The 57,671-nt window shown below is 40.4% G+C and carries 53 protein-coding genes (1 of these 53 running past the window's edge); 23 read left to right on the top strand and 30 right to left on the bottom strand.

The genetic code is table 11. The features are described from left to right. The 8 genes from AC1DO4_RS13780 to AC1DO4_RS13745 all read left to right on the top strand — a co-directional run. Positions 1-11, top strand: the 3' end of a protein-coding gene (locus tag AC1DO4_RS13780) for an N-acetylmuramoyl-L-alanine amidase (protein ID WP_477416714.1). The gene continues 892 nt to the left of window position 1, outside the view; only the last 11 of its 903 coding nucleotides appear in the window; the start codon falls outside the window, past its left edge; the stop codon is at positions 9-11. 448 nt (positions 12-459) lie between these two features. After that, positions 460-822: a transmembrane 220 family protein gene (locus AC1DO4_RS13775; protein ID WP_477416712.1), complete on the top strand. Its 363-nt coding sequence runs from the start codon at positions 460-462 to the stop codon at positions 820-822. 9 nt (positions 823-831) lie between these two features. Next, a complete protein-coding gene (locus tag AC1DO4_RS13770) occupies positions 832-1,551 on the top strand; it encodes an EboA domain-containing protein (RefSeq protein ID WP_477416710.1) in 720 nt (239 codons plus the stop codon). A 56-nt stretch (positions 1,552-1,607) separates the two neighbouring features. Further along, complete coding sequence (locus AC1DO4_RS13765; RefSeq protein ID WP_477416708.1) at positions 1,608-2,591, top strand: TatD family hydrolase; 984 nt, start codon at positions 1,608-1,610, stop codon at positions 2,589-2,591. A 5-nt stretch (positions 2,592-2,596) separates the two neighbouring features. Continuing rightward, positions 2,597-3,484, top strand: coding sequence for a UbiA-like protein EboC (gene eboC, locus AC1DO4_RS13760; RefSeq protein ID WP_477416706.1), 888 nt, complete (start codon positions 2,597-2,599; stop codon positions 3,482-3,484). Between the two features lie 31 nt (positions 3,485-3,515). Beyond that, entirely contained in the window at positions 3,516-4,679 is a 1,164-nt protein-coding gene (locus tag AC1DO4_RS13755) for a 3-dehydroquinate synthase (protein ID WP_477416704.1), read from the top strand. Positions 4,680-4,691: 12 nt separating this feature from the next. Then, a complete protein-coding gene (eboE, locus tag AC1DO4_RS13750) occupies positions 4,692-5,897 on the top strand; it encodes a metabolite traffic protein EboE (protein WP_477416702.1) in 1,206 nt (401 codons plus the stop codon). A gap of 9 nt (positions 5,898-5,906) precedes the next feature. Continuing rightward, positions 5,907-7,262 carry an alkaline phosphatase family protein gene (locus tag AC1DO4_RS13745; protein ID WP_477416699.1) on the top strand — a complete coding sequence of 452 codons (1,356 nt, stop codon included), beginning with the start codon at positions 5,907-5,909 and terminating at the stop codon, positions 7,260-7,262. Between the two features lie 38 nt (positions 7,263-7,300). Here AC1DO4_RS13745 and AC1DO4_RS13740 read toward each other — a convergent pair whose 3' ends face one another. The 6 genes from AC1DO4_RS13740 to AC1DO4_RS13715 all read right to left on the bottom strand — a co-directional run bounded on the left by AC1DO4_RS13740 (position 7,301) and on the right by AC1DO4_RS13715 (position 11,241). Continuing rightward, positions 7,301-8,467: a glycoside hydrolase 100 family protein gene (locus AC1DO4_RS13740; RefSeq protein ID WP_477416697.1), complete on the bottom strand. Its 1,167-nt coding sequence runs from the start codon at positions 8,465-8,467 to the stop codon at positions 7,301-7,303. Between the two features lie 12 nt (positions 8,468-8,479). Continuing rightward, complete coding sequence (locus AC1DO4_RS13735; RefSeq protein ID WP_477416695.1) at positions 8,480-9,622, bottom strand: glycosyltransferase family 4 protein; 1,143 nt, start codon at positions 9,620-9,622, stop codon at positions 8,480-8,482. Positions 9,623-9,625: 3 nt separating this feature from the next. Further along, positions 9,626-10,255: a PIG-L deacetylase family protein gene (locus tag AC1DO4_RS13730; RefSeq protein ID WP_477416693.1), complete on the bottom strand. Its 630-nt coding sequence runs from the start codon at positions 10,253-10,255 to the stop codon at positions 9,626-9,628. A gap of 208 nt (positions 10,256-10,463) precedes the next feature. Beyond that, on the bottom strand, positions 10,464-10,634 hold the full coding sequence (locus AC1DO4_RS13725) for a hypothetical protein (RefSeq protein WP_477404589.1): 171 nt from the start codon (positions 10,632-10,634) through the stop codon (positions 10,464-10,466). Positions 10,635-10,650: 16 nt separating this feature from the next. Beyond that, a complete protein-coding gene (locus AC1DO4_RS13720; RefSeq protein ID WP_477404587.1) occupies positions 10,651-10,827 on the bottom strand; it encodes a hypothetical protein in 177 nt (58 codons plus the stop codon). Positions 10,828-10,848: 21 nt separating this feature from the next. Next, a complete protein-coding gene (locus AC1DO4_RS13715) occupies positions 10,849-11,241 on the bottom strand; it encodes a response regulator transcription factor (protein ID WP_477416690.1) in 393 nt (130 codons plus the stop codon). A gap of 236 nt (positions 11,242-11,477) precedes the next feature. On the opposite strand from AC1DO4_RS13715, the gene AC1DO4_RS13710 reads away from it, so the two are divergent. Beyond that, positions 11,478-11,663 (top strand): DUF2188 domain-containing protein, encoded by a 186-nt coding sequence (locus AC1DO4_RS13710; RefSeq protein ID WP_477416688.1) that lies wholly within the window; start codon positions 11,478-11,480, stop codon positions 11,661-11,663. A gap of 143 nt (positions 11,664-11,806) precedes the next feature. Here AC1DO4_RS13710 and AC1DO4_RS13705 read toward each other — a convergent pair whose 3' ends face one another. Further along, positions 11,807-12,079, bottom strand: coding sequence for a hypothetical protein (locus AC1DO4_RS13705; RefSeq protein WP_477416686.1), 273 nt, complete (start codon positions 12,077-12,079; stop codon positions 11,807-11,809). Between the two features lie 332 nt (positions 12,080-12,411). Here AC1DO4_RS13705 and AC1DO4_RS13700 point away from each other — a divergent pair, with 332 nt between their 5' ends. Beyond that, a complete protein-coding gene (locus AC1DO4_RS13700) occupies positions 12,412-13,851 on the top strand; it encodes a PAS domain-containing sensor histidine kinase (RefSeq protein WP_477416684.1) in 1,440 nt (479 codons plus the stop codon). 16 nt (positions 13,852-13,867) lie between these two features. Here AC1DO4_RS13700 and AC1DO4_RS13695 read toward each other — a convergent pair whose 3' ends face one another. Further along, complete coding sequence (locus AC1DO4_RS13695) at positions 13,868-14,233, bottom strand: response regulator (protein ID WP_477416682.1); 366 nt, start codon at positions 14,231-14,233, stop codon at positions 13,868-13,870. Positions 14,234-14,545: 312 nt separating this feature from the next. Between AC1DO4_RS13695 and AC1DO4_RS13690 the strand changes: the two genes are divergently transcribed. Both AC1DO4_RS13690 and AC1DO4_RS13685 read left to right on the top strand, forming a co-directional pair. After that, positions 14,546-15,568, top strand: a complete 1,023-nt coding sequence (locus AC1DO4_RS13690; RefSeq protein WP_477416680.1) for a sensor histidine kinase — start codon at positions 14,546-14,548, stop codon at positions 15,566-15,568. A gap of 593 nt (positions 15,569-16,161) precedes the next feature. Then, on the top strand, positions 16,162-16,785 hold the full coding sequence (locus AC1DO4_RS13685; protein WP_477416678.1) for a porin family protein: 624 nt from the start codon (positions 16,162-16,164) through the stop codon (positions 16,783-16,785). 126 nt (positions 16,786-16,911) lie between these two features. On the opposite strand, the gene AC1DO4_RS13680 is transcribed toward AC1DO4_RS13685, so the two are convergent. Then, a complete protein-coding gene (locus tag AC1DO4_RS13680) occupies positions 16,912-18,216 on the bottom strand; it encodes a glucosidase family protein (protein WP_477416676.1) in 1,305 nt (434 codons plus the stop codon). A gap of 263 nt (positions 18,217-18,479) precedes the next feature. Between AC1DO4_RS13680 and AC1DO4_RS13675 the strand changes: the two genes are divergently transcribed. Continuing rightward, complete coding sequence (locus AC1DO4_RS13675; protein ID WP_477416674.1) at positions 18,480-19,214, top strand: GntR family transcriptional regulator; 735 nt, start codon at positions 18,480-18,482, stop codon at positions 19,212-19,214. A 163-nt stretch (positions 19,215-19,377) separates the two neighbouring features. On the opposite strand, the gene AC1DO4_RS13670 is transcribed toward AC1DO4_RS13675, so the two are convergent. The 6 genes from AC1DO4_RS13670 to cysQ all read right to left on the bottom strand — a co-directional run bounded on the left by AC1DO4_RS13670 (position 19,378) and on the right by cysQ (position 28,820). After that, positions 19,378-21,009 carry an alpha-L-fucosidase gene (locus AC1DO4_RS13670; RefSeq protein WP_477416672.1) on the bottom strand — a complete coding sequence of 544 codons (1,632 nt, stop codon included), beginning with the start codon at positions 21,007-21,009 and terminating at the stop codon, positions 19,378-19,380. A 90-nt stretch (positions 21,010-21,099) separates the two neighbouring features. After that, a complete protein-coding gene (locus AC1DO4_RS13665) occupies positions 21,100-22,632 on the bottom strand; it encodes a SusD/RagB family nutrient-binding outer membrane lipoprotein (protein WP_477416670.1) in 1,533 nt (510 codons plus the stop codon). An 18-nt stretch (positions 22,633-22,650) separates the two neighbouring features. Then, entirely contained in the window at positions 22,651-26,100 is a 3,450-nt protein-coding gene (locus tag AC1DO4_RS13660; RefSeq protein ID WP_477416668.1) for a SusC/RagA family TonB-linked outer membrane protein, read from the bottom strand. A gap of 18 nt (positions 26,101-26,118) precedes the next feature. Further along, a complete protein-coding gene (locus AC1DO4_RS13655) occupies positions 26,119-27,150 on the bottom strand; it encodes a FecR family protein (protein ID WP_477416666.1) in 1,032 nt (343 codons plus the stop codon). 73 nt (positions 27,151-27,223) lie between these two features. Next, positions 27,224-27,850 (bottom strand): RNA polymerase sigma factor, encoded by a 627-nt coding sequence (locus AC1DO4_RS13650; protein ID WP_477416664.1) that lies wholly within the window; start codon positions 27,848-27,850, stop codon positions 27,224-27,226. A gap of 187 nt (positions 27,851-28,037) precedes the next feature. After that, positions 28,038-28,820, bottom strand: coding sequence for a 3'(2'),5'-bisphosphate nucleotidase CysQ (gene cysQ / locus AC1DO4_RS13645; RefSeq protein WP_477416662.1), 783 nt, complete (start codon positions 28,818-28,820; stop codon positions 28,038-28,040). A 140-nt stretch (positions 28,821-28,960) separates the two neighbouring features. On the opposite strand from cysQ, the gene AC1DO4_RS13640 reads away from it, so the two are divergent. The 3 genes from AC1DO4_RS13640 (at position 28,961) to AC1DO4_RS13630 (ending at position 31,611) form a co-directional block, all read left to right on the top strand. Further along, positions 28,961-29,896, top strand: coding sequence for a helix-turn-helix domain-containing protein (locus AC1DO4_RS13640; protein ID WP_477416660.1), 936 nt, complete (start codon positions 28,961-28,963; stop codon positions 29,894-29,896). A gap of 110 nt (positions 29,897-30,006) precedes the next feature. Continuing rightward, positions 30,007-30,747 (top strand): SDR family oxidoreductase, encoded by a 741-nt coding sequence (locus AC1DO4_RS13635; protein WP_477416658.1) that lies wholly within the window; start codon positions 30,007-30,009, stop codon positions 30,745-30,747. A gap of 111 nt (positions 30,748-30,858) precedes the next feature. Further along, positions 30,859-31,611, top strand: a complete 753-nt coding sequence (locus AC1DO4_RS13630; RefSeq protein WP_477416656.1) for an SDR family oxidoreductase — start codon at positions 30,859-30,861, stop codon at positions 31,609-31,611. A 77-nt stretch (positions 31,612-31,688) separates the two neighbouring features. On the opposite strand, the gene AC1DO4_RS13625 is transcribed toward AC1DO4_RS13630, so the two are convergent. Then, positions 31,689-32,000: a hypothetical protein gene (locus tag AC1DO4_RS13625; protein WP_477416654.1), complete on the bottom strand. Its 312-nt coding sequence runs from the start codon at positions 31,998-32,000 to the stop codon at positions 31,689-31,691. Between the two features lie 327 nt (positions 32,001-32,327). Between AC1DO4_RS13625 and AC1DO4_RS13620 the strand changes: the two genes are divergently transcribed. Next, positions 32,328-32,846 carry a hypothetical protein gene (locus AC1DO4_RS13620; protein ID WP_477416652.1) on the top strand — a complete coding sequence of 173 codons (519 nt, stop codon included), beginning with the start codon at positions 32,328-32,330 and terminating at the stop codon, positions 32,844-32,846. Positions 32,847-33,155: 309 nt separating this feature from the next. Here the strand turns inward: AC1DO4_RS13620 and AC1DO4_RS13615 are convergent, their stop codons facing one another. Next, the gene (locus AC1DO4_RS13615) at positions 33,156-33,521 is read right to left on the bottom strand and encodes a response regulator (protein ID WP_477416650.1); all 366 of its coding nucleotides are present in this window, start codon (positions 33,519-33,521) and stop codon (positions 33,156-33,158) included. Between the two features lie 212 nt (positions 33,522-33,733). On the opposite strand from AC1DO4_RS13615, the gene glgX reads away from it, so the two are divergent. Together glgX and treZ are read left to right on the top strand one after the other, a co-directional pair. Next, positions 33,734-35,881, top strand: coding sequence for a glycogen debranching protein GlgX (gene glgX, locus AC1DO4_RS13610; protein ID WP_477416648.1), 2,148 nt, complete (start codon positions 33,734-33,736; stop codon positions 35,879-35,881). After that, positions 35,859-37,688 (top strand): malto-oligosyltrehalose trehalohydrolase, encoded by a 1,830-nt coding sequence (gene treZ, locus AC1DO4_RS13605; RefSeq protein WP_477416646.1) that lies wholly within the window; start codon positions 35,859-35,861, stop codon positions 37,686-37,688. Before glgX ends, treZ begins: the two co-directional genes overlap by 23 nt. A gap of 222 nt (positions 37,689-37,910) precedes the next feature. Here treZ and AC1DO4_RS13600 read toward each other — a convergent pair whose 3' ends face one another. Continuing rightward, the gene (locus tag AC1DO4_RS13600) at positions 37,911-38,531 is read right to left on the bottom strand and encodes a TetR/AcrR family transcriptional regulator (protein ID WP_477416644.1); all 621 of its coding nucleotides are present in this window, start codon (positions 38,529-38,531) and stop codon (positions 37,911-37,913) included. 167 nt (positions 38,532-38,698) lie between these two features. Between AC1DO4_RS13600 and AC1DO4_RS13595 the strand changes: the two genes are divergently transcribed. Then, the gene (locus tag AC1DO4_RS13595) at positions 38,699-39,814 is read left to right on the top strand and encodes a mechanosensitive ion channel family protein (RefSeq protein ID WP_477416642.1); all 1,116 of its coding nucleotides are present in this window, start codon (positions 38,699-38,701) and stop codon (positions 39,812-39,814) included. Here the strand turns inward: AC1DO4_RS13595 and AC1DO4_RS13590 are convergent. The 5 genes from AC1DO4_RS13590 to AC1DO4_RS13570 form a co-directional block, all read right to left on the bottom strand. Further along, positions 39,811-40,296 (bottom strand): DUF4126 family protein, encoded by a 486-nt coding sequence (locus tag AC1DO4_RS13590; RefSeq protein WP_477416639.1) that lies wholly within the window; start codon positions 40,294-40,296, stop codon positions 39,811-39,813. The two genes, AC1DO4_RS13595 and AC1DO4_RS13590, sit on opposite strands and share 4 nt — an antisense overlap. Before the next feature lie 194 nt (positions 40,297-40,490). Continuing rightward, positions 40,491-43,925 carry an efflux RND transporter permease subunit gene (locus AC1DO4_RS13585; RefSeq protein ID WP_477416637.1) on the bottom strand — a complete coding sequence of 1,145 codons (3,435 nt, stop codon included), beginning with the start codon at positions 43,923-43,925 and terminating at the stop codon, positions 40,491-40,493. Positions 43,926-43,951: 26 nt separating this feature from the next. Continuing rightward, complete coding sequence (locus AC1DO4_RS13580) at positions 43,952-45,058, bottom strand: efflux RND transporter periplasmic adaptor subunit (protein WP_477416635.1); 1,107 nt, start codon at positions 45,056-45,058, stop codon at positions 43,952-43,954. Positions 45,059-45,090: 32 nt separating this feature from the next. Next, positions 45,091-46,440, bottom strand: coding sequence for a TolC family protein (locus AC1DO4_RS13575; RefSeq protein WP_477416633.1), 1,350 nt, complete (start codon positions 46,438-46,440; stop codon positions 45,091-45,093). 92 nt (positions 46,441-46,532) lie between these two features. Then, the gene (locus tag AC1DO4_RS13570) at positions 46,533-47,144 is read right to left on the bottom strand and encodes a TetR/AcrR family transcriptional regulator (protein WP_477416631.1); all 612 of its coding nucleotides are present in this window, start codon (positions 47,142-47,144) and stop codon (positions 46,533-46,535) included. A 289-nt stretch (positions 47,145-47,433) separates the two neighbouring features. Between AC1DO4_RS13570 and purB the strand changes: the two genes are divergently transcribed. Together purB and AC1DO4_RS13560 are read left to right on the top strand one after the other, a co-directional pair. Then, on the top strand, positions 47,434-48,780 hold the full coding sequence (gene purB / locus AC1DO4_RS13565; RefSeq protein ID WP_477416629.1) for an adenylosuccinate lyase: 1,347 nt from the start codon (positions 47,434-47,436) through the stop codon (positions 48,778-48,780). A gap of 174 nt (positions 48,781-48,954) precedes the next feature. Then, the gene (locus AC1DO4_RS13560; RefSeq protein ID WP_477416627.1) at positions 48,955-49,506 is read left to right on the top strand and encodes a NifU family protein; all 552 of its coding nucleotides are present in this window, start codon (positions 48,955-48,957) and stop codon (positions 49,504-49,506) included. Between the two features lie 242 nt (positions 49,507-49,748). On the opposite strand, the gene AC1DO4_RS13555 is transcribed toward AC1DO4_RS13560, so the two are convergent. From AC1DO4_RS13555 to ppk1, 7 genes are all read right to left on the bottom strand, one after another. Then, positions 49,749-50,540: an inositol monophosphatase family protein gene (locus AC1DO4_RS13555; RefSeq protein WP_477416625.1), complete on the bottom strand. Its 792-nt coding sequence runs from the start codon at positions 50,538-50,540 to the stop codon at positions 49,749-49,751. Beyond that, on the bottom strand, positions 50,506-50,991 hold the full coding sequence (locus AC1DO4_RS13550) for a GtrA family protein (protein WP_477416623.1): 486 nt from the start codon (positions 50,989-50,991) through the stop codon (positions 50,506-50,508). Before AC1DO4_RS13550 ends, AC1DO4_RS13555 begins: the two co-directional genes overlap by 35 nt. Continuing rightward, positions 50,984-52,150, bottom strand: a complete 1,167-nt coding sequence (locus AC1DO4_RS13545; RefSeq protein WP_477416621.1) for a prolipoprotein diacylglyceryl transferase — start codon at positions 52,148-52,150, stop codon at positions 50,984-50,986. Before AC1DO4_RS13545 ends, AC1DO4_RS13550 begins: the two co-directional genes overlap by 8 nt. 28 nt (positions 52,151-52,178) lie before the next feature. Beyond that, positions 52,179-53,498 carry a tRNA (N(6)-L-threonylcarbamoyladenosine(37)-C(2))-methylthiotransferase MtaB gene (mtaB, locus tag AC1DO4_RS13540; RefSeq protein ID WP_477416619.1) on the bottom strand — a complete coding sequence of 440 codons (1,320 nt, stop codon included), beginning with the start codon at positions 53,496-53,498 and terminating at the stop codon, positions 52,179-52,181. Positions 53,499-53,596: 98 nt separating this feature from the next. Further along, positions 53,597-54,160 (bottom strand): UbiX family flavin prenyltransferase, encoded by a 564-nt coding sequence (locus AC1DO4_RS13535; RefSeq protein ID WP_477416616.1) that lies wholly within the window; start codon positions 54,158-54,160, stop codon positions 53,597-53,599. A 177-nt stretch (positions 54,161-54,337) separates the two neighbouring features. Beyond that, positions 54,338-55,216 carry a Ppx/GppA phosphatase family protein gene (locus tag AC1DO4_RS13530; protein ID WP_477416614.1) on the bottom strand — a complete coding sequence of 293 codons (879 nt, stop codon included), beginning with the start codon at positions 55,214-55,216 and terminating at the stop codon, positions 54,338-54,340. Then, complete coding sequence (ppk1, locus tag AC1DO4_RS13525) at positions 55,213-57,264, bottom strand: polyphosphate kinase 1 (RefSeq protein ID WP_477416612.1); 2,052 nt, start codon at positions 57,262-57,264, stop codon at positions 55,213-55,215. Before ppk1 ends, AC1DO4_RS13530 begins: the two co-directional genes overlap by 4 nt. A 190-nt stretch (positions 57,265-57,454) precedes the next feature. On the opposite strand from ppk1, the gene AC1DO4_RS13520 reads away from it, so the two are divergent. Continuing rightward, on the top strand, positions 57,455-57,671 hold a 217-nt coding region (locus AC1DO4_RS13520; RefSeq protein ID WP_477416610.1), incomplete at its 3' end, for a nucleotide-binding YajQ family protein.

Genomic DNA, 57,671 nt, shown 5'->3' with positions numbered 1-57,671 from the left:
CTGGTCAGTAAGCATTTGGCGGGCTCCCCTATAGCTCTTTGTGGGCTTGTAAATCTTTATAACGCTTTTTTTTAAGTCATCGGCAGCGATCCGTCAGTTCACCATTCCGCGATTACCGATCTCGGAGAGTCCCTGGTATCTTTAAATCTTACTCATATTTCCGAAACAGATCACGTCAGCATCCTTGAATCAAATGAACGTTTGACCATCCCAGGCTGCGATGTTTCATGTTCTCCATATTATTGACCCTATTCGTACCTGTTAATGCCTAAAATAAACTACTGATAAAAAAGGTAAGTATGATGCTGAGAAGGATCATAAGTAACTTTTTTATGAAGATAGTCAGCATAAATCATTTAACGGCGCAAAATCAGACCAAAGAATAATTTTATTCTTTAATTTGGCTCTTCATAATATAAGTATCCTATTTTGCTATTATACCTGAAAAATTAAGATAATATGCTTTTGGTTTTAAATATAATTTTCCTGCTTTCGTTCCTGGTTTTTGCCTGGTTAAATCTGAATGATGTTGATTGGTATTTATGGGTACCCATATATTTAAGTGCTGCCGTATGTTGCGGAATGGCTGCTTTTGGTAAGTTTTACCCTGTTATTTATCTTTTGCTTACAGCCTTTTATCTTGTTTACGCAGCAATTCTATTTTTTCAAAAAGATGGTGCGCGCGACTGGATAACCAAATATAATAAACCCAGTTTGGTTGAAAGCATGCAGGCGACCAAGCCCTATATCGAAAAAACAAGAGAGTTTTTTGGTTTACTTATTATTGCCGGGGCATTGCTAATTAATTATTTTGCGCTTTAATAATTGGTTATGACCACCTACAATAAAGAGGAATTGAACGAAATTATCGTGGATGTAATTCAGGATAATATAGACCCAACTTCCTGGGCCTGGCTCAGTGAGGACAGGAATGTATTAACTAATGTTGCATTTAATACGGCTTTCGTCACGATACCGCGTAAAACAGGCAAAGCAATCATAACTGTAACGCAGAGGCAACGCGAATTATTAGCATCTATCAGACCAGGTTTTGCAATCGATTACTGGACCGCTGACAGGCTTAGCAGGGTTTGGTTGTTGACTAAATATGATCAAACTGATGAGGACAGGTATTTCCAGGTGATTGAAAACCTTTTTTCGGTTGCTGAAATGAATGAACAAATTGCCTTATATTCTGCACTTCCGGTATTGCCGTACCCGCAACTATGGGTTAAACGCTGTATGGAAGGCATCCGAAGTAATATAGGTACAGTGCTGGAAGCCATTATGTACGATAACCCTTATCCGGCAGAAAACCTGGAAGAGCCGGCATGGAATCAAATGATTTTAAAAGCTTTTTTTACAGAAAAACAGGTAAACAGGATATACGGCCTGGACAAAAGGGCTAATGAAGAACTTGCCCGCATATTAATCGACTATGCCATGGAACGCCATTCAGCCGGGCGGAAAGTAGACGATATGCTTTGGTATTTGGTTGGAAAATTTGTTGACCAGGCGCGATTGAGCGATATGAAGCAAGGAAAATTTTAGAAAAATTAAGAAAAATCGAGAATTATAAGATATTGATCATATAAAAATTAAAGAAAATGTGTTGCAGCCATAATATAGAGGAAAGAAGTGTGCCATTGGTGCAATCTGCAGAGAAATTTGATATGGATTTAATAAAGGGGATGAAATTCTTTGATCCGCATGTTCATATGACATCACGCACTACCGACGATTACCAGGCCATGGCCGACGCGGGAATAGTTGCTCTTATTGAGCCTTCGTTTTGGCTGGGGCAGCCGCGTACAGGAGTAGATAGCTTTAAAGATTATTACAGTAGCCTGGTTGGCTGGGAAAGGTTTCGTTCCTCGCAATTTGGAATAAAGCATTACTGCACCATAGGGCTTAACTCAAGAGAGGCTAATAATGAAGCCCTGGCCGAACAGGTTATGGAAATGCTGCCGTTATTTATGTATAAAGATGGCGTGGTTGGAATTGGCGAAATAGGATTTGACGACCAAACCGCAGCAGAAGAAAAATATTACCGTTTGCAGCTCGAACTGGCAAAGGAAGCCGGTTTACCAGTACAAATTCATACACCCCACCGCGATAAAAAACGGGGAACCCAACGCAGCATGGATATAGCCATTGAACATGGGCTCGATCCGTATATGGTAATTGTTGACCACAATAACGAGGAAACTGTAAAAGAAGTGCTGGACAGGGGCTTTTGGACAGCCTTTACCATTTATCCGTTTACTAAGATGGGAAATCAGCGCATGGTTGAAATCACGAAGCAATATGGTTCGGAAAGAATCATGGTTAACTCTGCGGCCGACTGGGGTATTAGCGATCCGCTGGCGGTACCAAAAACTGCAGCTTTAATGAAACTCAATGGAATAAGCGACGCCGACATAGAATTGGTTACCTATAAAAACGCCATAACAGCTTTTGCTCAAAGCGGGCAAATCAACGAAGCCGACTTTGTTGCGGCCATTGATCAAAGCGCCAGGTTTGAAGGAAACAGTATTTTACGGGGCGGCCAACAACCGCGCATCAATAAATCCTCTATTATTATCAGCTGACGGTTTTGAAAAAAATATTGGATTATTTACGGATGATGCGACCTGCCAACGTTGTAACCTCGGTTGCGGATGTATTGGCTGGCGCAGCCATAGCGGGTGCTTTTTCACAAGTGGCTTTCAAAGATCATTTACAGGCCATTATTACGCTTTGTTTTTCTACAGCATGCTTATATGGTGGCGGTATAGTGTTTAATGACGTTTTTGATGCCGAACTGGATAAGATCGAACGTCCGGAACGTGCTATCCCCAGCGGCCGCATCAGTCTTGGGCAGGCTACTGTATTTGGCAGCGCCCTTTTATTGGCAGGGATTATAGCTGCAGGCATGGTTAGCCTGGTATCTGCATTATTAGCAGCAGGAATCAGCTTTTTCGCCTTGTTATATAACAAGATCAGTAAGCATCACTCCTTTTTTGGTCCGCTTAACATGGGATTATGCAGGGGTTTAAATTTGCTTTTAGGTATCAGCATTGTAACAGCTGCTTTAACGCAATGGTATTTTTTTGCAATTGTGCCTATCGTTTATATCTTTTCAATTACCATGATCAGTCGCGGAGAGGTGCATGGCGGCAGCAAGCGAAATTTATACATTGCCGCGCTTTTGTATGGTATAGTAACCGCTTTTATCCTTTACTTTTCCTACCTGAATAATAAATTGCTCCTATCTGTTATTATCCTTATACCATTTTTGTGGATGATCTTTAAACCATTGTTTAAGGCAATTCAAAATCCTATAGGTAAAAATATTGGCGGGGCAGTTAAAGCCGGCGTTATTTCATTAATACTGATGGATGCTGCATGGGCGGTAACATTCAGCACTGTTTATACTGCATTAATGATAGCCTGTTTACTGCCATTATCAATCTGGCTGGCAAAATTTTTTGCCGTCACGTAATTACATTAATTAAAAAACGTTTTTTCTGTATATGAAGCATTTATCTCAATCTTTTTCTGTAAAGTTTGAATACCAGGTTTATTTTACCACTGGCCTTTTTAATAAAACCAACAACTTATTTAACGACTTTTTACAAGGTTCGGGCACACCGGCTTCATTACGTAAAATACTTTTTGTTGCCGATAAAGGCGTCCTTGACGCCCACCCTAAGCTGATAGCACAAATACAGGAATATTTTGCCTTTAGCAACCATGTCCGGCTTATTCCGGATATTTTGGTTGTACCGGGTGGTGAGGTAGTAAAAAATGACATAACTTATTTTGACAGCGTTGTTGAAGCTGTTAATACCTATGGCATTGACAGGCACTCCTATATTGTAGCTATTGGTGGCGGCTCGGTGCTCGACATGGTGGGTTATGCTGCGGCGGTATCACACCGTGGCATCAAACATATACGTATACCAACCACGGTGCTCTCGCAAAATGACTCTGGAATCGGGGTAAAAAATGGAATTAACTTCTTCTCCAAGAAAAACTTTTTAGGAACATTCATGCCTCCGGCAGTAGTTTTTAATGATGATGATTTCTTAAAAACATTAACCGATCGCGAATGGCGTTCAGGAATTTCTGAAGCGGTAAAGGTTGCTTTATTAAAAGATGAGCAATTTTTCAACTGGATTGAAAAAAATACCGAAGCATTGGTTAAACGCGATATGGAAACAATGAATTACCTGGTATGGAAGTGCGCTCAACTCCATATGGAGCATATTGCCGGTAATGATCCCTTTGAAAGCGGATCATCACGCCCGCTTGATTTTGGGCATTGGAGCGCACATAAGCTGGAGTACCTGAGCAATTTTGAAGTACGCCACGGTGAAGCAGTAGCCATGGGCATTGCGCTTGATACGGTTTATTCTGATCTTTCGGGCCGTTTACCATCTGCGCAAAGCACCAGGATAATCCAAACCTTGCAAAGCCTTGGCTTTGAAGTTTCACATCCTTTATTGCAAATAGATAAAGACAACAGCCCAATATTAGCCGGACTGGAAGAATTTCGGGAACATTTAGGCGGGCAGCTAACCATTATGCTGCTTAACGCTATTGGGGAAGGCGAAGAAGTGCACGAAATTGATACCAACCTGTTAAAACAGGCTGGCGAAAAATTAGCGCAGATGCATAAACTTCAATTGCACTAATCATCTACATTTATGAAACTTACAGCAGGGCATTTAACCTATTGCACCAATATACACGCTGGCGAAAACTGGGCCGATCATTTCGATGCTTTGAAACTTAGCTTTCCCGAAATAAAGCAGCAACTATCACCGGATGCGCCAATGGGTATTGGGCTGCGGCTATCTAATATTGCCAGTATCGAGCTACTCCAGGGCGATAATCTGCCACAGTTTAAACAGTGGTTACAACTTCATGACGCTTACGTGTTTACAATGAATGGCTTCCCGTATGGCGGGTTTCATAATGTTATAGTTAAAGACCAGGTGCACGCACCCGACTGGACAACCAGCGACCGCGTGGCTTATACCATTAGGCTATTCCAGATATTGGCTGTTTTGCTGCCCGATGACATGGAAGGCGGTATATCAACTTCGCCATTGAGTTACCGCAATTGGTTTGATGGCGAGGCGGCACTTGAAGCGGCCAAATCAGCGGCCACAAAAAACATATTGCAGATAGCTGCAGAACTGAACATCATAAAACAAAAAACAGGTGTTAAATTACATTTGGATATAGAACCCGAGCCCGATGGGATACTGGAAACAGGGAAAGAGTTTATCGAATGGTTTGAGCGGGACCTGCTGCCGCAAGGTGTTGGTTTTTTTGAAAAGGAATATTCAATACCAGCTGCCGAATCGCAACAGCTCATCAGGGATCATATAAATTTATGTTATGATGTTTGCCATTTTGCCATAGGTTACGAACCGCATGAACTCGTCATTAATGAATTAGCCCAAAAAGGAATAAAGGTGGGTAAAATACAGATCAGCGCTGCACTTAAAGCAACATTTGACGCATCGCGCGCCAATAAAAAGGCAATCCTGGCAGAGTTTGAAAAATTTAATGAATCTACCTACCTGCACCAGGTTATTGCCAGGCTTACCAACGGGGAATTGTTGCGCTACCCTGATTTGCCCAATGCATTAACAGCAACTGATGATGCTCGTGAATGGAGAGCGCATTTTCATGTACCTGTATTTTTAGAGAATTTTGGCCTGCTTCAATCCACACAAGCCGACATCATAAAGGTATTAGCCATCCAGGCGCAAAACCCTTTTACCAATCATCTTGAAGTAGAAACTTATACATGGGGTGTATTACCGGATGCTTTGAAGATTCCCCTTACTCAATCTATTATCAGGGAACTGGAATGGGTTAAATACAAATTAACAAACTGATTTGGTATTATGAATAAAACGGTTGTTATTGATATTGTAGGATTATCTACCGCTGTGATTGGCGAACATACGCCTTTTTTAAAAGCATATATCGCCAAAAAAAACTTAAGTACCATTGAGCCACTTTTGCCGGCCGTAACCACTGCCGTGCAATCAGCCTATCTTACAGGGAAATATCCATCTGAAAATGGTATAGTAGGTAACGGCTGGTATGACCGTATTGACAGCGAAATTAAATTCTGGAAACAATCAAACAAGCTGGTAAGCGGAGAAAAGATATGGGATAAGGCAAAAAAGGAAGACCCTTCTTTTACCTCATCGATGATGTTTTGGTGGTATAATATGTATTCTACCGCCGATTATTCGGTAACACCCCGGCCCAATTATTTAGCCGACGGAAGGAAGATGCCAGATTGCTATTCACACCCTGCCGAACTGCGTGATGTGCTCCAGGAAAAGCTTGGGCAATTTCCGCTGTTTCAATTCTGGGGGCCAGGGGCAAATATCAAATCGAGCAAATGGATAGCAGATGCATCAATGTATACCGATGACCTGCACAACCCTACCCTTACATTGATTTATCTTCCGCATTTGGATTATTGCCTGCAAAAGTTTGGGCCCGATGAATCAAAAATAGCCAAAGAGCTTGGAGAAATAGATGCCCTTGTTGAAGAACTGGTTACTTTTTATGAAAAGAAGAAAGCACGTATCGTCCTGTTGTCCGAATATGGTATAGCCCCGGTAAGTAAGCCCATACATTTAAACCGTTTATTCCGCGAACATAACCTGGTACAGATACGTGTAGAACGGGGATTAGAACTGCTTGATCCCGGCGCATCCAAAGCGTTTGTTGTTGCTGATCATCAGATAGCCCATGTATACATTAATGACCCATCGGTAACGGAACAGGTAAAAGCTTTATTAAAAACAGTACCGGGTATCGAGCTTGTGCTTGACCGTAAAGAGCAGGCCGCTTACCATATAAATCATGAACGTGCCGGAGACCTGGTATTAATGGCTGATGAAAGCTGCTGGTTTACCTATTATTTTTGGCTGGATGATGCCAAAGCACCTGATTATGCCCGCGTGGTTGACATTCACAAAAAACCGGGTTATGATCCTGTGGAAATGTTTATGACCTCAAAAGCCCGTGCAGGATACAAATTGCTGCGCAAAAAAGCCGGATTTAGGTATGTAATGGATGTTATCCCCTTAGATGCCACATTGATTAAAGGATCGCATGGGCGGACTGGTGTTCCTGAAAAGTATAAACCCGTATTAATAACCGACAATAAGATTTTACAGGATCATATTGCTCCGGTTGATGTTTTTGACATTATCTGGAAACATTTAACAATGAAGTAGCAAATTGAAGTGCAAAAACGATGAAATGAGGTGATAGATTATCCCCTCATTTTATCAAAAAAGGGCGTTTTTCTTTCCTGTACGCAGGTTGCAGCATACAGGTATAAAGCAGCGCTCCAGCTTTGCCAGTCAACCCCCATCACATGGCCATTCTGCGCCTTTATCCATTCGTTAAAGCCAAACTCAAGATTTTGGTCCTGGGATAACCTTACCAGTTTGGTTAGCTCCATCAATTTTTGCTCTGCAAGCCGATACCGTTTAGCAGCAACAAGGGCCGCAACATAAAACCCACATATAAACGGCCAGATTCCGCCGTTGTGATAATTGCCGGGCATGTTAAAGTTCTCGTATCGGGGATGCCAGTCAGCATCGCCAGGCAGCACAAAAGGGAAAAAATTTGGCGGAATGTCAGCAGCCAGATCGCCTTTTTGCTTCATAAGCCTGCATTCTTCTTCTATCCAGGCTATAATTTCTTCAGCTTTTGAAACAGATACCAGACCGGCAAGAATAGCCATACTATTACCCAGCAAATCAAACCGTTCGCTAAAATGAACCTTGTATGACCAGAAAGCATAATACGGCTTGCTTTTAACTTTAAGCCCTTCGTGTTTGTGAAACGGGATGTAATCCTCAATGGTAAACCGTTTCATTTCTTTGCACATCTGGTCTGCCCGCTCATCCTGCCCAAGCAGGCGCAGGTAACTGTAAACAACCGTATTTACAAACAAACCATATCCTAATACCCATTGCTCATCGCGCCAGTCGCTTGTTGGCTGCTGGGCAACCATTATCCGGTCAGACGGGCTTTGATACTCCATCCAGGTCAATGATTTTTGCACGGCGTCTTCTAAAAAATCTGCTTCGCCTGTCAGCTCCCTGAATATGCCAACTCCCATTAAGAACAATGGCGTAGTATCGCTTGCACCCCGGTCATCTTTATCATGTACCAGCGAAGTTATATGGCCGTGACTGGTTTGGTTTTTTGCAAGCGTTTGTAATACTTTACGGGTGCTTTCAATAAGGTGCTTGTTACCGCTCACCGCTATGCCTAAAATAGACAACATCAGGTCGCGGGTGTAGGGCTCTGGGTATCCCCATCCGGCGGTACGCGGTAAACCGTGAAATGGTCCATGCGAATTATGGATCAAAATTTCGGTAGCGGCTTTTTTTGCTGCTTCAATCTCCAACCAGTTTACTGTTTCCATAGCTTGCTCAATTTAGGATATCCTTAATTTACGGGTCACTGTTTCAACAAATTTTTTGGCTACTATCCTGTAATCAAAATTCTCAACAACACGTTTTCTGCCTGCCTTACCCAACTCAATCCTTTTTAAGGGGTGGTTCATCAGTTCAAGTAAAGCTGCAGCTATATCATCTACGTTTGCCCGATAATCTACCGTACGGGGAATATCAAATTCAACAATATGATTCTCCTCATAGCCTGCAGCTTTTCCTAAGGTAACGTGGTTTACCACAATATGCTGCGCTACATTGGCAAGCAGGGCAGTTTCACCATCAACCATTGTATCCAGCATACCCATCGCTTTCATGGATATAACCGGTTTGTGGCAGGCATTTGCTTCCACTTGCGCCATACCAAAACCTTCCAAACGCGAAGGCGCTGCATAAATATCACACGCCCCCATTAAATAAGGTATAAAATTCCGCGATACAATACTGTTTGCATAAACCACGCGTTCTTCAATACCCAGCTCCCGGGCAAGTTCCCGGTCAGCCAGGTTTTGCAGATCAGTACGTGGCTGCGGCCATACCTTGCAAACATATTTCCAGGGGGGTACTTTGTCTTTTATTAGGGCAAGCGCGCGCATTACTTCCTGCGCGCCCTTTGATGCTGCATCCCCGCCAATGGTAAGCAGCATCAATTCAGCAGGCGATATACCCAATGATGCTTTTACTGCTGCAATTTTCGGATCATCATTTTCACGGGGTATAAAAGCATCTGTATCACAACCCACGGGTAACACCTCAATATTTTCAACGCTTATTCCATCGCGCACATACATTTCCTTTACCCAGTTTGAAGTGACCAAAATCAACGGTAACTTATTCAATACATCCTGGTAATTGGCAATATAACCGTCGGCAACTAACCAGGGAACAGGCTGAACTCCAAATTTCTGCGGATGGAGGATCAGATCAGGCGTATGCCCCCAATAACCGATCCCCGTTACCACGTCGGGTTTAAACCAGCGGTAGTACCATTCCTTTTCCTGTGGAGATTCGCAATTTACAGCAAAGGTCTCCATACCCATTTCAATCAGGCCCTTGTAAAGCAGTTCACCTTGCGTTGCCAAACCGCTGGGAGACGGGGGATAATCATATAATAATAAAACTTTCATATATTATCTGTTAACCAACCAATCATAGGCCTGGTCGGCGCTTAAAAATTGCCAGAAGCCCTCTTCCCCCGGGGTAGTTTGCGCTTCCCAACTGTCCGGATTAAATCCGTATGTATTTGTAATAATGTTATATTTCCTTTGCCAAATTTCATACGGCAATTCATAAAAAACAGGCGCCTTTTTTATCGCAACAGGAAAATGAGCCCTTTGATGATCTTCAAAAGCAAAAGCCAAAAACTCGCTGGTCGTCAATTTACCCGAGTGCCATAAACGGATCACAGCGCTGCCTATTTCCTCATGTCGGCGGTGCCTGGTGTATTCCCCATAAATACTATGGGTTATAATAAGGTCAAAGTGATTTAACGGCAATAATGCAAGTATTGAATTTTCTACTTCGTGCTCTGGCAGTGGGCTTTGTTCGGGGCTATCATCCATATCCCCCATCGCGCCGTTTGCACCTAAAATATTTAAAACATTTTCAAATTTGGGAGCGCGGTCGGGATCGTTTTTCCGGCAAAGGCTGGCAATAAAACACTGCCAGTAAGGATTGCTTAAAATAGTCCCCCCGGCCCACAAGGTCTCATCATCCGGATGTGCCACAATAATGGCCACTGTCTTTGTTTTTTTGTCCATCAGGTCAATAAAAAACACTTATTCCAGTAAATAGTTTTTAAAGATTACGCCGGGCATGTGACTGAATGGGCTTCCTGTGAAGCTGGGTAGTGGTGAATGGAGTTTTCACGGGTATTTAAAATTTTTGCCTGGTATACGCCAAAGCTGTCGAAAAGCAGGTATATAAATTGAGAATGGTGCTAACTTTTCAGCCAACACCATTCTTGTTTTACTTGTTCCCTTTTAAGCGATGCCATTTTTCAAGGGCTTCCTTTTGAAGCAATTTGGTACGCTCTATCGATAACCCTTCTTCGTCTTTTTCACAAAGCGGTCCTTCGGTTTTTATTACCGGTGCCCTTGGCTGGTTTGAAACAGCCGTTTGATTTTTCTTTAATAACATAGCCTTTAGTTTTGTGTTAAACATTATCCGGCGACTGTTCGTCATGGTCCTTGTGAGCCTCCGGCTTAAGTTCCGACTGTATCAATTCTTTCTCAAATTTATTTTCGTCCTTGATGTTCCTTTTGATCAGCCAGATTACCAGTATAGCCATCAGGACGATAAACAGACCGATCCACCAATAATTGATATCCATGACCTTTAAATTAGTGCATATTTATAGTGTTAATTCGGTGTATTTCTTTTTTCGTTTATACCAGGAGGGCTGTTTCCTTACCACCTGGTAAAGCTGATCCAGGTCGAATGGTTTTTTTAGATAATCATCAAAACCCAGCTCCCGATAATGTGCATCAATGTTGTTATCGCAGCTTATAGCAATTACCGGCAGGCCTGGAAAATGCGACTTGATCCATTGGCAAACCTGCTTGCCGGAGTGATTACTGAGCCAGCAGTCCAGCAGCACAAGCTTTGGATGGTGCTGCCTGATCATATCCAGAACATTTTCGTTTTGATCAGTCAGGCTGTAAACACGGAATCCCTMCATTTGTAGAGCGATACTGAGCACCTCTAAGGTGGCAGCATCGTTTTCTTGTACCATGATCGTTTCCATAAGCTTTATTTTTTTATCAATAAACAATAGAAACACCGGCAGAAATAATTTTGGTGTTGGTTGAATAAATGGTATGATTTTAACGTAGTGTTTGTCCCGTTAGTATATAATTAACCAAGAAAAAATCAGTGTCTTAATATGGGTTAAATTTGGGTATGCACCAGGCAAGGCACCAAGTCATTAATGACACTAAAACATTCCATTTTTCAGGCTGTTAATTTTAAAAAGGAGGTTTTATGCCCTGGTATAACGGAGATTACCCGCCATCTTATAAAAATCAGCCAAAAAAGCTTCGGGAAAAGGCGGTAGAGATCGCAAATGAAGTATTGAAAGATGGCGCTGAAGAAGGCATCGCCATTGCTACAGGATTGAAACGTGCACGTCAGTTTTTTGCTAACCAAAAGAAAAAGGAAGCTAAATAACTACCCCAAAAATTAGATTGACCCTGGCTGTCATTGGGTTTGGCGGATTTAGATATTCCAACAATTCTTTTGGCAATCTCGTGCGCTGTCCGGCTTCTGCAAAACGCGCAGCTGCTCCATATAAGTCCCTCTCCTCTAACCTTTTAAACCGTTTCTACGTAACCAATAATGAACCTCGCCAGTTGTTCCTGTTCCGCAACGGTAAGTATTTCGCCATCATAAATCCAGTAACCCTGTGCATCAAACAATATCCGGCCTAAGTAATCAGGGTTATCTTCAAAGGCAGTATACAAGTGATAGCACAGCACTGCTCCCTTATTTTCCGTATCGGGCATTACCCGCACAATCTCGTCAGGGCCGCTTTTACGTTTAATCCATGCTTTTGCTTCTTTGGTCAACTCCATATTCTTCATCATGATAAAACAAATGTCAAAATTATTTTTTAATTCTTCATATGAATTGCTAAATTTATTAGCAATTTTACAATTCCAAATTGAAAGTGTATGCCCGATACCAAAAAAAATATCATCAGCCATTGCCCAAAAGGATGTTTTCCATAAGKGAAGGAATTTTAAGTAAATTATATAATTGAACCAACCCGTATACCAGGCAAAATGTGGTGGAATTTTTCCCGAAAAGCAGCATTTTTCTGATACAAATCCATGCGGGCAAAGTCTGTTTATACAAGCTTTAATCAAACACTTTTTAGCCAAAATATGTTAATACTTTGATCATAAAGTGATTCGGTATGGAAAAAGAAATTGGCTCACCAAACTTTGAAAAAAGGTTCCTGGAATGCAATGATAAATTTAATACCATATTTAAGCAGACCAGTGCCGCCAGCAAGATTATTGCATCGGATTTAACGATCCTAAAAGCAAATAATGCCCTGGCAGAACTACTGGGTTATTCCACCGCAGAAATTGAGGGCTCAAAAATTCTTGATCATGCCTGCGAAGAATATAAACAGCATTGGCGTGAATTGCAGATGGAGCTTTGGTCAAAAAAAGTTCCTTTTTTTAAACTCCAGGCTTGTCTTCACAAAAAAGACCGATCCCTTGTATGGGTAAACGTGACAACGATTTTGTTTAACGATGAAGGCGAAACCTTTGGCTTTACCGTATTAGATGACTACACCGGTTTGAAGCGTTTTGAAGAAAGCGAAAAACGCCTGAATATGGCGCTTAAATATTCAAAAATGGCAGTATGGGAGCTGGATTTAAAGGACAACATGGTTTACCGTTCAGAAGGGCACGATGAAATCTTTGGTTATGATCGGCAGCAGGAAAACTGGAATATAGAAACATATTTCCCGCATTTGTGGAAAGAAGACCTGCCAAAGTTTCAGGCAGCTATCAACTCCCTGCCCGAAAGTGATATGATAGACCTGCAAGTCAGGCTTATTACCCGGGACGGTTCGGTTAAATGGGTGAATTTCCAGGGTAAAACAGAGACTGATGCTACAGGGAAACCTTTGAAGACATTGGGAACCATCAGCGATATAACCAAAGATAAATTAATAGAACGCCATAAAGATGACTTTATCAGCATTGCCAGTCACGAACTGAAAACGCCTATTACAAGTTTAAAAACCTCTCTTCAGCTATTGGACAGGACGAAAGATGGTTTAGCCGACCGGTTAAAAACATTAATTCTTCAAGCCAATAAGAGCGTTAATAAAATTGTTATGCTGGTTGATGACCTGTTAAACGCAAGCAAGACTTATAGGGATCAGCTGGATTTAAAAAAGACAATTTTCAACCTGTATAAGGTGGCTGAAGAATGTTGCAATTATCTGCGCGTCGAAGGATTCCCGCAGGTCGTCATTAATGGTCCGAAAGAACTCGAAGTTAACGCGGACGCGGAGCGGATTGAAAGAGTAATTGTAAACTTCCTGGGTAACGCGGTTAAATATGCCCCGGAATCGAAGGAGATCCATATCCGGATTGAGCAACTTGCGACAACAGTAAAAGTATCAGTGACCGACCGGGGTCCGGGCATATCGGCTGATAAGCTGCCCCTGCTTTTTGACCGCTACTACCAGGGGAATAGCATGGAAAGTCAATATTCCGGCCTGGGTTTGGGATTATTTATAAGCGCAGAGATTATCAGGAAACATGGCGGCGAAATAGGCGTTGATAGTAAGGTGGGAGAAGGAAGTACGTTCTGGTTTAAAATTCCGATATAACGCTTATGCTGCTTGCTTAAGCTTCTATTTTAGGAATATGCTTCCTCAATATCCTGTAAAGCAGATCCAGGTCAAAGGGTTTGGCGATATAACCATCAAAACCAAGCAGGCTGTACTCGTGGTTAATATTACTATTGCAACTGGTAGCAATAACCGGTAGGTGTAGGTATTTATTCTTGATACTGTGGAGCACCTCCAGACAGCGATAGCCGGTTAACCGATAATCCAATATGATCACATGTGGCTTGACCCGATCTATCAGGTCCAGAAAACCTTCATCAAAATCCATTATCGGGTACACCTTAAAATTTTCCATCTCCAAAGCCTCGGTAAGGATTTCCAAAATAGCTTTGTCGGTATCCTGAACAATTATCGTTTCCATAGCTGTCTGGTTTAAGTAAATGCCCGAAGAGAAAAGATTATAAAGGACGAGTTAACTTGATTTCAGGGCCCACAAAGATATTAATTAAATTATTAAGATACAGGAACTTATACTTCAGCCATTTAATTACATCGGCGAAAATGGCTCCGACGCCATTAAAGTGAAGAATTCTTTTCTTGACAGAAGTAAGTTTGCTGTTTGTAACTGTTTGATATCATTTCAATTCAGGTTTTAAACGTTTCGGGTTTGCTTTTGCCCGGTTCGGTTAGCAATCCCGAAACAACCCACTATCGATTGATTATATTTGTTAATATGGAAGAAAAGTTACCTTTAAAACGTTTAAACCATCTCACCTGGCTACAATCGATAATTATCGGTTTTATCTTCTATGTGGTTGTTTATAACAGTGGTACGCCAAGTCATATAATACCGTTTACGATACTTACCATGTCGGGTATATTGCTGGTAGGATATGCCGATATCGGTTTGATGATGGCGTTGGCGAAATTTTTTTCGATCAGGTCGAAAAAATTTTCAATTTATCGCCGCCTGTTAACCTACCCTGCCAGTATCCTGATTTACCTCCTGTTAAGGCCCTGTTTTTCTTACGTGTCAGGTAAAGTATGGTCATTTTGGGAGCCCGGTTCATTCTTCGCATTTGTTGGATCAGGTATCGTCATCAATACGCTTATTACGCTGATACACGATTCCGTGTTATTATACGAACATAAATTGGAAAGCGAACTGGAGCTTTCCAAGTTAAAAGCGGCCAATGCAGAAGCGATGAACCTTGTTTTAAAGCAGCAGATCCAGCCGCATTTCCTTTTCAACGCTTTAAATACACTAAAGGCACTTTACCATAAAGACACTCAAACCGCCGATACTTATATTGTACATATGGCCAATTTTTTAAGGGCCTCCATCTTTCATCAGTCATCCAATATATCCAGCCTGGAAGATGAAGTAAAACTGTTATATGATTACCTCGCCATGCAGCGCATCCGGTTTGGCAGGGCGATGGACTGTACGGTATCATTAACAGACAACGCTCTAAAAAGCTATTTTCTGCCTTCTTTTTCGCTACAGCCATTATTGGAGAACGCCATTAAGCACAATAATTTCACACAGGAAGATCCGTTGAAAGTCAGTATTATCCAAAAAGATGAATGGCTTGTTATCAGCAATAATATTCAATGCAAAAAAGTTAAAGTAACATCTACTCAGTATGGACTGGCGAACCTTGCAGAAAGATACCGTCTCTGGTCTGGCGATGATATCATCATCAAAGAAGATCAAAACTCATTTTCGGTAAGTATTAAATTATTAAAAAAGTAATCATTGAGAGATGAAATAGTAATTGCCGACGACCTCGGACTGAACATCAGGAAATTAATAGGCGGGCCGGCAGACATTACCCAGCTCAGATCCTTCTCTCATTGCTTCGCACCTACCCTGGGCTTTTTTTGCAAAAACTCTTTTTAAAACGTCATTTTCCCTTCAGCGTTTAGCAAATTTTAACACTTTTTTTTTACACACAAACCTCTTATCCGTCATTGCGAGGTACGAAGCAATCCCCAACTTACAGAGTAACCTATGCAAATCCAATCTGTATTTTGGGGATTGCTTCGTCGTACCTCCTACCCATGACAAGTTGTAGAATCCCAGACTTACGAAGTTTTTAAAACTTCGTAAGTCTTTCGCCGGTTTGTCATTCCTCCTTCAGCGTTTCGCGAAATTTTACAACTCGCAATGACGATCACGAGGCGGTTGGGCTTTTTTTTAACCGCCTGTATTCCGCTTCCGGCGCAACTTTGCCCGCTTCGGTTATCTTTCTCTGTTAAGGTAAGCAACGGCACCGCATCTTTGAATCAAATAACACGATCAGCCCCGGGCTGCAAACAAAAAAATCACTGATAAAAAAGAAATTTATGAAAAAGTTAATCTTAGCTGTACTTATCCTTACATCCGCGAAGGCCTTCAGTCAAACAACTCCAACTCAACCAACACCGGCTCCCGAAGAGAAGGGATTCCTTAAAAAGATCGGGAGCCGTCTTGAATTCGGAATCAAAGCGGGTGGTAACTACAGTAATTTTACCAATGCCAATTTTTCAACGGATCCACTACCTGGCTTTAACGCCGGCCTTACCGTAGCCTACAAATTTACCGACAATTTTATGGTACAGGAAGAATTCCTTTATTCATTGCAAGGTGCTAAAGTAAAAGCCGGCATCCTGGGTACCCAGGATATCAAACTTTCTTATGCCTCTGTTCCAATCCTGTTTAAATACCGCACTAATTCTGGCTTTTATGTTGCAGCTGGTCCGCAGGCAGGTTTTAAAGTAAAGGAAGACATTGGAGGCGTAACTGACACCAAATTTGCTAAAAAAGTCGATTTTGGCGCTGTCGGCGGACTTGGTTACCAATCTAAAATGGGTTTAGGCATAGACGCAAGATACTATTACGGCATCCAAAAGGTGTCTGAAACTCCTTCCGCTATCCTGGGCGATTTTAAGAATAATAGCATACAAGCAAGTATATTTTACGTTTTTTAGATCAATAATTAAGGTCATTACCCCCCGATGACTATGATCCCGGTTGCAAATTGCGCCGGGATTTTTTGTAAGTATTGTTTTCAGAAATTTATTTGACTGAGTTGCTACGTATTTTTTAATAGACGCTTACTTTACCAGGCTATTATTTTTAATAGCCCACTGCTTTAAAACAGTGATGGCATCATACAAAACACCGGCCTCACCCCTGAAATCACCCGATCCTTTTGGGGCACCGGTTTGCACATTATACCATTCAAAAAAACCCTTGTTAGCCAGTGCCCTGTCAATCATTGGCAACAATTCTGTGTAAGCATCCTCAACATAGCCGTAATCAATCAAAACGCCTATCATACGTGCGCCAAACCAGGTCCAGTCGCCCCCATTTTGGTAATTATACGGCTGCATGTTGGGGTACTGTTTGGCCGGGTATGGTGGATAAACCGTGATGCCAACAGTGGCATACTTTTCTTTAGCAGCACAAGCAACCATTTGCCTGTTTATTTCTTTAACCTCGGCAGGTGTATTAAAGCCGGCTAAAATGGCACATACAGAACCACCTGTGTACAATAGCTCTTTTTCGTTAAAATCAGGCGAAAAGGGGCTGCCATTTAGGTAGATGTGTGGTATATACTTTTGAGCTGTTGTATCCCACAGGTATTTACGTACGTTTTTGGTGATACCTGATGCTACCGAGGCCCAATCCTTTTGCGTTTTGTAATTTTTAGGTTTCATGGCCAGGAAATCGTGAATAGCCTTTACATACATGGCATTATCATAAATATCAATTGCCCATTTGGTTTTATCGTTAATGGCAACACCCCACCCGGTTTCTGTTTGCACGTCCCCCCAGTCTATCGTGGTAGCACCCGTTACAAGGCCATATTTAACCGACCACCTGTCCTTTTGTATATAACTAAAGGCATCTTCCATACGCTGAAGTACTGTTTTACGACCAATAACTTCGTTAAGAATGTTCCTGTCGCCCGTTACGTCAATATATATTTTTACCGCCTGAACCAAAGACGATTCCTGGTCGGTTTCAACAGTATTTTTATGAGCCGCCCATCCGCGCAGCAACGGCGAATACCGGTATTTATAATCTACATGTGCTTTCGCGCTATCCACTACGCCATCAACTATATTGCCGTCACCGCCCTGCATTTTAAAAAACATCAGGAGATTGGTTTTCACTTCTCCTTTAGGGTGCACTACAAGTGACCCTTTAATAAAGGTATTAAAATCACGGATCCATACTTCATTATAAGATGTGCCTGCAGAAAAACCTGAAAGTAATTTTAAAGCCCTGGCCTGGATGGTATCCAATCTATTGTCAGAAAGGATAGCTTTCGCTAATTCTGATTTGCGGGGTACTTGAGCATTTGATTTGATAAAAAAAGACAAAAAAATAAAAACGGGCAAAAGTAGTTTCATGCAGGAATGAATTAAAGGCATCAATAAAATTTGCCAGGAATCAACACTTGTTTATATGTACAAACATAAAATATATTCCAAATTCCTACGACATATTTTACCAAAAATCACCCTAACTTTAAGTTAGAATGCATTGCAAAGAACAAGCTCAATAATTATTTGATAATTATCGATATATATAGATATAACCATTATTATGTTCGTCCATTAATCATTTAATTTGCAATACATATTGCTTGTAAAATTTAAAGAAATACCGAGATATGAAACTTGCCATTGACCATAAAAGCGCCATCCCACTTCATATACAGGCCGAGAATCTATTAAGGGAACTTATCAAAGACCCCGAATACAAGTCTGGAAAACTATTACCAAACGAAGTGGATCTGGCGAAAATCCTGGCTATTTCAAGGACCACCCTTCGCCAGGCCATTAATAAATTGGTTTATGAAGAGTTGCTGATCAGGAAAAAAAGATTGGGAACAAAGGTTGCTCCCCCAAAAATGAGCTCAAAATCAATGAATTGGCTAAGTTTCACACAGGAAATGCAGGCGCGTGGCATTCCGGTTAAAAATTACGAGCTACACGTTAGCTGGGTATATCCGGATGAGTTCATAGCCAATTTTTTTGATATAAAAACAGAGAAGAAGATCATGAAACTTGAGCGGCTCAGAGGCAATGCCGAAGAAGCATTTGTTTATTTTGTGTCTTATTTTCATCCAAGGATAGGTCTAACCGGCGACGAGGACTTTAAAAAGCCATTATACGAAATGCTTGAACTTGACCACTCGGTAGTGGCCAACTTGTCGAAAGAAGAGATTAGTGCAAAAGCAGCTGACAAACTTATTGCCGGCAAGCTGGAGATTGATCCAGGTAGCCCGGTACTTTTCAGAAAACGTTTTGTTTTTGACCAGGGAGACCGGCCAATGGAATACAACCTGGGCTATTATAAAGCCGAAAGCTTTATTTATACCGTTGAAAGCAGGCGCAACAGTTAATTATATCTGTAAAATCTCATGTGAATTTTGGACCGGGCATTAATAAAAGACGTCTATTTAGATCAATAGGACTTTTTTTATCTTGAAGCGGCCATGTATTATTGAAAAACAATCGGAGTATAAATACCTAAAAGCCAGACCCGTTCGTAGCTTTTATTTTTTATTACTGTTTCAGCAGCTTGCTCTCCCCTTCTATTTCCACATTGGCTTGCTCAACTACGGCTTTATATTCATAGTTTTCTTTCAAGGGTAGAGTTTGCTCAAAAGAACCATCGGGTTTAATAGTTACCCAGGTACCGGTTGTCCATTTACCGGCATAAAGCGTTTCAACCTGCCCTTTGTATGGGCGGTAATCAAAGCGGGCTTTCTTAATAGATAGGTCTTTGTAGTAGTTTAATACCCTGCCCTTTAAAACAACCCCACCTTTAACCAAAGTGATACTCCCGGTTTCAACTATAATCGCTTCTTTAAATGCGGGAGCAACATTATCCAACTTAATAACCACCGGGTTGGGCCAGCGATGATCATCATAAATACGCTGGGCCTTCACTACCGATACTTCCAAACCCTTTGTTGTTTGCCGGTATCGGCAACTAACATCGTCGTTTTTATACTCAATCACCTGGCTGTTTTGCCCTAAAACACTTATTTGAGTATTGACCGTGCTGACAGCAGAACGGATCAGGAATGTTTTGCGGGTACCCTCCTTCCAATCCTGCGCATCAGTAACAACGGCATAAAGCGTATGCCAGTTTTTTGATGTAAACCAGGTACCTCCCTCCTTACTCACCACCCAGCTGCGTACGTCATCAATGCACTCATGATTTACAAAATACCATGCCGACATTTCGCGCAGGCGCTCTTCCTGTTCTATCGGCAATTCACCATTGGGTTTGGGGCCAACGTTCAGTAATAATGAGCCGCCTTTAGCACGGGCTTCAACCAATAAACCTATCAACTGATTGCCCGATTTATAGCGTTCATTGGTGGGCTGATAACCCCAGGCAGTACCCATAGTGATGCAGGATAACCAGGGCTCATTGATCATAGCGCCGGGCATAATCTGCTCAGGTGTTTTGATAGCTCCACGGGTGATGAGCAGGTCGGGCTGTAATTTCCAGCAGGTTTGTTTTACTATCTCTTTAGGGTCGCCATCAATAAAAAGCACATCTATTTTACCATATTTGGTCATTAGCTCCACGCATTGTTGCCGGGTATAGTCATCATATGCCTTGCGGGTGGCCGCATCCATTTTCACATCGGTTCTGCTGATAGGGATCTGATGATCCCGCAGGAAATTAAAATCCTCCGGTGAAAAATAAAAGCCAACCTGCAGCCCTGCTTCGCGTGTAGCATCTACAAACTCTTTTAACAGGTCTTTTTTATAAGGGGTATGAGTAATATTAAAATCCGTTGTTTTGGTATCCCACATACAAAAACCAGAATGGTGTTTGGTGGTAAACACAATGTATTTCATGCCGGCCAGTTTTGCTAAAACAGCTATCTGGTGCGGGTCGAATTTTGAGGGATCAAAAGTTTTGGGAAGATCATTAAAATACCTGTTCACATAATCGTTGCTTGCTCCTACCAGCGAATGGCTGATAACCATACCTAACTGCCCATCCATACTAAAATGGATAAACAAACCCAGCCCTGTATTTTTAAGCCAAAGTTCGCGTTCGGGTTTATTCAGGTTATTGTTACTGGCATTGTCATCTTTCACCAGGTCGTTTTGTGCCGAAGCGATTTGGATAGATAGTATAAGCAGCAGAAAAAAAAAGTATTTTTTATACATCTTTAAAAATAATCAAAAAATCAGGAAGGGTATACAACCCTCCCTGAAACCAACTGAAACCAACTTATTAATCAAATCACAAAATAAGCTTTATTGTTTATCCCACCAGATCCTGGTAAGGAAGTCATCCGCACCCTGCCGGGCTATCGCAGCCGCGTAAGATGCCGAGTTGAGATTTTGTTCCGATATCGGGTACAACATCCTCCTGAATATTTTACCACCGGTTGCATTACCAACATAGTTATTAGGCACCAATGCCGGGTAACCTGTGCGCCTGTAACTGGCAAATACTTCCTGCGCGTCTGGGAATACGCCAAGCCAAAACTCGGTATAGATCTGTGCCATTTTTTGATCAAGTGTACCGGCAGAATTAAATTTGTGGTAGCTAATGTATGTATTGATCTGTGCATCAGTTATAGTACCGGCACTGCCTCCAATTATTGCCCATTGACGCATAGAAGCAGCTATACCGCTTTCATATAATGATGAAGCTGTAGCGCCACTATACCACCCTCTTGAGGCTGCCTCGGCTAACAGGAAATAGCTTTCGGTTGCTGTAAATACCAGGCGCGGAGAGTTTAACAATAATATGGTTTTAGGATTAGGCTCCGAGTAGGTTACAAAATCGGCAGGTTTTGTGTTTAATGATGCCGACATCCCTTTTTGTTTAGCAGCGGTTGTATCAGCTACACCCCCATTGTACACAATAGATACAACACCCAAACGAGGGTCTTTATTAGTTTTAAGATAATTGATAAACACATCCTGGTACTTACCACCTTCTGTATTTGTAGTGCCATTTTGTGCTATATAATCATTATTCCAGAGGTCGTTTGCAAGTGGGTTTTTATTAATATCCTGGCCCGATCCTACATAAGGTATTAGGGCAATATCGGCATCATTTAAAATAATACCACCGGCAATGGCCTTTGCAGCCCAGCTTTGCGCAGATGCAATATCTACCTTAGTCATGCGCATAGCACATCTTAACATTAGGGAGTAAGCAAATTTTTTCCATTTATTGGTATTACCAGTGTAGATTAAGTCTGCAACGCCAAATGTAGCCTTGCTTGCATCAAGACTTGCAGCCGCCTGGTCAAGCTCTTTAAGCATATCTGCATAAATATCCTTTTGGGCATCATAAGCCGGTTTATATAAGGCTCCATTATATCCTTGTGCCGCCTGTGAATACGGAATATCGCCATACAGATCGGTAAGTCTGCTAAAGCAGTACACCTTCCAGATACGGGCCTCGGCAACAAGATTAACCTGCGATGCATCAGTTCCCGCAGCCTTAATTACTTCAATCAGTTCATTGATCTCGTTGGGGTAAGCACCGCTGAATGCCGCTGCCGATTGCTGGCTTTGGCTCAATACATACTTTGACCCAAAACCGGCCACATCGTTAAAGCTGGTAGTATATTGCATAGTACCCAATAACAGATCGAGCATGCGGGCGGTGCCATCATATTCAGCCTTAGTAAACATGTACTGCGGAACTGCTTTTGGTGAAGCGTTAGGGTTAATGTTGAGTGTATCGAAATTTTTAGTACATGATTGTATGATAATAATGCCAAGCGTTAGCAGCAAACAATATGTATATTTTGTTATATGTCTTTTCATCGTGTTCAACTTTAAATATTAGAATTTAACTGAAAGGTTTACACCAAGTGAACGGGTACGGGGTAAGCCGATTGATTCGAAACCTTGTGTATTACTGTTGGTAAAGCTCTCCTCGGGGTCAAAATTGTCTGTCTTTTTGTAAAGCGTCCACAAGTTACGTGACACCAGCGAAATGCTTGCCGACTGAATATGAACCTTTTTAAGGTCAAGCGCAGGCAAATTATAAGACAATATAACCTGGCGAAGCTTTACAAAGCTGCCATCGTGTGTAAACAGATCTGAATAAATTTTATAGTTATCATAATATGTACGTAAGCCACTTACCGGTACTGTGCGTGTATAAGCAGCACCTGTTTGGTCTACACCATTTAGCACTAACCCATTTTCACGACCAGGCAGCGTTGATTTCATTAAACCTAAACGGGTAGCATACACTTCCATTAAAGAAAACACCTTGTTGCCAAACTTGCCATCGAGCAGGAAGCTGAACGCAAAACGCTTGTACCTGAATTCGTTGGTTAAACCCATGGTAAGCGGGGCGACACTTTTGCCAAGCGGTTCATATGCCGATTGAACCGGCAGGCCGGTAGTTGCATTGAATACCACTTGTCCGCTGCTATTTTTCACCATATGTGTGCCATATAGGGTACCAAATGACATCCCTTCTGTGTTATTTAATACGGCATAACCATTTACTGATGTCGCCAGTTGTATGGTCGACAGGCCAGGGGCGAGTTTTACTACTTTATTATCATTATATGCTACGTTATAGCTCGCGTTCCAGCTAAAGTCTTTTGATTTTATTGGCGAACCGTTCAACAACACCTCGATACCTTTATTGCGTACTTCGCCAACGTTAAGGATTACATTATTATAACCCGAAGTTGATGAAATGGCCGTATTTACAATATCGTTTGTAGTTTTACGATCATACACGGTAATATCCAATCCTAAGCGGTTTTGCAGCATCTGTAATTCAAGACCTGCCTCTGTAGTTGTAGAGGTGTAAGGCTTAAGCGCGTTGTTGGTAATGTTATTACTGGTAACATTTTGCAGCGGTTGCCCCGCACTGGGAACATTGCTATAGGTAAGATTAATTACATATGGATCAGGAGCACCGCCGCCTACCTGCGCCCATGAAGCCCTTAACTTGGCAAGGGTAAAAAATTGCGGTAGCTTAACAGCATCTGACAATATAAAGCTACCACCTACGCTTGGATAAAAGATGCTGTTGTTTTTAGGGCTCAATGTCGAAAACCAATCTTTTCGACCGGTAAACGATAAGAATAACAGACTTTTGTAATCAAAATCGGCGGAGCCAAACACCGAGTTGGTTACTATTTTGGCGTAATAAGGAGTAGTTGACGTTGTAGCAAGGTTGGTTGAGCTGTAAAAATAAGGAATAACAAACTGCGAACCGTTTACTGTCTGCTGATTTGTAATGTTTTTACGGCTATTTACACCACCTAATACCGCGCCATTAAAATCACTTACAATTTTTGTTTTGTATGATACCGTCACCAGTTCGTTGGTTTCAGATACATCCGACTTTATAGACTGGTATTGCCCATTGGGGATGTACAATGTGCCAGTCGGCAATATATTTGAATAATTGTAGTTAAAAAAGTCGCGGCTTAAGGTGGCTTTGAAAATCAGGTTTGATATCGGTGTGTACGACACCGAACCCTGGCCTATAAAACGGTCTTTAACATCATCTTCTTTAAATTTATTGATCACGAAGTAACCGTTTGAAGCGATGGCGGCATCATTCCAAACCTGCTCATTACCATTAGCATCATACCCAGGTTTAAGCCAGCGTACGTCAACGGTATTGGCAACCTCAAGCGGGGTCCAGTTAGGGTTGCCCAGTGCGTCGCCGGCACCTGTGCGGTTATGGCCGGTTTCGATATTATATTGAGCTAATGCTTCAATAGAGATTTTGCTGTTTAACTTGCTGGTTAAAGCCAGGTTAAAGGTTTTACGATCATAAGTTGTACCTGGCAAAATACCTTTACTATTCAGGTCGGCAGCCGAAAAGCGATAAGTTATAGCCTCGTTACCGCCTAAAAACGCCAGGCTATTGGTATAGGTGCTCCCGGTTTGATAAAAGTTTTTAAGGTTATCTTTTTGTGCCGTATAAGGATGTATTTTGCCGTCAACAGCCATATAATCTGTCGACCCGTCAATTTTTGCCCCCCATGAACGCCTGCCGGTCCCCTGAGCGGTTGCCAGTGTTGTTGGTTTTACGCCACCGTCTCCCTGGCCGTATTCATATTGATAATCTGGAAAAACTGCGACATTGTCGTAAGTTGCGGTTGAATTAAACTCAACTCCTACTCCTTTTTGAACCCGTCCCTTTTTAGTAGTGATAAGGATTACACCATTGGCTGCCCGTGAACCATATAAAGCTGCCGCGGTACCGCCCTTTAACACGCTGATAGACTCGATATCGTCAGGATTCAACGCTGCGATACCATCGCCACGGTCGACGTTATTGGTAATACCGTTAACAGTTGGAGCGCCACCTGGTACACTATTGTCAATTGGCATACCATTTACTACGTATAACGGCTGATTATCGCCGGCAAGGCCACCATTACCTCGTATAACTATCCGGCTTGAACCACCAGGGCCGGTAGATAATCCGGCAGCGTTAACACCCGCAACTTTACCGGTTAATGCGTTAGCAACGTTATTTTCCCGGGCCTGGGTAAATTCGGTTCCTTTAACTTCGGTTACCGAATAACCAAGCGATTTCTTTTGCTTGCTGATACCGAGGGCCGTAACCACCACCTCGTTAAGCGTACTGTTATTTTGTTTCAGCTTTATCTGAACTGGTGAACTGAAATCGGTAACAGTAAGTTCTTCTTTATTGTAGCCGACGTAAGCCACCACCAGCGTAACCGGCTTGCCACTATATTTATCTGGTACAATAAGCTTAAAATTACCCGATGCGTCTGTTGATGTACCAATTCTGGGATCAGCCTTTAAATAAACGGAGGCACCTATAACCGGCTGGTTATCTTTTTCATCAAGCACATTACCCGTTAAAACAGCTGCAACAACAGCAACATTGGTGCTGCTTCCATCTTTTATAGAAAAAATAGAGATCTGGTTGCCGTTAATTTTACGGTATTCGAGCTGAAAAACCGATAATAATTGTTTCAGGTTTTCATCAAGGTTAAACAACCTGGCATTGTTAAATAAGCTTGCCGGTATAAATTTATTATCCAGTAGCCCTTCCTGGTAAGCAATTTGAACATTAAATTGCTTTTTGAGGTTTTCAAGCGCGTCTTTTAACAGTACCTTGCTTTCAATAGCCTGCTGTACCTGGTAATTCGGAGCTTTTGAATGGAACCTGTTATTGCTGGTAAGCGCCAGCTGGGCATAGCCGTAAACCGACTGGCCGAGCAATACCAACAAGAAACAGCAACATTTTAAAAAAGTTGATAGGTCAAGTTTTTGCATAAATTATTTGTTTAGGGGTTAATTTTTAGTGATAGTTATATTTTTGTCTGAACGAGTGATCTTTACTGACAGCGTAGTTGATATGGTTTCCAGCAACTCCTCAACGTTTGATACGCTAATCTCCCCTTCTATCTTTAACCCGGCCAGGTCGGGATTTGAAAAATCAATATGGTAACCATAGTCATCAGTCATAATCTCTCTGATTTGTGCAAGAGTGGCATTATTGAATGATAATTGGTGATTGGTCCACTCGGTTAGCTTCTCGGGCACAGCGAGCTTCTTTTGGGCAACCAGGCGCTTTTGTGCATACTCCACATAGTCGCCAGGTTTCATGACTAGTAAGCGGTTATTCTTAAATACACTGTCAAGATATTCTAACCTTATTTTACCGCTTACCAGGCCAATATTGGTTTTATTATGCCTGTTACGTACATTAAAGGATGTGCCTAACACTTCAATGTTCACATCATTGCAATGCACAATAAACCGTTCTGTAGTTTTGATATGACGCGGATCTTTATTAAGATGCTTAACATTAAAGAAGCCTTCGCCACTGATCCAAACTTCTCTTGATTGTTTATCCCAGTTATTGGCGTAAGTAAGTTTTGAGTTTCCATTAAGAATAACAACCGAGTTGTCTGGCAATGTAACCGTGCGCAGTTCGCCAAAAGCGGTAACTACTTCATTTTTGGAACTATATTTAATCATCCAGAAGGCTGCTGATGAAACCAATAAAACCATTGCAGCTATACGCAGGAACCTGTTGAGATAGAATATTTTTTGTTTTATCGCTCCTTTATCCTGTAAAGTGGTTTCAATCCGGTTCCAAACTTTTTGCTGGTTGGCTTCATTTGTAAATACATCTTGTTGGCGATAGGCCAGGATAATTTTTGAAGCCTCATCAACAATTTCCCTTTGGCCGGGATACAAGGCTGTAAATGATTGCCAAAAGTTGATGTCATTAATAGATGAGCTAATTACAAAACGAAGAAAATCATCGTCGTCTAAAAAATCCTGTAAAGTGTAAGTGCTGTATTTTGCAAACCCCATGCTATATAAGTTTCTGATTTAAACCTTATATACATGGTTATGCCGGAATTATCCCTTCGAGATGAAAAAAAACTTAATTTGTATACACTTTTATGCTCAAACAAGAATAAAGACTCAAAAAAATAACCAATTTAGATGTTTTTAACACCCCTTGCAGGTTATTAAATGCTTTATAAAGCAATTTATAAGTCGAGTTAATGTTAATTTCCATAATATCGGCAATTTCTTCATAACCTAAACCCTCATAAAAGCGCAGATAGATGATTTCCTGCTGCCTTGCCGGTAAAGTTTTCACCACCGCTTTTATTCTTAACTGTAATTCCCTTTCCTCCTCGTTTGCGATGAGCTGGTGATCAAATGAAATTTCGAAAGAAAAATTGTAACCGGTTTCGTCCTCCAGGTCAACAAAACGCGATTGGGATTGTATTTTGCGGAAAATAACGCTGCGTAGTGATTTATATAGATAGTTTTTTACTGATACCGGATTACCCAGGGTTGTCCTGTTTGTCCACAATTTAATAAACAAGTCATGTACTGCATCTTCAATAATATTTATATCCCTGGTAAATTTATAGCCGTAATTATTGAGGATTTTAAAATGATCGTTGTAAAGCTGTGTGTAAGCGTCCCAACTGCCGTTTTTAAAGGCAAGCCATATTGCAGTGTTATTATCATTAATACTTACAATACTTTCAGACATAATTGAATGAATTCTACCTACTTTTTAAAAAATGAAATTAAGTACAATTTAATAAATTATTATTAATCATTTTACGTAAACTTTAAATTATGGTCATTAAAAATGAACATTAAAAAAACAGAGAAGCAATTATTACGTTCAAAATAATATTATTTACGAAAGGCGCAAAAGCTTAACTACCAATTAACTACCATTTAGTCTTTACCAAAAATCCACCATTTAACAGCGATGATTTATTGTATAAAAATGGTTCGCCAGCCGGGTTGCTCACCATAGCGCCGCTATAAGTAGCAATAGCCTGGCCTGCCGCAGTATCCCACTCCATAGTTGGGCCATGCCTATAATATATATGCGCTTTACCTTCGGCAATTAAACAAAATTTGATAGAACTGCCTACAGCTATGGTTTCTACAATAGGATATTGTTTCAAAAAAGCGATTTCTTCTGCCGATGAATGCGACCTGCTGCCCACAGCAATCCACTGCTTTGCATTTGTATCGGCATGGAGTTGCTGGGTTTCACCCGTAACAGATTCTTTCCAGCTGCCAATGCCTGCACCTCCGTAATACAGTTCGCCTGTACCAGGCACGTATATAATACCTAATACAGGTGTATTTTTATGAATCAGGGCAATGTTAACTGTAAACTCGCCATTACGCTTTATAAATTCCTTTGTGCCATCTAAAGGGTCAACGCACCAAAAGTATTCCCAATTCTTTCTTACCTCGTAAGGTATATCCTTCCCTTCTTCGGATATTACCGGTATGGCGGGATTTAAAATTGTAAGCCCCTTCATTATTATTTCATCCGAGATCCTGTCGGCGAGGGTTAATGGAGATTGGTCATCCTTTAACGTTACTGCTATATCACCATCATTATAAATAGTAAGTATGCCTTTTCCTGCCTCTTTTGCAAGCGACAATAATATAGCCAGATCAATAGCCGGCAAACCTTCAAAATTTAACATCATATAAACAAATCTTTACTAATACCCTTTTTCAATAATAACTATTGCTGTCAGTATTTACACACAATCATGATTTTTATTTGACTATGGTATGTGTTATAGCATTGGGTTGATTTATTTTTACCTTAGATACTGATTCACCGATGAAAGAAGAAGAAAAACTGAACTTCAATAGTCTCAAAGAGCAATACATTCATTTTGGCTTGCCTGCCGATAGTATTGATGATAAAACCGACTTTGCTATCCATAACCTTAAAGATATCCATGCAACATTGCCTTATCAGTCGCCGGTTTTCAGGCCAAACTTTTTTTCCTTTGTTTTTGTAAAGGACGGATACGGAAAGTATACTACCGATGAGCTAATATTTGATACCGTACCGGGAACTATCTATTTTACAAATCCAGGTCATTATAAATCATATAATTGGTATAAGATAGAAGAAATATACCTGATCACGCTCAGCGAATCATTCCTGAAAGAGAACGTTCACCCGAATATTTTTGAAGAGTTCCCGTTCCTGCTTGCCGAAACTGTACAGCCACGGGTTTTGACCCCGGCTGCTTTTGCCGAGTTTGAGCAATTATACCTGCAGATATCAAAGGAGTACCAGGCTCAAAGTACCTATCGTAATCGCATCATCGGCAATCTGTTTGTTGTATTGTTATTAAAGGTGAAGGAGTATTTTTGGAAAGACTACAATCCGATTTATGAAGGTAACCGCAGTTCGCAGATAGTAAAAGAGTTTAAACGTACACTTGAAAAACATTATCGCGACTTGAGTAATGGCCTGGTTGAAAAAGCGTACCGGGTACAGGATTATGCCGATGCCCAAAGCCTGCACCCTAATTATTTGAGCAATGTTATCAAGATAAAAACAGGAAAGCCAATTGGTACCTGGATAGCCGAAAAAACAATATCGGAAGCTAAGGCACTATTACAAAACTCCGCCATATCTATAAAAGAAATTGCCTATCGTTTAGGCTTTGCCGAGTCGACTCACTTTAGCAATTACTTTAAAAAGCACACAGATTTGTCCCCCGCCCTGTTCAGAAAACAGCATTTAAGTTCCACATCTTAGATATTTATATGTAATGCTTTAATATGTGTATCATTTGAGGGTAGCCCAAACCTCACCTTTGTTATGTCAAAACAAACAAGACAAAAACAAACAAAATAACAAAGGAAATCATGAACACACTATCAGAAAAAGTAATTTTAGTAACCGGCGCCTCAAGAGGAATCGGAGCAGCTGTAGCCAACAAACTTGCAGCAGCCGGAGCAAAAGTAATCATCAACTATGCAGGTGGTAAAGAAGCAGCCGACCAAACCGTTAACCTGATCAAAGAAAACGGCGGCGACGCCATCGCTTTACAAGCCGATGTAAGCAAATCAGCCGAAGTAGCTGCCATGTTTGATGCAGCCATAGCCTACTATGGTAAAATTGATGTTTTGGTAAACAACGCCGGCATCATGATCACTAAACTACTTAAAGACACTACCGATGAGGATTTTACCCGCCAGTTTGATATCAACGTACGCGGCACATTCAATACCATGCGCGAAGCAGCGACAAAACTGGCCGATAATGGCAGTATCATCAACTTTTCATCTACTACAACCCGTGTAATGATGCCAACTTATGGTACTTACGTGGCTACTAAGGCAGCAGTTGAACAATTAACCCGCGTATTTAGCAAAGAAGTGGGCGCAAGGGGCATCAATGTAAACTCAATATCTCCCGGCCCTACCAATACCGAACTGTTCACCAAAGGCAAACCACAGGAAGTTATCGACCGCCTTGCATCTCTTTCGGCTTTTAACCGTATCGGCGAGCCCGAAGATATCGCGAAGATTGTAGTATTCCTTGCAGGCGACGATGCCAAATGGATCAGCGCACAAAACATTGGAGCAAACGGTGCAATGGCGTAAGTCCCTGGAGGAGTAAAAGCGGCAAGAATTTAGAACCAAGAGCAAAACAAGTAAAATCAATCGGTGAAATCATAAAAACAATCAGTGTAATCACAATTAAAAAATATAATCATGAACTCGTTAAATAATAAAGTAGCATTAATAACAGGATCGGCACGCGGATTAGGTAAAGCAATAGCAGAGCGTTATGCGGCATTAGGCGCCGATATTGTGATCAATTATTCGCGCGATAAAGCATCTGCAGATGAAGTAGTAAGTAATATCCTGGCTATGGGTGTAAGAGTAATAACCGTGCAGGCCGATGTAAGCAAGGTTGCCGACATTGAGAGGTTATTTGCCGAAGCAAAAAAAGCATTTGGTAAAATAGATATTGTTGTAGCAAATGCCGGTATCGAGCTGGTAGAAACACCGGTGGTTGATTTTACCGAGGAACAGTTTGACCGCGTATTCTCTATCAACACCAAAGGCACCTACTTCACCATGCAGCAGGCCGCAAAAAATGTGGAAGATAATGGCAGGATCATTTACATAGCATCCAGCACCACCTCATTCCCTGTACCCGGAATGGCTGTATACGGCGGCAGCAAAACCACTCCACGCTATTTGGTTGATATTCTATCAAAAGAGATAGGTCATAAAGGTATAACTGTAAACTCCATCATACCCTTCGCGGTCGATCATTCAGGGATCTTTGCAGAAGCCGATAGCTATCCGGAATTAAGGAAACAATTATTAGACAGTTGCCCTATGGGCAGGCTGGCCGAAGTGGAAGATGTTGCCAACGCAGCCGAGTTTTTTGCAAGTGATCTGTCATCATTCGTTAATGGGCAGCACCTGTTAATAAATGGCGGTGCTACAAATTAATAATTGTTAATTGCAACAAAAAATCCGTTCAACTCATCATGAACGGATTTTTTTTAACTAATTTTTTAACTGATTATTTAAGATGCATTTGCCAGCTTATAGCCGGGTTGGGGTTTTAAAGCACGTTTAACCGGTGGAATTGATGGTTCTCTATGTTTTTCCTTCAGTTTCTTAAAAATCTCAAAGCTAAAAGCATCCTGCATAGGTAAATTATATTTCGCAATAGTAGCCGGGTGAAGTTGCAAGGCTTCTATGGGAACTTTTAAATTCATATGATTAATATGCGTTAAACCGGTTGCAACATCTGTATCAAATACAACAAAAGTATCTATCAAACTGCCGTCGGCATCTGTATAGATTACAGATTCATATTCATTAAAAGTTTTCATGGTAAATAAATATGCTTTTATAACAGGTGTTTAAAATAAATGTTTTTACAAAGCAATATAACAATTAAATTTATTAACTAAAACGAACTTAAATTACAACATGATCCTCAACCACTCACTTTACAATCATAGGAAAAAAAATTTAATTATGCCTGTAAATTCTTGGGCTATATAGTGGACCGCCTTTACCGGGTTGGTAATTACTAAATTAGTAAAAATTATAGTACAACGGTTGTTTGTTTTTATATTATCTTCTATGTAACTTTATAACTATCAGTTAAATACTGCTGATTAATCCTGATCCTGTCAACCTTTAAATTCACATCTATGCCAAATCATCTTTCACCACTCGGAATTTTCCATACTGCCATTAGTGTACTTGCTGTGCTTTTTGCGCTTTATGCCTTAATTCGTTACGGCAAAATAGATCCAGCAACCGGAAATGGTAAGTTGTATATAATATTAACCGCAATTGGATGCCTTACAGCATTCCCAATCATGAAAACCGGGCATTTGAGTGCCGGGCATGGTTTGGCAATTATTGTTTTACTGTTGCTTCCTATGGGCGTATACGCCAAATCAATCCACTTTTTTGGGAAGGGTGCAGAATATATTCAAACCATAGTAATGTCATCAACCTTATTTTTTTCGATGATCCCTGCAACTATCGAAACCTTAACAAGGTTACCTATCAGTCATCCCCTCGCCGCCGGCCCAAATGATCCGGTAGCGAAAATGGGCCTGCTGATCCTTGTCACACTTTACATTGCAGGTGTATTATACCAAATTGTAAAAATAAGGTCGAAAAGAAAATCTACAGAAACACCAGCAGTACCGTCACCTTGAGCTGATGCATCAATAAAGTTAATTTGTTTATTTAAAGGTGATGTTTTGATCGGCCATTGCAAGCTTAAGCATTTGCAGCGCATTTTTACCTATGCCATGAAGCTGCATTAATTCAGTTTCTTTGAAGTTTGATAGTTGTTTAAGATGGGTTATACCCGCATTAACTAAAGCGCGTTGGGCAGGTTTTGCTAATTTATTAAACGGGTAGGCTTCTTTTTTTCATTCATGATGGTAAGAATTGATTAGACAAATTTAAATCTCTATCCCGTTTCAAAGAGGCATTAAATGCGATAACCTATTTCTTAAAAATTAAGCCACATGTTGTAAATAATGATCAACGAGGTTAGTTAGTTCTGTTGATTCAAAAGGTTTGCTTAACCAGGCATCAGCACCGCAGACCTTCGCAATATCGGCGAGATTTGAATAGCCGGATATAAGTATAACCGGGATATGACTTGTCAACGGATGTTGCTTTATAGCTATGCATAGTTCGCTACCAAGGCCGTCCTTTAGCCTATTGTCAACCAAAACAAGATCTGGCATTTGAAGGATCACACCTTTGATGGAGTTTTTATCAAGGGATGCAACGGTGATATACCCGTTTTCTCTTAGGATGATTTGTATTGCTTCAGACAAATCGGCATCGTCTTCCACAACAAATATTTTTTTGCTCATAGGTTTATTAACTGATATACAAATCTACACAGCATTATTTCAATTATCAATTATTAATTAACTTATTTAAACAAAAGGCAATAGTTAAATTCACGTTTTACATGATGATTATCAGTGTGTGTCAAACAAAATGCTGTATACAGCAAACAAATCCGCCTGATTTTAATTTAAGATGGTGTAATATGGAATTTAAATGCCCCTAATAATAACATATGAAAATTACAACATACCCCGGTAAATCATTCCCGCTCGGCGCTACATGGGACGGTGAGGGCGTTAACTTTACGCTATACTCAGAGAACGCTACCGCAGTTGATCTTTGCCTGTTTAATTCCCCTGAAGATGAAATTGAATCAGAAAAAATAAAGATCACCGAATACTCCGAACTAATATGGCATGTATACGTTGCTGATTTAAAACCCGGCCAACTATATGGTTACAAAGTAAGCGGCTCATTTGATCCCCAAAACGGCCACCGTTTTAATCCTAACAAATTATTGCTGGATCCATATGCAAAAGCAATTTCGGGCACTATCAATTGGGACGATTCATTATTTGGTTACGAAATTGGTAGTCCGGATGAAGATCTGAGCTTTAGCGAAACCGACAATGCGGGTTTTGTACCAAAATCTGTAGTTATCGATCATAATTTTGATTGGGAAGGTGACACATTGCCCAATATTGAATATTATAATTCAATAATTTATGAAGCACATGTAAAAGGCTTCACCAAAATGCACCCCAAAATACCTGAAGAGATCAGGGGTACGTACGCTGCCATTGGCCACCCGGTAACTATTAAATATTTAAAAGAACTGGGAATAACCGCCATTGAACTAATGCCTGTACATCATTTTTTAAACGATAGGCATTTAGTTGAAAAAGGGCTTACTAATTACTGGGGGTATAATACCATCGGTTTCTTTGCTCCCGATTCGCGGTACTCTTCCAGCGGGGTACGCGGCGAGCAGGTAACTGAGTTTAAAACCATGGTTAAAAACTTACACAAGGCAGGTATTGAAGTGATTCTTGATGTGGTTTACAATCATACAGGCGAAGGCAGCCAGATGGGGCCTACCCTCTCCTTTCGCGGTATTGACAATTCCAGTTATTATCGCCTTACCGAGGATAAAAGGTTTTACATGGATTACACAGGTACAGGTAACACGCTAAATGCCAATTTACCTAATGTACTGCGCCTGATGATGGATAGCCTGCGCTACTGGATACTGGAGATGCATGTGGATGGTTTCCGCTTTGACCTTGCCGCTACCCTGGCCCGTGAGCTGCATGAGGTGAATCGCCTGAGTGCTTTTTTTGATATTATACACCAGGATCCTTGCATATCGCAGGCAAAGCTGATTGCTGAGCCCTGGGATGTTGGCGAAGGTGGATACCAGGTAGGCAAGTTTCCGTCGGGCTGGGCTGAATGGAACGGCAAATACAGGGATAGTATCCGCGATTTCTGGAGCGGTACAGAAAGCTCCCTTGCCGAATTTGGCGACCGGATAACGGGCAGCTCTGATTTGTACAAATCCTACCGCCGGCCATCGGCCAGTATCAACTTTGTAACTGCTCATGATGGTTTTACCCTGAATGATCTTGTATCATATAATGAAAAACATAACGAAGCCAATGGTGAGGATAATAATGATGGCGAAAATCATAACCGTTCATGGAACTGCGGTATTGAAGGGCCAACAGACGATGAGAATATCAATGAACTGCGTGAAAAACAAAAGCGTAATTTTTTAATAACATTGTTCCTGTCTCAGGGTGTGCCAATGCTGATAGCCGGTGACGAAATGAGTCGCACCCAAAGTGGCAATAATAATTCCTATTGCCAGGATAATGAAATTTCATGGATCAACTGGGAAACCATGGATAAAGATTTGATGAAATTTACCAGTAAGCTAATTAAATTACGAAAAGAACATGCCTCATTTTCAAGGAAGAACTGGTTTAATGGCGAGGTTGAAACAAAAAGCGGAGTAGCTGATATAGCCTGGTTTTTGCCCGATGGATCGGAAATGAGTGAGGACAACTGGAACCACGACTTTGCCAAATCTGTTGCTGTTTTTTTAAACGGATTAGGATTACACAGCGTAAACGCTGAAGGCAATAAGGTAGTAGATGATAGCTTTTATATCATATTTAACGCTCACGATGCACCACTTAGTTATAAGTTACCTGCAAAAGAATACGCAAGGGATTGGGAACTGCTCATCGATTCACATAAAAACCCAAACGAAGAAGTAAAAGGCACATTTAAAGCAAAAGATATTATACAGGTTGAAGGACGATCTGTTGTATTGCTTCAGCACCAATTGATTCACGATGGCGAAACAAAACACAACTAACAGAACATTAGGTATTAACTTTAACAATCAGGAATTTGCAGAGGTAAGAGTATGGGCACCAGATTCGGGTGAGGTTTTGCTAAAACTGGATATGCTTGAATTGCCATTAATTAAGGAGGAATACGGCTATAGGACACTAACTACCAATCAACTTAAACCCGGTGACGAATATTGGTTTATAGTAGATGGGAAACAATTACCCGATCCGGCTTCGCTACTTCAACCCAAGGGTGTGCATGGAGCATCAGCGGCGTTTGATTTAAAAGCTTTTAACTGGACGGATAGTAAATGGCAAAACATCCCGCTTGCTGATTATATTATTTATGAGTTACATACAGGCACATTTACCGAAACAGGCACATTTAAAGGCGTTGAAGAAAAACTTGACCATTTAATTGAATTAGGCGTTACAGCCATTGAGATCATGCCCGTTTCGCAGTTCCCGGGTGAAAGGAATTGGGGCTATGACGGCGTTTTTCCATTTGCTGTGCAGAATAGCTACGGAGGGCCTGCTGATTTGCAGTTATTGGTTAACACCTGCCATAGCAAAGGTTTAGCCGTTATCCTGGATGTGGTTTATAATCACTTAGGGCCTGAGGGTAATTATTTTGGTGAGTTTGGACCATATTTCACCAATAAATATCATACTCCCTGGGGCAGCGCCATCAATTTTGATGGCGCTGGCTGTGACGAAGTGAGGCGGTATTTTATTGAGAACGTGCTAATGTGGTTCCGCGATTTTCATATAGATGCCTTACGCATGGATGCTGTACACGCCATCAGAGACTTTAGTCCGAACCATATTTTACGGGAGATTAATCAGCATGTAGCCAAACTGATGAATGAATCTGGAAAAACTCATTACCTGGTAGCTGAGTGCGACCTGAATGACACCCGTTACATTACTCCTGTACAAAAAGATGGCTATGGCTTTAATGCACAATGGGTGGATGAATTTCACCATACCCTGCGTGTAGCGGCGGGCGGAGAATGTAAAGGCTATTACAACGATTTTAATGGCATTGCCGATCTGGCAAACGCCTATCAAAACGGATACGTATATAACGGGCAATATTCCAGTCAACGGCAAAAAACATTCGGCACGGATACCAAAGGCATCAACGGGCAACAATTTGTTGTGTTTTCCCAAAACCACGATCAGGTGGGCAACCGCATGCTTGGAGAGCGATCAAGCCAATTGTTTAGTTTCGAAATACAAAAGCTGCTGGTGGGGGCAGTAATGGCAAGTCCGTTTTTACCGATGCTGTTTATGGGCGAGGAATGGAGCGAGCCTAATCCCTTCCAGTTTTTTGTAAGCCATTCCAATGAAGAATTGATAAAAGCTGTACGAAAGGGACGTAAAACAGACTTTGCAGACTTCCATACTCAAGGCGAAGCTCCGGATCCCCAGGCCTTATCCACTTTTAAAAACTCCAAACTCAACTGGGGGCTTTTGGATAAAGGATTGCATAATGTAATGTTACAGTATTACAAAAATTTGATCAGCCTGAGAAAATGCCACCCGGCCATTAAAAATACTGATCGCGAAAATATGAATATAAACTTCAACAAAGCAACCCAAACACTGATCATGGAAAGATGTACCGGGGATCAAAAAATACTTTGCCTGTTAAACTTCTCCAAACAAGATCAGGAGGTAAATATCCCGGGCCCCATATGTCGGTGGCAAAAACTGCTTGGCTCCGCCGATCCTAAGTGGAACGGGACCATAGCATCCGCAGAAATCATAAATACGAACCTTGCACAGTTACCACCAGAATCCATACTGATATACACCCAATATTAAATACAAAAAGCCGGATGAAAATAAATCTTCATCCGGCTAAATCACTCTAAAACAATCACCTCTTATTAAATAGGAAGTTTATAACAATTAATATACAGATACTTTTACAAGAGTCTGTTAATTAAATGTTTAAACAAAGGTATTTATAATCTGCTGGTACTTTACCTATAAAGGAGCATTTTTACGGGATGCTGACACAGGCAAGATGGTTAGTCGATTGCATTAACAATACATTAACCCTTTAATAAATATATCGGTGAGCAATAGCTTTTTGGTGCGAATCTCCTCGAGGTGTTCTTTGGGTGGAAAGCTTTTTTTCTTTTGCGAGATAGCTCCTACCCTGATGCCGTGCATGGCATCCAAAAGGAGATCTACAATTTCTTCTGAATTTTCAATGGGTTTTATAGTACCTCTTTCAATTTCAACCTTAATAGCATTATTCAACAAGGTAAGCTCTGCTTTATGCACTTGTTCAACAATTTCCCAAATCGTATCCGGCAAATTTTGCTCATTCAGCCTAAAAAAATCAAAAAAATTATAATTGCTCACTATAAAATCATGATGGGTATTGATCTGGAAAACAAAGGCCTCCTTTAAATTACTAAAAGAATCTATTTTATCCTCCAGCAGCTTTAAATAATCATTGGCCAGTTTACGCATTACAGCTATGTATAACTGGCTTTTATCTGGGAAGTAATAGTATAGCAAAGCTTTTGACATAGAAAGATCCCCGGCAATCTCATTCATCGTGGTTTTTGAATAACCATAATGCAAAAAACGCTCATATGAGGCTTCTAATATTCTTTCCCTTTTTATATCCTGATGGTCATTCACTGCAGCCATTTGTTATATAAATTATATAATTTGTTGTCAGCAAACTAAATTCCTGACTTTTTAAACAAATCTATCAAAAAATCTATACATATGTATATTACCCCCCATTTCGTTACACTTTACCAAAACAATTTTACATTCGTAGTATTTAACTAATGTTGATTAATACAAATACCATGAATATTGAAAACAGGTTACCCCCTGATCTGCTTGAATTTTGCCGGCAAATTCCATCTATAGTATGGAACCTCCTGATAGCTTTGATAGCTATCCTGGTGGGGATTATCATAAAGTATGTAGTTACCAGTCTGTTTAAGTTTTATGCTAAGAAAGAGGAATCCTACTCATTCTTCAGATCGGTGTTAGTCAATTTAGGTAGTGCCATAACTTACTTTATCCCACTATTTTTGCTAAATCTTTTTATTCCTGTTATGAGGATGGACAAGGTTTACGTTACGCCGCTTGATAAAACAATTGAAATTTTGCTTACTATATCTTTTGCAGGCATCCTTGTGCGTGCTATCCGAATCCTGGAAGACTACATCTATCACACCTACGATCTTAATAAAGCTGATAACCTGGTGGAGCGGAAAGTGCGCACGCAAATCCAGTTTATCCGTAAGTTTTTGGTGGTGGTTATTGTATTTGTAACCATAGCTATCATCCTGCTTAGTTTTGAAAGCATGCGTAAAATTGGTACAGGCTTATTAACGGGTGTGGGGATTGGTGGTATTATTGTAGGTTTCGCGGCACAAAACTCATTGGGAAATCTACTTGCAGGTTTCCAGATAGCGTTTACACAACCAATCCGGATTGACGATGTTTTGGTGGTGGAAGGCGAATGGGGACGTGTAGAGGAGATAACCTTAACTTACGTGGTACTGAATATATGGGATAAACGCAGGCTGATTCTCCCGATTAACTATTTTATAACAAAACCTTTTCAAAACTGGACCAGATCCACATCCGAGATATTGGGAACAGTATTTTTATACGTTGATTACACTATTCCGCTTGAAGCTATCCGTAAAGAGTTTGATCGTTTAATCGAACTTTCGCCACTTTGGGATAAAAAAGTCAAGGTAGTACAGGTAACCGATACTAAAGAAAACACTATTGAAGTACGTGTGCTGATGAGTGCACGCAATTCGTCCGAAGCGTTTGATCTGCGCTGCTACATCAGGGAGAACCTGGTAACCTTTATCCAGCAGAATTATCCGGATAGTTTACCCAGGATTCGTACACAAGTAAGTAACCTCGAAAAATATATACTGCCCAAAACTGGTAATTAGGCTGCTTTAGACAGTTCAATTCCGCTGCCAATTACAAGCGCATCTTCAATGGCGCCTACAATTGGATCAATAACGTGATTGGTTTTAACTGTGCCCTTACGCAAAAAGTAACTACCATATGTGGAAGCAAAGGCCGCCACCCCGCCAATTAAGGCCCCTATTACAGCTTTATCACCCGTTGCCTTATAAACACATGCTCCGGCGAGCGCACCCGAAAGCAGCCTGAAGCCAAGTGAAGTGGGCTTAATGCGGTTTGGTGCCGAGGGTAGCTTATCGCCAATTATTTCGCCTATAGCTAAAATCTTCAAAGCAAGCGCCACGTTTTTAGATTGCATGAAGCGTAAAGGTGAGTGATCTGGCTTTTTTAACTGATGATGACTTAATATATGGCTGGCGATAAGCGGTGCCGATGTTGAGCGCATGCCGGCTAAGGCTCCAAGACCGACAACCTGCCAAAAGGGATGGGATATCTTGAGTTCCATATTGATTTTGATATTTGTTGTACGTATAAAACCATACACATCTCATTATGTTCTAATTAAAACCTATAAATCAATAAGTAAAATTATATTATTATCGTCTATAACATCAACACTTAAATTATAGCCGGTCTTATATACAAAATAGCCGCATACTTTTCAGCATGTGGCTATTTTGTTGTTTATAATTTACTATATTAAACAGTTTCGGCTTCTAATACTTCTACATGTTTCTTTTCTTTTTTACCAAAAAGTCTTGCCTTAAGGTTGTAACGAATAAGGTACATACAAGGTACCAGGATCAATGTAATAATGGTCGCAAAACCTAAACCGAATATCATTGTCCATGCCAAAGGCCCCCAGAAGGCAACATTATCACCACCGAAATGGATGTGTGGTTTAAAGTGGGTGAATAAACCTACAAAGTCGATATTAAAACCTACTGCCAACGGTATCAAACCTAATATAGCCGCGGTAGCAGTTAATAATACCGGCGTCATACGGGTATGCCCGGCTTCAACAACAGCATCGTGTACACTTACGCCCTGCCCTATCAGCATATCGGTAAACTCTACAAGTAAAATCCCGTTTCGTACAACCACACCGGCAAGTGCTATGATACCAATACCCGTCATTACGATAGACATCGTCATGTGGAATACGCTAATCCCCAAGAGCACCCCAATGATACTAAAGAAGATCTCGCTAATGATAATGAACGTTTTACCAATAGAGTTAAACTGGATCATCAAGATGATCAGGATCAGCCCAAAAGATGTAGCAAGTGCACCGCCCAAAAAGATAACTGCTTCCATTTGGTCTTCCTGGCCTCCTCCTTGCCTAATCGTAATATTATCAGGTTTTTTGAAATTATTAATGGCCGTTAAAATATTGGCATTTACATCATTAGCGTTGAAAGGTTTTATCACATTTGATCCTAATGTTAATACTCTGCGTTGCTGCTTACGTTTAATATTACTGTAGGTATTGGTATATCTTACATCAGTAAAGGCAGATATAGGTACCTGGCGAATGGAACCACCTGTAGCCAAATCCCGGTACGTGATCTTGATATTACGCAACTCATCAATATTACTGCGCTGGCTTTCAAGGGCTCTTACCTGTATTTTGTAATCATCTTCTTTTGTATTCCTGAAGTTTCCGGCGGGTTTACCAAAAACAGCTGTTTGAAGTGCATCATTAATAGTTTGAGTACTTATTCCCTCCCGGTTTGCTCTTTCCCTATTAATATCAAAAACAATCTCGGGCTTATCGTTTTGGACATCGGCAACCAAATTTTCGATACCAGCAATATTTTGTTTGGCAATGTAGCTTTTTAACCGGTTGCTGGTTTTTACCAATGAATCAAGGTTATCGCCTATCAGCTCAATGCTAATATCTTTTTGCACCGGCGGTCCGCTATTTTCCTGGGCCACGGCAATTTTAGCTCCCGGAAGGCCCTGAACAGCTTCGCGGATCCGTTTCAAAACTGCTTTGGTATCTTTACCATTACGCTTACCAAATTCAACAAAAGCAACTGTTACTTTACCTTTATTTTGATAATCTCCCTGGTCTTCATCAGTTGGATCGGTAACACCTTTAGTAACGTTTGATATAACAGATGATACAATATCTTTATCCGGCTCAACTACCTGCGCTACACGTTGTTCTATCTTTCTTGTTACCTCGTTTGTAGTGGCCTGGTCGGTACCGATAGGCATAGTAACATACACATAAGCAAAGTTAGGGTCGCCCGAAGGGAAAAATTCAGGAGTTTTGCCTAAAAAGTGATTGATAACTAAAGCAAGTACAAATAATACAAATGTTCCTCCAAGAATAGTTGCAGGTCTGTGTACTGCCCACTCCAACCATTTTGCATACCATTTTTGGAATTTTGGCCATGCATTATTTTGAAACCTGTCTATCACTCTCAATAAAACAAAATGGTTAAGCAGGTACAAAATAATGGCAAGCGCTAAAAAGTTACCCATACCCATTGTCCATTTACCGGCTATAAACATACCGTAGCTTAATATGGCCAATGCACCCATAATAAGTGTGGCCCGCGTAGTTTTTTTATCAAACCTTGGATTATCGTGCTCGCCTTTAACATGTGGTTTCATAAAATCAACCGCGAAGACCGGGTTCATAATATATGCCACTACCAATGAGGCTAACAATGTTATAATAAGCGTTATAGGCAGAAAGAACATAAAGTGCCCTATCAAACTGTTCCAAAAAGCTAATGGAATAAACGGAGCAAGAGTTGTCATTGTTCCTGAAAACACAGGTAAAAACACTTCACCTGCCGCCATTTTTGCAGCTTGCTTGATAGGTACTTTACCGTTATCAAAAATACGATGCGTGTTTTCAATAACCACAATGGCGTCATCCACAACAATACCCAGGGCCAACAGGAACGAGAACAGTACAATCATGTTCAATGTAAACCCTATAGCCGGCATTATCAAAAATGCAATAAAGCATGATAATGGTACCGATAGCGCCACAAATATGGCATTGGTTGTACCCATGAAAAACATCAGGATAACCGTTACCAGTATAAACCCAATTACAATGGTATTGATAAGATCGTTAAGCGTAGTACGTGTTTTGTCCGACTGATCGCCTGTTACCGTAATATCTAAGCCTTTCGGAAATACCGACTTTTGTTTTTGTTTAATCAGTTCATTTATTTTATCCGATGCCTGGATCAGGTTTTCCCCTGACCTTTTACTTACATTTAGGGTAATTACATTTTTAAACTTAGGGTTATCCGGGGTTTTTAAACGAGCATAACTTTCCTGCTCCAAAAATGAATCTTTAACATCAGCGATATCTCTAAGATAAACAGCCTGACCTTTCGGATTACGAATAACCATAGCTGCCACTTCATCGGCATTTTTAAAATCCTGTTTAATATCGATACTCCGGCGCACTCCATCAGATTTTATACTACCGGCTGACGATAAGATATTTTCATTACCTACCATCTGGGTAATATCACTAAAGCTAACCTGGGCCGCTGTCATTTTATTCATGTCAACGTTTATTTGTATCTCGGGTGTTAACGCACCTACCTCAACTACCTGCGAAATTTCCTTGTAGCTTTCAATCTCATCTTTTAGTATATCAGCATATTCTTTCAGCTTTTTCAGGTCATAGTCGCCCGAAAGATTGATGTACAAAATTGGCAAATCAGCAACATTAATATCTGTTATAGATGACTCTTTTAAGTTGGGGTCGTTTTGGGGCAGATCCTGCTTAGCTTTATCTACAGCTTCTTTAACATCCTGCTTAGCCTCCCGTATTTTTACATCAGCTTGAAATTCGGCAGTAATAATAGATAGATTTTGTACCGAATTTGAGGTAACCTTTTTTAATCCTTTTAACGACTTTAATTGTTTTTCGATTTGCCTGGTTACCAAATTTTCAACATTTTGGGGAGATTGGCCTAAAAAAGGAGTCCTTATAAATACTTTAGATTGCGCTATATCCGGAAAATTTTCTTTCGGTAAAGTATTATAACTAATTAACCCCAAAACCGTAATCAAAAATATGAGCACGTAAACGGCGGTTTTATTATCGATGGCCCAGCTTGAGGGCCCAAATTCTTTATTCAGATCTTTCATAATTAAAAGATTAAGTGTTTAATAAATTAATTAGCACTTGGTAAGACTTTAACCTTATCGCCATCTTCAATATCGGTAGCTCCTTCGGTAATCAACTGATCCCCAACCTTCAAACCTGATAATACTTCTGTTTTTCCAGCATATGTAGTGCCGGACTTTACATTTACCTTTTTTGCTGTTCCTTTTTCATTGAGTAAAACATAATCACCGTCTTCTGACTTTAAAATGGCTTTTACAGGCACTACAATAGTATTTGATTTATTATAGTTGGCTATTTGTATAATGGCCGTCATGTTGGGGCGTAAAGTTTTACGTACCGGTAGTTTAATTTCTACAGCAAAGCTACGGGATGTTGGGTCAATTACCTTGGCTGCAAATGTTACTTTGGTAATCAATGAATCCTTTGCATCTGGTACTAAAATTTTCACCTCGTTACCTGTATTTACGCTGCCCGAATATGATTCGGGTACATCGGCCTTAACTTTTAAAACATCGGCATTAACAATTCGGATACCAGCTTGGCCCGGTGAAGCAGCCTGGCCAAGTTTAAGGTCCATCTGATCAACAGTGCCGCTTATTGGTGAAACTATACGGTACTGGCTGGCTTGTCGGCGTAAACCTGCTAAWGCTTTTTTACTGCTTTGCAACGTTGTTTGAGCCTGCAAGAACTGAACCTCGGTGCCAATTTTTTGATCCCACAGGTTTTTTTGACGATTATATAATGTTTCATTTAAACTAACCTGCGCTTCGTTTTGCGCTATGCTTTGTTGTAAAACACTGTTATCTAATTGTGCCAAAGTCTGGCCCTTACTTACGTGATCGCCAGGTTTTACATATAAACCTGTAATGATAGCAGATGCCTGAGGATAAGCAACTACGTTATCCTGTGCATCAATTTTACCTTGCACCTGTACGTAATTGGTAAAGGTAGCTGGTTTTAAAACCAAAGTACTTACATCCGTAGTTTTAGCCGAATCTGTTGACCCAACTTCAGCTTGTAACTTAGTGATCTGTGCATTTAAGTCGGCCTGTTGCTTTTTGAGGTCAGCAAGCTCCGTTTTCTTATCTTTTGGTTTATTTGTGCAAGCTGCTGCCAGAAGAACCAAAACCGGTATGTATAATATTTTTTTCATGTCGTTATTTTATAGTGAGTTTAGTTTTTGTTTTATTGAATTCGTCCGTAAGCTTTATCAAGATCAACTTTACTTACAAGAGCATCGTAAAGCCCTTGTATATATTTGTTATCAGCATCATCAAGTGCAGTTTGGGCTTGCGTAACTTCAATGCTTGACCCTACCCCCTGTTGGTATTTAATTTTTGCTACTCTTAAAACTTCCTGAGCAAGTACCTGGTTATTTTTTTGGGTTTGAAGAGTTTGCAATCCATTAACAAAAGTAATGTTGGCTTTGTTGGCCTGTAACTTTAATCCGTTTTTTGCATTTTCTAAATCGTTTTGCGATTTTATTACAGCAATTTTGGATTGCTTAACCTGGTTAAGACGCTGCCAACCATTAAATATCGGAACATTCAATGTAAGCCCCACATAGCTTGATGGAAAGTTGGTTTTATATAAATTACTAAAGCTATTATTTTGATATGATGATGTATAACTCATATTAGCTTTAAGTGTTGGCAAGTATTGTGATTGCTGACGCTTAAGGTCAAGTCGTTTTAAGCCGAGTGATGTTTCGGCCAAATTGTATTCAATCCTGTTATGATAAAACGAAGTATCGACAGCAAGGTCAGGTGCAACTTCCAGTTTAACATCTTCGAGTTTATCTTTAAGCGTAAGTGGATTTTCAATTGGCATACCCATCTGAAATTTTAATAACTGATAATTTAAGGCCAATAAACGGATAGTATTTTCCCGGTTCGTAACCAGGTTATTGTATTGAACAGTTATACGGTCAACATCAATCTTTTCAACCGTGCCTTGTTTATTCCCTGCTACAGTTTCATCTAACTGCTGTTTTAATTGCTTAATGTTTGCATCTAAGAGTCGAAGTTGCTCGTTACTTACCAAAACCTGGTAATATGCTTTGGTAACGCTTACATTGGCTTCAATCTTTGAACGCTTATAATTTCGTTCAGAAAGTTCGCGATAGGTTTTAGATGCTTTTAGTCCTACAAGGTAACTACCGTCAAATAATATTTGGTCGGCAGTTAATCCTAAGCTCGATTGATATTTTACGCCAAACTGCACCGGAATAAAAGTACCAGCAGGCGCTCCAAAAAACTGCCCGGGCAATAAAGTGGTAGGTATTTTTAAATAGTCCTGAAACGATGCTGTTCCGCTAATTTGTGGTAAACCAATCCCTGTTGTTTCTTTAACTTTAAAAATAGCACTTTTAACATCCAATCCTGCATTCACAACCGAATCCTGGTGTTCATAAGCATAATTAACGCACTCCTGTACACTAAAATTAAAAGTTTGGTTATTAGGTGGCGTTTCCTGGGCATAGCTTTTTAAAGCCATGGCACAAAAAAATGTTGCCGTAAAAAGTAAATATTTCATTGTATAATATAGTTGTTGGTGATTTTTCATTAATTAGCTGCTTACAATTCAAATATCCCCGTAGTCAATGACAACCTTATGTCAGCAGTGTTTTATTCTTCTTTTATATTTTTATACTGATTTAAAAGCTTGTAACCCTTTAGTGTGCAAATGCCATAATTAAAATGATCTAAAAACTGTACTTGTACCTTCCACGTATTAAATTCCGCTATCGGGAAAATGGTTGTGTTGAATCCAAGTTCCACGGTGTTTACCCTCATGCGGGCAACTATCTTTACGTCAATTTCGGGCCTTATGTAACCCTGTTTAATACCTTTTGTTAATAATTCCTCCAGTGTACTAATCAAAACCTCATTTTTAAACTGTTGAAAAACCTTCCAGGCATCAGGATGATACTTTTGCATATCATGGATAACTATTGGGTTGATGCGCGAAAACATATCCTCCGAGCATTTAGTCATGTTGATCATCTCTTCTATTACATTAGACGATTTATTGATGAACTCAATCATTTGCTCCTCATCCTCTTTCAGCTTCTTTTTTACCAGTGCTGTTACCAATTCGTTTTTATCCTTAAAAAACTGGTATATGGTTTTTTTCGACATACCCAGATGTTTGGCTATATCATCCATAGTGACGCTTTTGATGCCTGCCTTTAAAAACAGCTCTTCGCCTTCCTCAATTATTCTTTCTTTTTGACTCATTGACTTTCTGAGTCAAAACTAAGGAAACATTTTTTGATTTCAAAGTTTCCATCGGAAATTACATTTTTAAGACAAAAGCATCGGATGTGCAGATTTCAAATTCCAGATGTGCATATTAGGTCATATAATTTGATTTTTTAAAATAACCATTGATCATCTGAAAATTGGACATCTGATCTCAATTAATTTGCATATCGAAAATCTCTCATCTGCACATTTGAAATCTGCATATCTGTCATCTGCATATCTGCACATCTAAATTCCTATCTTTGCAAAAATTATTTTTTATATGACCCTTACTCCACTTTCAGCAATTTCACCAATTGATGGCCGCTATAGAAACACCACTGCTGAACTTGCCAACTACTTTTCTGAATATGCCCTGATCAAGTACCGTGTATTTGTTGAGATAGAATATTTTATCGCATTGGTTAAATATCCATTGCCTCAGTTACAACAGTTTGRTGCCAGTCTATCAGAAAAGTTACGCGACATTTACAGAAATTTCACCGAGGCGGATGCTGAGAGCATAAAAGAGATTGAGAAGATTACTAACCATGATGTTAAAGCTGTGGAGTATTTTATCAAAAAAGAGTTTGATAAAATAGGTGGACTGGATGCATTTAAAGAGTTTATCCACTTTGGATTAACCTCGCAGGATATAAACAATACAGCCATTCCTTATACTTTTAAACTTGCAATAAACAACAGCTACTACCCTGCTATCAGTCAATTAGTTGATACATTAAAAGGTTATGCGGCCGATTGGAAAGATGTTCCGTTACTGGCGCATACGCACGGGCAACCGGCCTCGCCAACACGCCTGGGCAAAGAAATTGAAGTTTTTATTGAACGCCTGGAAGGACAGCTTGAAATTTTGAAAGCCGTTAAATATTCGGCCAAATTTGGCGGGGCTACCGGCAACTTTAACGCCCACCATATTGCTTATCCGGGTATAGACTGGAAAGCTTTTGGAAATCATTTCGTGAACAATATTTTGGGTTTAAGCCGCTCACAATTTACTACGCAAATTGAGCATTACGATAATTTTGCCGCCCAGTGTGATGCTTTAAAAAGGATCAACAACATCCTGATTGATCTGGACCGTGATATGTGGACCTACATATCAATGAACTATTTTAAGCAAAAGATAAAAGCAGGCGAAATCGGTTCGTCGGCCATGCCACACAAAGTTAACCCTATTGATTTTGAGAACTCGGAAGGTAACCTGGGTATTGCAAATGCGCTGTTTGAACACCTGGCTGCCAAGCTGCCAATATCGAGATTACAGCGCGATTTAACTGATTCGACAGTATTGCGCAATATAGGCGTACCGGTAGCACATACCCTTATCGCTATCAAATCGAGCGTTAAAGGTTTGAATAAACTATTACTTAACCAGGACGCCATCACTGCCGACCTGGAAGCCAACTGGCCGGTAGTTGCCGAAGCTATCCAAACCATATTAAGGCGCGAAGGTTATCCAAATCCTTACGAGGCACTGAAAGATCTTACCCGTACCAACCAGCAGATAAATGCTCGAACAATATCGGAGTTTGTGGATGGATTGAATGTGAGCGATAGTGTTAAAAATGAGTTAAAACAAATTACGCCGCTGAATTATACGGGAATTTAACCAATTTGAGAATTTGAAGATTTGAGAATTTGAAAATGATAGCAACGACTTAATTTTCAAATCTTCAAATTCTCAAATTTTTAAATAATCATCTGCCCGTCATAACAATTTTAGTATTGTATTTAAATCAAAAAGGTGATTAAATTTGTTTAATTAATCTAAATAGAATTTTCGATGAATATCAACGTATATACCGAATCAACGCCAAACCCGGCAACTATGAAGTTCATTGTGAACAAGTTGCTAATTAATGGCAGTGCCGATTTTGCTACAAAAGAAAGTGCCGATAAATCACCTTTTGCTAAGGAGTTGTATAAATTTTCTTTTGTAAATGGTGTTTTCTTTGCAAGTAACTTTGTTACCATTACCAAAACTGATGGTAGCGACTGGGCAGATGTTGAACCGATAATGAAGGAGTTTGTAAAGGGTGCGGTTGAATCGGAACTTAAGATACAGTTAGACGAGCAATCCGAAGAAACAAATTTTGAAGGCTCTGAAACAGAAGTTAAAATCCAGCAGATCTTACATGATTACGTTCGCCCGGCTGTTGAGCAGGATGGCGGTGCTATTTCTTACCGTTCATTTAACGAAGGAGTGGTAACTGTTGAGCTGCGTGGCTCATGCAGTGGTTGCCCGTCATCAACCATAACACTTAAAGCTGGTATCGAAAATCTGCTTAAACGAATGGTGCCCGAAGTTACCGAAGTGGTATCAGAAGCATTATAAAATATACACACGAATTGCACTAATTGAATCGAATTTCACCTAATTTTTTGAAAATTAAAATTTGGCGATTTGATCGAGTTTTTGATTGATTGCTAATCTGATAAGTGTTTAAATAAGGAAGCCCAAATCTAAATTTTATTCAGATTTGGGCCTTATTCTTTACTATATGCCAGTTCGTCAACTCCGCCACGATTAGTGAAATTCGATCCAATTCGTGAAATTCGTGTGTATGAAATTCGTGTTTACTTAAAGTACTTTTGAATCGCCTTCAGCATCTCCCCTGTTATCTTTCCGTTTGTTGCCAATAATTCCCTTGTCTCCAGCACTTCGCTTCCTCCTTTAAAATTTACTACTTCGCCACCTGCTTGTTTTACAATTACTATACCCGCGGCCACATCCCAGGCATTCAAATTATATTCGTAAAAAGCATCAAACCTACCGCAGGCGGTGTAGGCCAGGTCGACAGCTGCCGAGCCTATGCGTCGTAATCCATGGCTGCTTTTCATGAGCTCGGCAAATAATTCAATATAAGCAGCCTGTTTAGTAAAATCATAGTAAGGGAAGCCGGTTGCCAATAAACTGGTACCGATAGTTGAGTTTTTACTTACGCTAATCTCTTTGCCATTTAAATAAGCGGGGGCATCTTTCCAGGCATAAAAGCACTCATCCTGGTTTATTTCATATACTACCCCTAACACCAATTCGTCATATTCCTTTAAAGCTATACTTACCGAAAACGTGGGTAATCCATGTATAAAATTGGTGGTTCCATCCAACGGATCAATTATCCAGTTATAACGTTCGCCAACAATGGTTGTGGTTTTTTCTTCAGTAATAAAGCCAGATTCGGGCAAAATCTTCCGTAAACCTTCAACAATTATTCGTTCGGCTGTTTTATCAACGTATGATACCATATCGTTGAGGCCCTTATATTCAATTTTATCGGCATCGAAGGTTTTACGTTCCTGCCTTATAAAATCGCCCGCCTGTTTGGCAACTTCAATTACTTGGTTCGCTATGTTTGTGAGTGCCATGGTGCCTTAATGATAAGCTAAATGAAAATACCTTGTGGATAAAAAAGCTTGCAAAAAACAAGCTTAAAGCGGCACCAATACGTGCTATTGGAGGATAGATGCCAAAATCCTGGATCAATATTTTAATGACCCCTAAATTTGCAAAGAAACCGATACAGGCTACTGCTGCAAAGCGGGAAAACTGTTTATAAGCCGATAGTTTTGACTCTGTAAAAACCAGGTAGCGGGTAACTAAAAAGTTCACGATCACTCCCAACCCAAATGATATAGCTAATGACAATGTGGAATTACGTATCGTAATAGAACCTATAGGATATGTATGCCGAACCAATAAATTATGATAAAAAAGATAGAATGCAGATACATCAACCAAAAAACCTGCACCAGCCGAAAGTACAAACCTGAACACCTGGTTGTCTAAAAGCCGATATACCTGCTTTGTATTAGCCATGCTGCAAAGAAGCTGTTTTTTTGTTTTTTAATCCGTTTATAATTAAAGCAGCGCCGCCAATCACCATAATTAATGAAATCATTTCGGCCTGCGTAAAAGGGATGCCTGCTACATGGTATTTGGTATTTACACGTATCAATTCAATAAAAAAGCGTTCAACGCCGGCCAATATCATGTAGATACCAAATAACACGCCCGATTTTTTTATGCGATTGCGTATGCTCCACAAAAACGCAAATAACAACAGGCAAATCACACATTCGTAAAATGAGGTGGGATATACAGGGTATTGCAATTCATGACAAAACTTACCAACGCAATTGGCCATTGCTACACCCTCATCATTAACATTATGCGGAAATTTAAATGACCACGTCCAATTTGGCGCCCAGCTTAACCATTGTGGCTTTGGTGCAAGATTAACAATGCCCCAATCGCCATCACCAGACATCTGGCAGCCTACGCGCCCCACGGCATAAGCTAACATCATACCCGGACCACCAATATCCAGCATATCTAATGGTTTAATACCATGCTTATGGGCTATATAAAGTACCGCGGCACCGCCACAAATCAAACCACCGTAAAAAGTTAGTCCGCTAAACCCAATTAGCATACCAACCGGGTCCTTCATAAAATCGCCCCAGTTTTCAAGCGCGTTAAATAATTTAGCACCGGCAAAACCAAACACAGCGGCCCAAAGTAAAATACTACCCATTAATTCATGGGGATGTGCTGCTACTTCTTCTGTTTTGGGCTGAGGGAGTTTTTGTTTATCACTTTCATAGTATGCCCAATAGGCAAAAGCAGCAGCACCTATTATGCCGCCTATCCAGTTACCGCGTGTAGATAAAAGGAATTCCTGCGGATTATCTAAAAGCAAGTGATAGTTTAATACCGCATCAACAATTTTATAACCTAAAATAAAGCCAAATATCCCGTTGCCCAACAGCTCATTAACTGTGGCTGGCTGACCTATCGTCACTTTCTTTTTAAAGCTATGTATAACACCAATTTTTTCTTTCCTGTTAAACTCCTTAGTGAAAGCCCAATAAGCCGCCATAAATGCTATCGCCACAAAAAAACCAAAGGTTTGTATAGGTAATGGTAAATTGAAGCCGAAAAGGTATTGAAGAAGCGACGTTATGGTAGGAAACATAGGTTATATTTTGAAGCGAAGATAATATTTAATGAATTAATATTTCTTCGCCTTCTGTTATTTCGACATCACCATCAGGTGAAATGTTTGTTAAGTAAACTGTTTTTAATTCATTTACCAGTATAGGGTCGTACTTAGCTTTTACCTTTACGTAGTTGCGGGTAAACCCATGCATATAGCCTTCTTTGATATCACCCTCAAACAAAACTTCTTCGTTTTTATTCAGCTGTGTTTCGTAAAAAGCCCTGCGTTTTTTATCTGATAAAATATGCAGCATTTTACTCCTGTCGGCACGTGTTGAACCGGGTACTACCCCTTTCATTTCACTGGCCAGCGTGTTTTCCCTTTCGGAGTATGTAAATACGTGCAGGTATGAAACGTTAAGGTCGTTTAAAAAATTATAAGTATCGATAAAATCTTCCCTGGTTTCGCCGGGGAAACCAACAATAACATCAACGCCAATGCAGCAATTTGGCATCAGCTCTTTTATTTTGGCCACCCGGTTCACATACAAATCGCGTTTGTAGCGGCGGCGCATCAAACCCAATATTTTATCGGAGCCTGATTGCAATGGGATATGAAAATGAGGTACAAAACGTTTTGAAGCAGCAACAAAAGCAATAATTTCGTCGGTAAGCAGGTTTGGTTCGATGGATGAGATCCTGATACGGTCGATCCCTTCAACTTCATCCAGTGCTTTTACCAGGTCGAAAAACTTATCCTCCCGATGACCGTTGCGTATCCCAAAGTCGCCCAAATTAACACCTGTCAATACTATTTCCTTAACTCCCGAAGCACTTATTTCCTTTGCCTGCTTAATTACGTTTTCGATAGTATCGCTCCTGCTGGCACCACGTGCTAAAGGGATGGTACAAAAGGTACATGAATAATCGCAGCCATCCTGAACTTTCAGGAATGTACGGGTACGATCGCCAAAAGAGTAAGCCGGYACAAACTGGTTAGCCTCACTTACGGGCTGGTTATAAACAACCGCTTTAGGCTTTTTGGTAAGATCGGTAATATGATCAATGATCTGGAATTTTTCGGCAGCGCCAAGCACCATATCAACACCGGGTATTTCGGCAATTTCCTGCGGCTTTAGCTGGGCGTAGCAACCAACTATGGTTACGTAAGCATTTGGGGAAATCTTAAGCGCTTCCTTAACTATTTTTTTACACTTTTTATCCGCATTTTCGGTAACCGAACAGGTGTTGATCACAAAAACATCAGGCGTATTGGAAAACTCAACAGTATCATAACCGGCCTGGCTAAACAGCCTGCCGATAGATGAAGTTTCTGAGTAATTCAGTTTACAACCAAGCGTATAAAAAGCGACTTTTTTATTCATTGCAAGGGCGCAAAGATAAGGAATTTTAAGAAATAGTTTTGATATGGGTTATCACGTTATAGTAAAATCCGAAATCGAATGTCCTAAATCCGGAAAAATCAAATGCCATTCCACTCATAACTCTCGTTCTCCAGCCCTATCAAATCAATTACCCGGTTCACAACCGTCATAGCCAGCTCTTCAATGGTTTGTGGTTTGCTGTAGTATGATGGAATGGCCGGGCAAATAATACCGCCTGCTTCGGTAACAGTGGCCATATTGCGGATATGGATAAGGTTTAAAGGCGTATCGCGGGCCACGAGGATGAGTTTACGGCGTTCTTTGAGGATCACATCGGCAGCACGACTTATCAGATCATCGGAGATGCCTCCTGCTATCCTGCCGAGGGTACCCATAGAACAGGGAACAACAACCATAGTATCAAACTTAGCCGATCCTGATGCAAAAGGCGCCATAAAATCGTTTTTGGCGTAAAATTTATAGGCATACTTATTGTAATCCTCGTTATCGAGCTCAAAACGCCAAACATCCTTCGCATTGTCCGACATCACAACGGCTACTTCCTGCACCTGGGCACTTAACTGGATTAACTTTTTTAATAACAAATCGGCATAAATAGCGCCGCTGGCACCCGTAATAGCAACTACAATCTTCTTCTTCATGATTCAACAACAACCCAAGCAGGTAAAAAGTTACGGGCACAAAAAAGGGTCGAATAACTTGTACCCGACCCTACATCTACCTATGAAAAACATGCCCTTGAGAGGGCATCACAAATATACTAACACTTTTTATATTATAAAACAAATTTGTAAAAATATTTTTACATGAATAAATTGTTAAGATAAATTCTTATCTATTAAGCTTTGARTTATACCATCAACCATACCTACACGGGGTACATAAATCTGTTTTATACCCGCGTTTTTCATTACAGTCATATAAATTTCGCAGGCAGGAATGATTACATCGGCCCTATCCTGATTTAAACCCAGCACATTTATACGATCTTTCAGCGAAAACGAATTAAGATATGTGTACAAGGATTTTAGCTTACCAAAAGCYATTGGCGTATCATCGCCCTCTTCGGCCAGCCGGTGTAATTTATTGATGTTGCCGCCGGTGCCTATTCCTAATAATTGTTTATATCCCCGGGTATGCTCCCTGATGAAATCTTTCATCTCGGTCCAGGTTTCTTCGCTATCCTGGTTATCCAGTATCCTGATGGTACCAATATTAAATGATTTGGAAGCCATCAAATCCCCCGCCGAAAAAAGTGAAAGCTCGGTACTGCCGCCACCTACATCAATATATAAATAGCTTTTGCTTTTATCTATGGTTTGTTCGGCATGGCTGGCATATATTACTTTAGCTTCTTTTGAACCGTGAATGATCTCTAAATCAATGTTGGCTTCCTGTTTTATCAGCTTAACTACTTCTTCGCCGTTTTTTGCTTCGCGCATAGCCGATGTAGCATAAGCCAGGTAATCTGTCACTTTATACACATCCATAAGGTTACGGAATGCACTCATTGATTTTACCAGGTCGCCGGCTTTTTTGTCGGAGATGTGTTGTTGAATAAAAGCATCATCGCCCAGGCGCAATGGTACCCTTATAAGTGTGTTTTTTTTGAAGGAATAAGAACCATGGTTTTCAATAATATCGGCAATAAGCAGCCTTACTGCGTTGGAGCCAATATCTATAGCTGCGTATCTCAATTTGGTTTGTTTTTAGTTTTTAGGTAATTGTATATCTCTATCTGGGCGCGATGTGAATCGGCCGAATTAGTTTTATGGTATTTATTGCTGTTGGCGCCGTTTATTTCGCGGGCCTTGGTATTATCATGCAGTTGTATATTGATGATATCCTTCACTTCCTTCCGCAATTGCTCGTCGAGGATTGGGAAGCCAACCTCCACCCTGTTATCAATATTACGGGTCATAAAATCGGCCGATGTAAGGTAGATCAACTCGTTACCACCGTTACAATAGATATGTACACGGGCATGTTCAAGGTATTTATCTACAATGCTTATCACCTCTATATTTTCGCTATACCCTTTTACACCAGGAACAAGGCAACACATGCCACGAATGATCATCTTGATTTTAACACCGGCATTGCTGGCCTGRTATAGTTTATTAATGAGCGCTTCATCAGCAAGGCTGTTCATTTTTAATATCATATAAGCCTTTTTGCCGGCCTTAGCATTCTTTATTTCGTTTTCTACCAGCTTGTAAATAGCCGGCCTTGAATCAACAGGCGATACTATCAGCGTTTTCAGTCCCTTGGGCAGCACATTTCTTTTCAGCGCTTTAAACACTTCGGCAAGATCATCAGTTATCTTTTTATCGGCTGTAAAAAGAGTATGGTCAGCATAGATCCTGGCTGTTTTTTCATTAAAATTCCCGGTTGATAAACAAGCATAATTTACCAGCTTTTGCTTCTCTAAACGGGTAACCAGGCATATTTTGGAGTGCACTTTATAGCCCGGTACGCCATAAAGTACATTTACGCCCTCTTCTTCCAGCCTGTTACTCCAGAATATATTGTTCTGCTCATCAAATCTTGCGCGAAGTTCAACCAGGCAGTTTACTTTCTTACCATTTTTGGCCGCATTTACCAATGCATGTACGATCCTTGAATTCTCGGCCAGGCGGTAAACCGCTATACTGATTTCTTTAACCTTAGGATCAATAGCTGCCTCGCGTAAAAAGTGAATGATGTAATCATAAGACTGATAAGGCGTGCTTATCATATAATCCTTTTTAGCGATTAGCCCGATGAGACTTTTGCCAAAAGAAAGATCTTCGGCAGGCAGAGCAGGATATTTAACAAACTCCAGTTCGGGCGAGCCTACATTTGGAAATGATATAAAATTTTTAAAGTTATGATACCTGTTACCGGGAATGAGGCTTTCGCCATGGAGCCCCATTTTAGTCACCAGGTATTTTAACATATCCATCGGCATTTCGGTATCATAAAGCAAACGCATAGGTGTGCCTTTCTTGCGTTTTTGCAGGCTTTTGGATAGTGCATCAATGAATTTCCCGCTTACTTCCTTATCCAGGTCAAGTTCTGCATCACGGGTAAGCTGCAAAGAATAAGCTTCTATACTATCATGATCAAAAATGAAAAATATATCATCCAAACTATACCTGATGATATCATCCAGCAGGATAATAAACTTAAGGTTATTGGTTTCGGGCAGTACCACAAATCTCGATAGCGTATCCGGAAACTCGATAAGCGCGAATCTCACCTTTTTATTTTTGGTGAGCTTCACAAAAAAGTAAATAGCCCTGTCGCGTAATTCGGGCAGCGGCATACCATCATCAAGCATAATGGGCACCAGCGTAGCCAGCAATTTTTCCCTGAAATAGTTTTTAACAAAGCTCCCCCTGGATACGTTCAGTTGTTTATCATTCAGGATAAATATCTTTTCCTCGGCAAGCTGTTTTACTATAATATTCTCATACAGGTTATTGAACTTTCGTTCCTGCTTTACAACGATATTTTTTATCTGATTGAGGAGTTTTTTAGGGTTGAAACCTAAAAGTTCCTTTGATTTTTCGTTTAAAGCAGCAAGGCGGCTCATGGTGGCTACCCTTACCCGGTAAAACTCATCCAGGTTGGATGAAAATATGGCTAAAAACCTTACACGCTCAATTAATGGAACGGTTGGATCGGCAGCTTCCTGCAAAACTCTGTCGTTAAAATATAACCAGCTTATTTCCCTGTTAATTAATGGTGCCTGTTTATCCATAAAATTTAGTGCCCGCGGGCCACATTTACAAAACTGCTTATTTATTTGTTAACTTAATATTAACTCATCAGCATTTAACATGTTTTTATTGATTATTATTTACTTACTTTATGTAAACAAATTAATTTAACATCCTGTGTAAACGTTTACAATACATTAGTTTTGTAAACATTTATAAACCAATTTACTTATGCCAACATTTGATATAGTAAGCAAGATAGACGGCCAAACACTTGATAACGCTATCAATACTGCCAAAAAAGAAATACTTAACCGCTACGATTTTAACGACTCGAAAAGCACTATCGACCTGGATAAAAAAACCAACGAGATAACTATTGTTACCGAGAACGATATGCGCCTTAAAGCCATCCAGGATTCTATTATAGGCCGCATGGTAAAGCAGC

The sequence above is a fragment of the Mucilaginibacter sp. P5_A6 genome, assembly GCF_056400585.1.
This window is presented reverse-complemented; position numbering and strand designations above follow the sequence as displayed.

What these genes read in the sequence shown, in the direction of transcription:
- AC1DO4_RS13775 (WP_477416712.1), top strand. Translation starts at nt 460, where the DNA reads ATGCTTTTGGTTTTAAATATAATTTTCCTGCTTTCGTTCCTGGTTTTT.
- AC1DO4_RS13770 (WP_477416710.1), top strand. Translation starts at nt 832, where the DNA reads ATGACCACCTACAATAAAGAGGAATTGAACGAAATTATCGTGGATGTA.
- AC1DO4_RS13765 (WP_477416708.1), top strand. Translation starts at nt 1,608, where the DNA reads ATGTGTTGCAGCCATAATATAGAGGAAAGAAGTGTGCCATTGGTGCAA.
- AC1DO4_RS13755 (WP_477416704.1), top strand. Translation starts at nt 3,516, where the DNA reads ATGAAGCATTTATCTCAATCTTTTTCTGTAAAGTTTGAATACCAGGTT.
- eboE (WP_477416702.1), top strand. Translation starts at nt 4,692, where the DNA reads ATGAAACTTACAGCAGGGCATTTAACCTATTGCACCAATATACACGCT.
- AC1DO4_RS13745 (WP_477416699.1), top strand. Translation starts at nt 5,907, where the DNA reads ATGAATAAAACGGTTGTTATTGATATTGTAGGATTATCTACCGCTGTG.
- AC1DO4_RS13740 (WP_477416697.1), bottom strand. Translation starts at nt 8,467, where the DNA reads ATGGAAACAGTAAACTGGTTGGAGATTGAAGCAGCAAAAAAAGCCGCT.
- AC1DO4_RS13735 (WP_477416695.1), bottom strand. Translation starts at nt 9,622, where the DNA reads ATGAAAGTTTTATTATTATATGATTATCCCCCGTCTCCCAGCGGTTTG.
- AC1DO4_RS13730 (WP_477416693.1), bottom strand. Translation starts at nt 10,255, where the DNA reads ATGGACAAAAAAACAAAGACAGTGGCCATTATTGTGGCACATCCGGAT.
- AC1DO4_RS13725 (WP_477404589.1), bottom strand. Translation starts at nt 10,634, where the DNA reads ATGTTATTAAAGAAAAATCAAACGGCTGTTTCAAACCAGCCAAGGGCA.
- AC1DO4_RS13720 (WP_477404587.1), bottom strand. Translation starts at nt 10,827, where the DNA reads ATGGATATCAATTATTGGTGGATCGGTCTGTTTATCGTCCTGATGGCT.
- AC1DO4_RS13710 (WP_477416688.1), top strand. Translation starts at nt 11,478, where the DNA reads ATGCCCTGGTATAACGGAGATTACCCGCCATCTTATAAAAATCAGCCA.
- AC1DO4_RS13705 (WP_477416686.1), bottom strand. Translation starts at nt 12,079, where the DNA reads ATGATGAAGAATATGGAGTTGACCAAAGAAGCAAAAGCATGGATTAAA.
- AC1DO4_RS13700 (WP_477416684.1), top strand. Translation starts at nt 12,412, where the DNA reads ATGGAAAAAGAAATTGGCTCACCAAACTTTGAAAAAAGGTTCCTGGAA.
- AC1DO4_RS13695 (WP_477416682.1), bottom strand. Translation starts at nt 14,233, where the DNA reads ATGGAAACGATAATTGTTCAGGATACCGACAAAGCTATTTTGGAAATC.
- AC1DO4_RS13690 (WP_477416680.1), top strand. Translation starts at nt 14,546, where the DNA reads ATGGAAGAAAAGTTACCTTTAAAACGTTTAAACCATCTCACCTGGCTA.
- AC1DO4_RS13685 (WP_477416678.1), top strand. Translation starts at nt 16,162, where the DNA reads ATGAAAAAGTTAATCTTAGCTGTACTTATCCTTACATCCGCGAAGGCC.
- AC1DO4_RS13680 (WP_477416676.1), bottom strand. Translation starts at nt 18,216, where the DNA reads ATGAAACTACTTTTGCCCGTTTTTATTTTTTTGTCTTTTTTTATCAAA.
- AC1DO4_RS13675 (WP_477416674.1), top strand. Translation starts at nt 18,480, where the DNA reads ATGAAACTTGCCATTGACCATAAAAGCGCCATCCCACTTCATATACAG.
- AC1DO4_RS13670 (WP_477416672.1), bottom strand. Translation starts at nt 21,009, where the DNA reads ATGTATAAAAAATACTTTTTTTTTCTGCTGCTTATACTATCTATCCAA.
- AC1DO4_RS13665 (WP_477416670.1), bottom strand. Translation starts at nt 22,632, where the DNA reads ATGAAAAGACATATAACAAAATATACATATTGTTTGCTGCTAACGCTT.
- AC1DO4_RS13660 (WP_477416668.1), bottom strand. Translation starts at nt 26,100, where the DNA reads ATGCAAAAACTTGACCTATCAACTTTTTTAAAATGTTGCTGTTTCTTG.
- AC1DO4_RS13655 (WP_477416666.1), bottom strand. Translation starts at nt 27,150, where the DNA reads ATGGGGTTTGCAAAATACAGCACTTACACTTTACAGGATTTTTTAGAC.
- AC1DO4_RS13650 (WP_477416664.1), bottom strand. Translation starts at nt 27,850, where the DNA reads ATGTCTGAAAGTATTGTAAGTATTAATGATAATAACACTGCAATATGG.
- cysQ (WP_477416662.1), bottom strand. Translation starts at nt 28,820, where the DNA reads ATGATGTTAAATTTTGAAGGTTTGCCGGCTATTGATCTGGCTATATTA.
- AC1DO4_RS13640 (WP_477416660.1), top strand. Translation starts at nt 28,961, where the DNA reads ATGAAAGAAGAAGAAAAACTGAACTTCAATAGTCTCAAAGAGCAATAC.
- AC1DO4_RS13635 (WP_477416658.1), top strand. Translation starts at nt 30,007, where the DNA reads ATGAACACACTATCAGAAAAAGTAATTTTAGTAACCGGCGCCTCAAGA.
- AC1DO4_RS13630 (WP_477416656.1), top strand. Translation starts at nt 30,859, where the DNA reads ATGAACTCGTTAAATAATAAAGTAGCATTAATAACAGGATCGGCACGC.
- AC1DO4_RS13625 (WP_477416654.1), bottom strand. Translation starts at nt 32,000, where the DNA reads ATGAAAACTTTTAATGAATATGAATCTGTAATCTATACAGATGCCGAC.
- AC1DO4_RS13620 (WP_477416652.1), top strand. Translation starts at nt 32,328, where the DNA reads ATGCCAAATCATCTTTCACCACTCGGAATTTTCCATACTGCCATTAGT.
- AC1DO4_RS13615 (WP_477416650.1), bottom strand. Translation starts at nt 33,521, where the DNA reads ATGAGCAAAAAAATATTTGTTGTGGAAGACGATGCCGATTTGTCTGAA.
- glgX (WP_477416648.1), top strand. Translation starts at nt 33,734, where the DNA reads ATGAAAATTACAACATACCCCGGTAAATCATTCCCGCTCGGCGCTACA.
- treZ (WP_477416646.1), top strand. Translation starts at nt 35,859, where the DNA reads ATGGCGAAACAAAACACAACTAACAGAACATTAGGTATTAACTTTAAC.
- AC1DO4_RS13600 (WP_477416644.1), bottom strand. Translation starts at nt 38,531, where the DNA reads ATGGCTGCAGTGAATGACCATCAGGATATAAAAAGGGAAAGAATATTA.
- AC1DO4_RS13595 (WP_477416642.1), top strand. Translation starts at nt 38,699, where the DNA reads ATGAATATTGAAAACAGGTTACCCCCTGATCTGCTTGAATTTTGCCGG.
- AC1DO4_RS13590 (WP_477416639.1), bottom strand. Translation starts at nt 40,296, where the DNA reads ATGGAACTCAAGATATCCCATCCCTTTTGGCAGGTTGTCGGTCTTGGA.
- AC1DO4_RS13585 (WP_477416637.1), bottom strand. Translation starts at nt 43,925, where the DNA reads ATGAAAGATCTGAATAAAGAATTTGGGCCCTCAAGCTGGGCCATCGAT.
- AC1DO4_RS13575 (WP_477416633.1), bottom strand. Translation starts at nt 46,440, where the DNA reads ATGAAATATTTACTTTTTACGGCAACATTTTTTTGTGCCATGGCTTTA.
- AC1DO4_RS13570 (WP_477416631.1), bottom strand. Translation starts at nt 47,144, where the DNA reads ATGAGTCAAAAAGAAAGAATAATTGAGGAAGGCGAAGAGCTGTTTTTA.
- AC1DO4_RS13560 (WP_477416627.1), top strand. Translation starts at nt 48,955, where the DNA reads ATGAATATCAACGTATATACCGAATCAACGCCAAACCCGGCAACTATG.
- AC1DO4_RS13555 (WP_477416625.1), bottom strand. Translation starts at nt 50,540, where the DNA reads ATGGCACTCACAAACATAGCGAACCAAGTAATTGAAGTTGCCAAACAG.
- AC1DO4_RS13550 (WP_477416623.1), bottom strand. Translation starts at nt 50,991, where the DNA reads ATGGCTAATACAAAGCAGGTATATCGGCTTTTAGACAACCAGGTGTTC.
- AC1DO4_RS13545 (WP_477416621.1), bottom strand. Translation starts at nt 52,150, where the DNA reads ATGTTTCCTACCATAACGTCGCTTCTTCAATACCTTTTCGGCTTCAAT.
- AC1DO4_RS13535 (WP_477416616.1), bottom strand. Translation starts at nt 54,160, where the DNA reads ATGAAGAAGAAGATTGTAGTTGCTATTACGGGTGCCAGCGGCGCTATT.